Here is a 55,867-nt window from a genome sequence, read left to right on the forward strand (position 1 = left end):
AAGTCCCATGGCGATTCAGGTCCTGATTCCCACTCCGCTGCAGAAGTACACCGCCGATCAGGCCAGCGTGCAACTGGAAGCCTCCAGCGTGGATGCCCTTCTGCAGGAGCTCGACAGTCAGTTCCCCGGCATCAAGGCACGTCTCACCGATGAGCAGGGCAAGCTGCGTCGCTTCCTGAACGTCTACGTGAACAGCGAAGACATCCGCTTCCTCGATAACCAGGCGACCCCCTTGAGCGATGGCGATGAAGTGAGCATCGTGCCGGCCGTGGCCGGTGGCTGAGGCCGGCAGCAGGCCAAAGGGTGTCATCGGCGGCCACCCCCCGGCTCCAGGCTTGCGTCAATAGGCTCACCGATATCACCAAGCGGCTGGATCCATGACCCAGACCAAGCCACCAACCGCCACCTCGCCGAGCAGCTCCAGCCGGCCTTCCGCAGCACCTGCAAGCAGCCCAAGCCCCACCGCCCAGCTGTTCGACTATCGCCAGGCAGCCAACCCTATCCGCCACGGGCTGACCGAACCGATCCCGGACCATCGCTGGGGCCCTGAACTGCACGCCAGCGGTCCGACGGCCGTGCTGTCCCTTGATCTGAGCGCGGCTCTCGGCTGCAGCGGCCCGGCTACCAGTCCGGCCCTCTCCGCCAACTTCATTCGTCTGCTGGCCGGGGAGTCGATCGAGGCCAGCGCCAACGCCACCAGCCTCCTGTTTTACGTGCTCCGCGGTGAAGGCCGCTGCCACCGGCAGGGCAACGCCATCGCTCCGGCCTTCAGCCAGAGCTGGAGTGAGGGCGATCTGTTCGTGCTGCCGGCCGGAGCCACGCCGCAGCTGGAGGCCACGGCTGAGAGCGTTCTCTACTGGGTGCACGACGCCCCTCTGCTCCGCTATCTGGGTGTGAGCCCCGATCAGGCGCGCTTTGAGGCCACGTTCTACCCGGGCAGCTGGCTGCGCCAGGAGCTGGCTCTGCTGGCAGCCGACCCCAGCAGCGCCCGCAGCAACCGGCTGAGCCTGCTGCTGGCCAATACCGCCCTGCCTGCCAGCCGCACGGTCACCCATACCCTCTGGGCCATGTACGGCATGGTGCCGGCCGGAGCCGTCCAGCCACCGCACCGGCATCAGTCGGTAGCGCTTGATCTGGTGATCGACTGCGATCCCGGTTGCGCCACCCTCTCGGGCAGCGAGCTCAATGCCGACGGCACCATCCGCAACCCTGTGCGCATGGAGTGGGAACCCGGTGCCGCCTTCGTGACCCCGCCAGGGCAGTGGCATTCCCACGTGAACGAAAGCGGCCGCACTGCCCTGTTGCTGCCCATTCAGGACGCCGGCCTGCACACCTACCTGCGCAGCCTCGACATCCGTTTCACCTGATCAACCTGTGCTGGGTGGGGTGCCGAAACCCCCCACCTGCGCAGCCCGCTCAGGCCGCGGGGGTGGGCGTAAGCGCCCTCTGGGTGGTGGCCATGAGGTTGGCTTCATAGCGGTCCACGATGGCCCGGAAGTCATCGCCGCTCAGGGTTTCCCGCTCGATCAGCAGCTCCACCAGATCATCAAGCAGGTCACGGCGTGGCTCCAGCTCGGCGACAGCCCGGTCGAGCGCCTCCTGGGAGAGTGCGCGCACCTGAGCATCAATGCGGCGGCCGGTGGTTTCGGCGTAGCTGGGCCGCGTCTGGATCAGATCGCGACCAAGAAACACTTCAGCGGCATCACCTTCAAGTGCGACCGGCCCCAGCGGTGAAAAGCCGTAGCGGGTGACCATCTCGCGGCAGATGCGGGTGGCCATCTGCAGGTCGCCGGAAGCACCCTGGGTGATTTCGCTGGGGCCGAACACCACCAGCTCAGCGGCGCGACCGCCCATCACGACCACCAGCCGGGCCTGCAGATACGCGCGGCTGATCAGCCCGGAATCAATGATGTCCTCATCCGGCATGGTGCGGGCAAAGCCGCCGACGCCGCCGGCCCGCGGCAGCAGGGTCACCTTGTCGAGGCGATCCGCGTGGGGAATGAGGGTGGTGAGCAGGGCGTGCCCCACTTCGTGGTACGCGATCAGGCGCTTCTTGGCGCTGTCGAGCAGGGGAGCCACGGCCAGGCCCATGGTGATGCGCTCCAGGGCATCGCTGAGCGCCTGGTCATCGATGCTGGCTTTCTGGCGGCGTGCGGTGAGGATGGCCGCCTCATTGAGCAGGTTGGCCAGATCCGCCCCGGAGAATCCAGGCGTGCGGGCGGCCCAGGTGGCCATTGACACCTCGTCTGAGAGGGGCCTGCTGCGGGCATGCACAGCCAGGATCGCTTCGCGGCCGCGCCGGTCGGGCAGATCCACGCTGATCTGGCGATCAAAGCGACCGGGCCGGGTGAGGGCCACATCCAGAACATCCGGCCGGTTGGTGGCCGCCAGCAGGATCACGCCGGAGTTTTCCTCGAAGCCATCCATTTCGGTGAGCAGCTGATTGAGGGTCTGCTCCCGTTCGTCGTTGCCACCGCCGATGCCCGCTCCACGCTGGCGCCCCACGGCATCAACTTCATCAATGAAGATGATGCAGGGAGCCTTTTCCTTGGCGCGGCGGAACAGGTCGCGGACCCGGCTGGCGCCCACGCCCACGAACAACTCCACGAACTCCGAGGCCGCCATCGAGAAGAAGGGCACACCCGCCTCGCCGGCGATCGCCTTGGCAAGGAGGGTTTTGCCGGTGCCAGGCGGGCCCACCAGCAGAACACCGCGCGGAATCTTGGCGCCGATGGAGGTGAAGCGCTCGGGCTGGCGCAGGAAGCTCACCACCTCCTGCAGTTCTTCCTTGGCCTCGTTGATGCCCGCCACATCCTCGAAGCGCACCGACACCGTGCCTTCGGGCTGGAGGCGCGGCTGGCTGCGCCCGAAGCCGATCGCCTTGTTGGCCACCTGGGAGGAGCGGCGGATCAGCAGCGTCAGGCCGCCCACCAGCATCACCACCAGCAGCACATTGACCACCAGGCCAGCGGTGGCATCTTCCTGGCGATCATCACGGACGCTGAGCGGCACCTTGGCCTGTTCGGCGGTGCTGAGCAGCAGGGTGTCGTTGGCGAACACCGGCACCCGCGCTTTGCTGCCATCGGCCATGGTGACCAGGGCTTCCCGCTGGCGCAGCGACAGCTCCACCTCCTTCACCTGGCCGGCCCGCATCAGGGCCAGCAGCTCGCTGTAGGTAGGGGCCGGAGCCTGCTGCACGCCAAAATTGCCGAAGAGGCCAGGGCGAGACTCGGCTGCAGCCGGAGGCAGGGCTGCGGGCGTCGCTTGACCGGGAGCCTGTTCTTGAGCTGCTTTCTCCGTAGGGGTCGGCTCTGCAGTGGAACGTTCTGAGGCGGAGCCTTCTGTGGCGGCCTGCTCAGCGTCGGGCTGTGTTGGAGGGGTCTGGTTGCCGGGAGTAGGACTGGTGCTGGTGGCGGCTGGCCTCGATTCAACGGCAGGAGCCGCTGTGGGATCTGGGGCAACCGACAGGGCAGCGGTGGACCCGCTGGACCAGAGCGGATGCACAGGAGGCGCGCTGCTCACGGGGATTTGCTTCTCCATGGAGCTTAGCGATTTGACGAAAGGCAGGCCGGCAGCGGAAAGTAGTTGTTTGGCAGTAGGTAGGGAATGGCTGTTCCCAAGAAGAAAACGTCCAAAGGCAAGCGCAATCAGCGCCACGCGCACTGGAAAGCCAAAGCTGGCGTTGCCGCCAGCAAGGCGCTCTCCCTCGGCAAAGCCGTGCTCAGCGGCCGGGCTCAGGGCTTCGTCTATCCGATCGACGACAGCGCCGAAACCGAAGAGAGCTGAGGACCTGCCAGGCGGGCCTGCTCACCGGTGCCCATCCAACGGAAGCGGCGCCGGCTGTCCAGTAGTCCCACCGCTTCCACAACCTGCTCATGGCCTGGGTCGGTGCACCAGACCAAGGGATCCTGGTAAAGGGCTGGTGGGAGAGAACACAGGCTGGCCCGCACAATCCTTTCCAGGTCGGCCCCACGCAACGCTATGGCTGCCGGGAGTGGACCTTCTGTGGAGCTTCTGAAAGCGGAAGCGCTGATCCCGGCGTCCCCACCCATTGAGCCGCCCAGGCGGCGCTGGCGCGCTTCAGCCTGAAAGCGCCAGCGGCGTGGCCAGCTCCAGTCGAGCGGTCGCAGCACCCACAGCCCATCCAGTTGCGCCCACACCGGCGCGTAGGGCAACAGCGCAGCGTCCCAATGCGGCAGCCAGGCCTGTTCCTCGGGCGTCAACCCCAGTGTCGTCCCATCCGCCAGCCGCTCCAGCCGCCCCGCCAGTGCTGCCGGGCCAATCGCACGGCAACCGATCATCCAGCCCTCCAGCAGCACCACATCGGCCTGCTGGGCGCTCCAACCGCTGCGATCACCACGCCCTTGCCGCAGGCGTTTATCGAAGCGGGGCCAACGCAGGATCCCTTCCTGGCGCCAGCGTGTGAGCTGGTGGGCGAGCAGGTCCGCGTCATGGCTGCCAGGAGGAACCCGGTCGACACCAAAGGGATTGCCTGCCATGCGGCTGATGCGCTTCTGCCAGGGCCAGTAGAAATCGTCGATCGAGAGGCTGCTCAGGCTGAGGCCCAGCTCCGGTGCCAAGGCGCTCAGCCAGGCACCGAGGCTGGATTTGCCGGCCCCCACCGGGGCGTTGAGGCCGATCAGCAGGCGCTTGCCCTTGGCCACCTCGCGCTGGCAGCGGGTCAGCAGCGGTAACACCAGCGCCCAGCGCGGATCAGGCGGAATGGACAGGGCGTCGGGATGCTGCCGCCAGCGCTCCTGCCAGGCCACAGCATCCGCCACCCCACAGGCCTGGAGCAGGCAGCGATAGGGAGCCTCAGGCCAGAGCGGGGAGAAGGCAGGGTCCAGTGGCAGCGTCACGAGCCCAGCTTGAACGCCTCCGCCACCACGGCATAGACGAACCCGAGGCGCAGGTGGTCGCAGATCACCCAGGCCAGGGTGGGTTCACCGCGCACCTGATGGCTGCGCACGCGCACCAGCACTTCGAGGAGCACCACCAGCAGAAGCACCACCACTGGCCGTTGTCCGATGGTGACCAGGAAATAGGAGGTGAGGTTGTTGCCGGCGAAATACCCGGCCAGCAGGGCGATCAACGACAGGCTGCGGCGTCGCCACGTGCCACGCACCCCTTGCAGCAGAGCAGAGGCACTGCGATCGAGCAGGTGCTGAAAGCGGGTGGCCTGAACCGGCGGGGTGCTCATGACGGAACGGCCAGCTGCTCGAGGTAGGAGAGCGTGATCAGGCCGTCAGGGCAAGCAGGGCCCTGCAGCACTGAGACAGGAGAGCCGCCCTCACCCAACTGGCTCACGATGGCGGCAGCCCCCTCAAACACAGCGAGCGGTTCCCGGCGGGTGGCTTCGCTGAGGGTCACCAGGGTGCGCAGACCAGCGGCCGTGGCGGCCCGGGTGCCGTTGCTGGAGTCCTCAATCGCCACTACCGCCGCCGCCGGCATCGCCAACTGGTGGAGGGCAAGGGTATACGCATCGGGCGCGGGTTTCAGGGCGGCCACGTCGTCGCCGCACACAAGAAACGCGAAGGCAGCAGCCGCGCCAGGCAGCAGGCGCTCGATCAGCGCCTGGGCAGAGAGACGGGCGCTGGTGGTGACCACCGCCTGACTAAGGCCGGCGCTGGCGGCGGCCGTGATCAGCCGCTCGACGCCCGGGCGCAGCCGGATCGCCCCTGCCGCCATCAGGGCTGTGTAGTGGTGTTGCTTGCGGCGCACCAGCGCATCCAGCAAAGCGGGATCGGGGGGCTCAGGCCCCTGGTCGCTGAGAAAGACGCGCAACCGCTCCCGGCCGCCACTGATCGCCAGCAACTGGATGTAGGTGGCCGGATCCCAGTGCCAGGGGAGGCCTTCCTCCGCAAACGCCAGGTTGAAGGCCGGGCGATGACCGTCCAGCTCCGTTTCCGCCAGCGTGCCGTCCACGTCCCAAAGCAGGGCGCCAAGGGAAGGATTGAAAGGAGCGTCATCCATGCACGGAGGGTAGGCAAAGGCACATGAACAGCCAGCACACAGAATGCGAGTGCCGCCTCGACGATGGCCTGTTGTCCCGCTTGCCCGAGCAACGCTGGCAGTTGCCGGCGCCCCTACCGGCCCCGGAGGCCAGTGGCCCGGCAGCCAGGGATGCCGCTACGGCGCTGGCCGCCCTGGGCCTGCCGCCCGAACTGCTGGCCGTGCTGCGCCGGCGGGGCTTTGACAGTGCGGCGGCGATCACCGCCTTGCTGGACCCCCCCGCCGCCCCCGATCCTCAGCAGCATTTCCAGGACCTGGGCGTGGCGGTGGAGCGCCTGGCGCTGGCCTGTGGGCGAAGCGAAGCCGTGGCGATCTGCGGCGACTACGACGCTGACGGCATGACCAGCACGGCCCTGCTTGTGGGCGTGCTGGAGAGGCTGGGCGCCCGGCCGGTGGCGGCGATTCCCAGCCGTCAGGACGATGGCTATGGCCTCAACACGGCGATGGTGGAGCGCCTGGCCGGCGACGGCATCCGCCTGCTGGTGACGGTGGACAACGGCATCGCCGCCGCGGACGCCCTGAACCGGGCTCTGCAGCTGCAGGTGAACGTGATCCTCACCGATCACCACACCATTCCGCCGGAGCCACCGCCTTACCTGGCGCTGCTGCATCCCGCCCGCACCCCCGAAGCCTCGCCCTACCGAGGCCTGGCCGGAGTGGGGCTTGCCTACGTGCTGGCGGTGGCGCTGGCGGAGCGGTTGAAGCGCGCGGATGCCACCGGCATGGCGCTCGACCTGTTCTGCATCGGCACCATCGCGGACATGGCGCCCTTGCACGGGGTGAACCGCCGCTGGCTTCAGGACGGCCTGTGCCGCTTGCAGGGCTCCGCGCTGCCGGGACTGCAGGCCCTGCAGCGGCTGGCTGGACTCGGGGAGCGACCGCTGGATGCCATGGCGGTGGCCTTTCAGATCGCGCCGCGGATCAATGCCGTCGGCCGGCTCGGGGATCCCCAGCTGGTGGTCGACCTGCTGACCACCGCAGATCTGGAGTGCGCCATGGACCTGGCGCAGCAGTGCGAGGCGCTCAACCGGCAGCGCCGCGATCTCTGCGATGCCATCGAAGCGGAGGCGGTGGCACTGGTGGAAGCCGACGGTCCCGAGCGCAGCCCTTTTCTGCTGCTGGCCCAGAGCCATTGGCACCACGGTGTGATCGGCGTGGTGGCGGCCCGGTTGGTGGAGCGCTTCGGTGCGCCGGTGGCCCTGCTGGCCGGCGAGGGCAATGGGCTGCTGCGGGCTTCGGTGCGGGCGCCCAAGGGATTTGCGGTGGATGCGGCGCTGCGGGCCTGCCACGACCTGCTTGAACGTCACGGCGGCCACCCCGCCGCCGGTGGTTTCACAGTGCGGGCCGAAAACGTCGCGGCTCTTCACGACGCACTCAGCGCCATCGCCAGCACCAATGCCACCCCCCTGGGCGGCGGACTGCCGGTGGAGCCGGAAGCACGGCTGGCGCTCGATCGCATCGACAGGTCCTTCTGGCTCTGCCTGCAGCGGCTGGAGCCGTTCGGTGCCGGCCATGAAACGCCTGTGTTCTGGAGCCAGCAGTGCCGCGTGGTGGAGCAGCGCAGCCTGCGGGGCGGCCATCTGCAGCTGGTGCTGGAGCAGAACGGCATCCGGCAGCGAGCGATCGCCTGGCGCTGGCAAGGGGAAGGAGCGGTGCCGGCCGTGGTGGATGTGGCCTTTCGCCTGCGGCTCAACCATTGGCAGGGCGAGGAGCGCCTGCAGCTGGAAGTGGTGGGCCTGCGCGAGAGCGGTGCGGGTGAGGTGATGCTGCAGCGCCGCCAGCGCGCCTACTGGTGCCGGGTGGAGGCGGAGGAGCTGCGTATCCGCAATGCCTCAGGCGAAGAAATGGGCATCCCCCTGCACGAAACGAACGTCCAAGGGGAGCGCCACCCCTACCTGCAGGGGCTGATTGATGAAGCGACCCTGGCCCTGGGCCTGGTGGCCTGAAGGGTGCGTGGGCACAACTAAGGAGCCTGCGCTGGACGCCGTGTCAGCGCAAGGGGTGCAGGCTCAGAGGGCGCCGCGCCGGTAGAACTCAGAGCGCGCCGCGCCGATAGAAAAGGATGAAGATCACGGCCGGGCCGGCCAGGGTGATCAGAGCCAGGGCGAGGAAGTTGGCGATCAGATGGAAATCAATACCCATGGTCCGAAAGCTCGCAAGGAAAGCGCTCTGCGTGGCAGCCTAAGGGTCGTGGTGACGGGCATCCCGGTGGCGACCATGCCACTGTGACGGCTTGTCACAGCAACGCGGGGTGGCCTGATGGTCTGCGGAACCCACTGGAGCTGCATCTCCGGATGTGGAGCGTGCTGTCGCCTTGATCCCGAGGAACGGAGCGAGGCCCTTGAAGCGCTCAATCCCCGGCAACGGGAGACCTATGTGTCGATGGTGGGCGCGGACGGCTGGTGCCGCCATTTCGACACCGGCTCCCGCCGCTGCAGGATCTACGCCGAGCGGCCGGATTTCTGCCAGGTGAGCCAGCTGGCCGGCCTGTTCGGAGTGCCCGCGGCGGAAAGCGAGGCCTTCGCGATCCGCTGCTGTCAGCAGCAGATCCGCAGTGAATTCGGTGGGCGCAGCAGGGAGCTGCGCCGCTTTGAACGGGCCACCCGCCGGGCACCGGCGCCGCTGAACGACCAACCTGGTTCCGTTGCCTCCTGCCCTTCATGAGCGCCACCAACGACCCCGGCACCGGGCCAGCCGCAGATCCTGCGCCCCTGCCGGCCAATGAGCCGGACACAGGCGGAGCCGTCCTGCCGGCCTCGTTTGTGAGCATCCTGCTCACGACCTTCACCACGGTGTTTCTGGCGGAACTGGGCGACAAAACCCAGCTGGCCGCCCTGTTGTTATCCGCCCAGTCCGGACGCCCTGGGGTGGTGTTCCTGGGTGCGGCGCTGGCGCTGATCTGCTCCAGCCTGGTGGGGGTGCTTCTCGGCCGCTGGCTGGCCACGGTGCTCCCGCCGCAACGCCTCGAACTGATCGCCGGGCTGCTGATGGTGGCGCTCGGCCTTTGGCTGGGCGTCCAAGCGGCGATTCAACTGCTGCAGCTCCCCGCAGCCGCCGTGCTGCTTCCTTGATCAAGCCTGCCTGGATTGATCCCCCTCGCCCGGCTTGATCATCGCTCCCTGACGCGGATCTTCCCTTGGCTGGATCCACTCTTGGGTTGATCCAGGCTTGAGTGACCATCTCCTTGGTTGTTCGTGACACGGATTCCGTTTGCTCAGATGGAGAGTCCCCCCTTGATCGAGCGTTCGCCGTTGGTCCCGCGATCTCCTTAGATCTCAAGATGTCGTTTGATCGCTCAATGCCTTTTGATCAGGCGACCCGATAGATCGAACACTCCCCCTGACCAAGCCGCTGTAATTCCGGTCCTCCCGTCCACCGCCTCAATCCGATGCAACTTCCGCTGCTGGCCTCCACCTTTCTCACGGTGTTCGTGGCCGAACTCGGTGACAAAACCCAGCTCACGATCGTGACGATCAGCGGCACCTCCAGCAACACTCTGGCGGTGTTTCTCGGCAGCGCCGGTGCGCTGGTGCTGGCCAGCCTGCTAGGGGCCCTGGCCGGGGGGTCTCTCTCCTCGCTGATCCCGCCGGCCGCCCTGCAGCTGGCCGCCTCGCTCGGCTTTCTGGTGATCGGCAGCCGCCTGCTGATCCGGGTGCGGCAGGAGGCTTCGTAAAGTCTTTGCTAAGACGCCAGTTCCCGGGGGCTCCGCTGCACGCCCCGGGAACCGCCATCTCTATCCCCGTTCCTGGCTCCAACCCTGTCTCTCCCCGCTGCTCCGATGAAGTTTTCGGTCGCTGACCTGCTCGACCACCTGCCCGAATCCGATGTTCTGCCGGTCGAGCAGCTTGAGAAGGCACTGGGTCTGAGCCTCACGCCCGACAAGCAACACCTCCGCATCGCCCTTGCAGGCCTTGAAAAAGTGGGGCTGCTCGAGGCGAACGAGGCGGGCATCTCGCGTCGCGCCGACGACAGCCTGATCGAGGCCCGGCTGCGCTGTTCCAGCAAGGGGTTCTGCTTCGCCCTGCGCGAAGACGGAGGCGATGACATCTACATCCGCGACCACCAGCTCAATCACGCCTGGAACGGCGACCGCGTGCTGGTGCGGATCACGCGGGAGGGAGGGCGCCGTCGCTCCCCGGAAGGCGGGGTGCAATGCATCCTCGAGCGGGCCACTGCCAGCCTGCTGGCTCAGGTGGAGCAACAGGACGACCGGCTGGTGGCCGTGCCCCTCGACGACCGGCTGCTGACCACCGTGGCCCTGCCAGCAGACGATGCGGTCTACCTCGACCCCGCGGCCGAATCGGTGGTGGAGGTGCGGCTCGATCGCTACCCGGTGGCCCAGTTCCCTCCCCAGGGCCATGTGGCCCGGCGTCTGCCGATCAAAGGGGGCGAGGAGGCAGACCTGGATCTGCTGCTCACCAAGCATGGCCTGCGCGAACGGGCCAGCGCCCCCCGCGCCAGCCTGCGCAGCCCCAACGACAAGGGCCGCACCGATCTCACCGGCCTGCCCACCCTGCTGCTGCGGCCCTGGCAGGGAGCGGAGGCGCCGGAACTCCCGGCCCTCTCCCTGGAGGAAAGCGACGAAGGCCTGCGGGTCTGGATCCACAGCCCCGCCGTGGCCGAGCGGATCACGCCCGGCAGCGCCACCGACCAGTGGCTGCGCCAGCAGAGTTCGGCCTACTGCCTCGGCAAGCGCTGGTTGCCGCTGCTGAGCCCGGCGCTCGCCAAAGCCACCGCCTTCCGGACCGGCGAATCCGCCGCCGCCGTATCGGTGGCCCTGACGATCACGCCGGAAGGGCAGCTGAGTCACTACCGCTTCGCCCTCACCACCATCCGCCCCGACGCCGAGGTGGACGCCGCTGCCCTGGAGGCCCTGGCGGACCGCAAGCCGAAGGCCCGCACGGTGCCCGCCTCGCTCAAGGCGCTCAAAACCGTTCTGCCCGACCTGGAACGCCTGATGGCGGTGGGTCGTGGGCTGCAGGAGCAGCGGCTGGCGGCCGGCTCGGTCGATCTCGATCTGCCCTTCCCCCCGCTGGAGGTGCTCGGTGATCTGCGCACACCCGAACCCGATGAGTGCCACCGCGGCTGGATGATCGCCCTGCCCCCCACCCAGCCGCTGGCCCTGCTGCGGGAAGTGGTGCTGCTGGCGGGCCGCGCCCTGGGTCATCACCTGCAGGCACTGCAGCTGCCGGCTCTGTTCGCGGTGCAGGCGGCGCCCGATCCGGCGGAAATCAACGAAGTGGCCAAGGCCGCCCTGGCCCTCGATGTCCCCCTTGACCTGGACGACGAGGGCAATGCCCCCGCTCCCGGCGTGCTGGCCACGATCTTCGCCGCCAGCGAACGCCGCCGCGGCTTGCAGCACCAGCTCAGCGAGGTACTCAGGCCCGTGCAGATCAGCCTGGAGCCGGGGCCCAACCTGCTCGCCGGCGAAACACAGGCCTACGCCCCCTGGTGCCTGGCCACCTCCTCCTACGCCGATCTGTGGAACCAGCAGGTGCTTGTGCTGCTGCTCACCGAGGGCAAGGATCGCCCCAGCGTGCGCCATAAAACCCGGGTCGACCTGGCCTCCGATGCCTGCCACGGCCAGATCGACTGGCCGCTGCTGCCGCCGAGCCAGATGGCCGAGCTGCAGCAATCCCGCAGCGTGTCCCTGCTGCAGCGCCTCAATGGCCGGGCCCGCTTCGTCGCCGACCTCCAGGGCGACCTGCTGGCGATGGCCCAGGCCCGCGCCGCCGAACCCCTGGTGGGCGAGACACTCACCGGTGTGATCAGCGGCGTGCAGAGCTACGGCTTCTTCGTGGAAATCCCTCCGTCCCTGGTGGAAGGGCTGGTGCACGTGAGCTCGCTCAAGGACGACTGGTACGAATACCGCTCCCGCCAGAACCGGCTGGTGGGGCGCAAGAACCGCCGCACCTACATGCTGGGGGACGCCGTTGAGGTGACCATCCTCAAGGTGGACGCCCTGCGCCATCAGATCGATCTGGCAGCGATCCTGCCGGACGACGACGGCAGCGGCAGTGAGCTGGGCGGTGCAGGCCACTTCAGCGGTGATACCGGCGCTGAAGATGGCGCGGGCCCCGACGGTCAGGACGGCATCGACACCGAGACCGACACGGAGGCCTGAGCGATGGACCCGGTGGTTCTGGCGGTCTCCGGCGCGTCCGCCATGCCGCTGGCGGAGCGGGCCCTGCAGCTGCTGCTGCAGGCGGGCCAGCCCGTGGAGCTGATCGTGAGCCGCGGCGCCATCACCGTCTGGCTGGCGGAGCAGGGCCTGCGCATTCCCGTCGAGCCTGAGGCCCAGACGGCGTTCTGGCTGCAGCGCACGGGCTGTGCCGATGGGCCACTGCGCTGTCATCGCTGGAACGATCAGACGGCGGCGATCGCCAGCGGCAGCTTCCGCACCCGCGGCATGGTGATCCTGCCGGCCAGCATGGGCACGGTCGGACGGATCAGCAGCGGTGTCGCGCTGGACCTGGTGGAGCGGGTCGCCGATGTGCACCTCAAGGAGGGCCGGCCACTCGTGATCGCACCGCGGGAGATGCCATGGAACCTGGTGCACCTGCGCAACCTCACCCAGCTGGCGGAGGCCGGTGCCCGCATCGCTCCGCCGATTCCCGCCTGGTACCAGCAGCCCCGCTCCCTGGAGGACATGGTCGATTTCCTGGTGATCCGGGTGTTCGATTCGCTGGGGTTCGAGCTCGGTGAGCTGCGCCGGTGGCAGGGTCCGGTCGAGCTGGCGCTCCCCACCTGAGACCCGCCGTGCTGCAACGCCTGCTGCTGCTGCCACTGCTCGCCCCGTTGCTGGCAGTGCTGCTGGTGGGTGCCTTAAACCCGCGGCCAGCCACCAGCCTGCGGCTGCTGATCTGGACCTCCCCGGCACTGCCGATCGGTCTGTGGATCGCCGCAGCGGCCGGTGGTGGCGCCGCGCTGAGCGCGGGTGCCACGGCGCTGGCGCTCAAGGGTCAGTCCCGGGTCGTCGTTCAGCGGCAACGCAGGGGTCTGGAGCCGCCAGCCCAGCAGGAACCCTGGGACATGCCCCGCAGCGAGCCGTCGCGGTGCCGCGACGCACCCGTTGAGGGGTCCGGGCGCGGGCGTCCGTTTGAAGCAGCAGCGGCCGGCCCTGTTCGCGCCGCTGGAGACCCTGCCCCCACCGTGGCCGTCCCGTTTCGGGTGATCCGCCGCGCTGATCCAGGAATGGGCGCTGCCGGAGCTTCTGCTGCAGCCACCGCAGAAGATGCCGCTGCGGATGGCTGGGAGGCGCCACCAAGCGACGACTGGTGAACCAGCCGGACGGCACCGCCCCTAAAGTTCCCAGACCTGAACGCCAGATCCCCGTGCCGGTGAGCGAACCCAACGGAGCCGCCCCCACGCCATCTGCCGTGGGAGCCGCGGATTCCACGCCCGCGGGCGAGGCAACTCCGGCGCCCGCCGCGGAGAAGCAGGCCGCCAAAGCCAAGCCCCCGGCAGTGGAGGACAAGCCATTTGCCGAGTTCGTGCCGGAGATCTTCCTGCCGGCACTGGCCAAGGAAATGCAGGCCTACGGCGGGCCCTCGCCGGAGCTGAGCTTTGAGCAGGCGCCGATGCCCGTTGTGGGTAGCGACTGCTGGGTGGTGAAAGGGTGCATGCCCCGGGGCCGGCGGTTCTGGCTGTGTTTCACCACCACCGACATCCACGGCCCCAAAACCTTCAGCCTGGCCGAATCCGGTAGCGAACCCACCTTGCTGGAGTCGTTCCTGATCGATGAACGCAAAGCCACCCTGCCGCTGCTGGTGTCCCGGGTGGTGTCACGGCTCAACGGGCAGAAGTGGCTCGGGCCCAACTGAGGCCAGCGCACCGGGGTTGGCCGGCACCTCAAGCACGCCGCCCCATTGGAGACACAGCGTTGAGCCTCTATCACGGCTCGATCTGTTGGAGCGTCACAACTGGGCCCCTTCGGCTCGGATGGCCCTTACGATGCCTGCATTGCCTGCCTCGACGCCAGAATGGTGCCTCCCACCGCCGCACCCAGCGCTCCCGTCGCCGCTTCGAACGACCACGCACCGGCCTTCAAGGATCCGGTCAAGGACACGATCCTCACCCCGCGGTTCTACACCACTGATTTCGACGCCATGGCGGCGATGGATCTGCGGCCCAACGAAGTGGAGCTGGAGGCGATCTGCGAAGAGTTCCGCAAGGACTACAACCGCCACCACTTCGTTCGTAACGGCGAATTCGACGGCGCCGCCGACAAGCTCGATCCCGACACCCGCCGTGTGTTCGTCGAGTTTCTCGAGCAGAGCTGCACGTCGGAGTTTTCCGGCTTCCTGCTCTACAAGGAGCTGAGCCGCCGCATCAAAGCCAAGAACCCGCTTCTGGCCGAATGCTTCGCCCACATGGCCAGAGATGAGGCCCGCCATGCCGGCTTCCTCAACAAGGCCATGGGCGACTTCGGGCTCCAGCTCGATCTGGGCTTTCTCACAGCCAGTAAGTCATACACCTTCTTCAAGCCCAAGTTCATCTTCTACGCCACCTACCTCTCGGAGAAGATCGGCTACTGGCGCTACATCGCCATCTACCGCCACCTCGAGAAGAACCCTGACAGCAAGATCTTCCCGATCTTCAACTTCTTCGAAAACTGGTGCCAGGACGAAAATCGCCATGGCGACTTCTTCGACGCTCTGATGAAGGCCCAGCCGGACACCGTGCGTGGCCTGCAGGCGCGCCTTTGGTGCCGTTTCTTCCTGCTGGCGGTTTTTGCCACCATGTACGTGCGTGACGTGGCCCGCAAGGAGTTTTACGAAGCCCTTGGCCTTGATGCCCGCGCCTACGACAAGTACGTGATCGCCAAGACCAACGAAACCTCCGCCCGGGTGTTCCCCGTGGTGCTCAACGTGGAGCACCCACGTTTCTATGAGCGGCTGGAGCGGATCGTGGGCAACAACCAGGCCCTCAGCGCCGCCGATGCCTCCGCGGCCATCGCTCCGCTCAAGGTGCTGCGCAAGCTGCCCTTCTGGGCCGCCAACGGCCTCGAAATGGCGAAGCTGTTCTTCATGGCTCCGATTCGCAGCGAGGCCTTCCAGCCCGCTGTGCGCTGATCCTCAGCCGTTTGAAGTGCCTGGCCAGGGGCCTACCCAACCCAGCAAATCTCGGGGGGGTTCCCTGGCAGCGAAGCTCCTGAGGCATCCCGTGCCTGCGGCCTCGCCGTTAGCCTGAGCCACCAAGATCAGACCGACTTCCTTGGTTGCTTCCACTGCTCGCCCCTTGCTGGCGCTCGAAGGTTTTGACCTCAGCTGGCGTCAACGCCTGGAGCCGTTGCTGGCTGCAGGACGCGCCGCTGGAGCCAGCCTGGTGGAGGTGTTCCTGGAGAGCACTGACCACATCGGCTTGCTGGCTGCGCAGGACCGCATCACCAGCGTGAGCCCTGCTTTCGGCCGCGGCGCCGGTGTGCGCGTGTTCCGCGGCGAGCGCGATGGCTTCGTCTCCACCAACGACCTCAGCGAGCGGGGCCTGATGCTGGCGCTGGAGCAGGCCCTGGGCATGCTGGGCCTCACGGTCAACAGCAACGGCATCAGCGGCTTCGACGGGCTGCCCGACCTGCGCGACTACGCCCTCGCCAAGGGCGACTGGCTGGTTGCCTGCCCGACCCTGGCGGAAAGCACCGACCGGCTGCTGGAGGGCACCGCCCTGCTGGAGCAGCACGGCCAGCACCTGCAGGCACGCCGCGGCAGCTACGCCCGCGACTGGCAGGAGGTGATGGTGGCCGCCAGCGATGGCACCTTCGCCCGCGACATCCGGCTGCACCAGTCGGTGGGGCTCACGGCCCTGGCCGCCGACGGGGAGCACCGGGCCAGCCAGGGCCGCCGTTATGGCAGCACCGACCGCCCGGACGATCTGCGCCAGTGGGATGCCCAGACGGCCGCCCTCGATCTGTGTGCCAGCACCCAGGCCATGCTGCATGCCGAGTATGTGGAAGCGGGCACCTACCCGGTGGTGCTTGCCAACCGCTTCGGCGGTGTGATCTTCCACGAGGCCTGCGGCCACCTGCTGGAAACCACCCAGGTGGAGCGGGGCACCACCCCCTTTGCCGATCGAATCGATGCTCCGATCGCCCACAGCGCCGTGACGGCGATCGACGAGGGGCTCAGCGACGGCGCCTTCGGCAGCCTGTCAATGGACGATGAGGGCATGGCGCCCCAACGCACGGTGCTGATCGAGAACGGGGTGCTCAAGCGTTTCCTCTCCGACCGCGCCGGTGAACTGCGCACCGGCCACCCCCGCACCGGCAGCGGCCGGCGCCAGAGCCACGCCTTCGCGGCCGCCAGCCGCATGCGCAACACCTACATCGCCGCCGGGCCGCACACCCCGGAGCAGCTGATCGAATCGGTCGATCGGGGCTTGTACTGCAAATCGATGGGTGGCGGCAGCGTGGGCCCCACTGGCCAGTTCAACTTTGCGGTGGAGGAGGGCTATCTGATCGAGAACGGTCGCCTCGGCAAGCCCGTCAAAGGAGCCACCTTGATCGGTGAAGCCAAAGAGGTGATGCCCCGGCTCTCGATGTGCGCCAATGATCTGGAGCTGGCAGCCGGCTTCTGCGGTTCGGTGAGCGGCAGCATCTTCGTCACCGTGGGGCAGCCGCACATCAAGGTGGATGCCATCACCGTGGGAGGCCGCTGATCATGAGCACCACCACAGCGGGAACCACCTTGGGCCTCGACGCCCACGCCCTCAGTGAGCAGCTCAGCGGCCTGGCCCAGGGCCTGGGCATCGAGCGCTGGGATCTGGGCGCCGCCTGCAGCACCGACACCTCCGTGCAGGTGGACCGCGGCGAAGCCAAGCAGCTCAAGGGGGCCCAGCGCAGCGCCATCACCGTGAGGGTCTGGAACGGGGATGGCCTCGTGGGCATCACCAGCACCTCCGACCTCTCCCCCGCCGGCCTGGCCCGTGCCCTCAGCGGTGCCCGCGATGCCAGCGCCTACGGCAACGCCGACGACATCCCGGCCTTCTCGCCGCTGGCCACGGCCCCGCTCGAACCGCTTGATCAGCCACTGGTGGAGCCGCGCGGCATCCTCGAGCTGCTGGACACCCTTCGGGAAGCGGAGCGCGACCTGCTCGGCCGCCATGCCGCCATCACCACCGTTCCTTACAACGGCCTGGCCCAGCGCAGCAGCGAGCGCCTTTACCTCAACAGTGCCGGCGCCTGCCGCGAGCAGAAGCTCACCACCGCCAGCCTTTACCTCTATGCCCGCGGTGAAGAGGAGGGCCGCAAACCCCGCAGCAGCGGCGCCGTGCGCCTGGCCTACGGCCTGCAGCAGCTGGATGTGGCCGGCTGCATCGCTGAAGCGGCCGAACGCACCATCGCCCATCTCGATTACGCACCGATCCAGACAGGGCATTACACCTGCATCTTTTCGCCGGAAGCCTTCCTCGACCTGATCGGCGCCTTCAGCAGCCTGTTCAATGCCCGGGCCGTGCTCGACGGCGTCAGCCTCAGCAACCGCGACGCGATCGGCAGCACCCTGGCGGTGCCGTTTCTCTCCATCCACGACAACGGCCTGCATCCCGGCAATGTGGGCGCCTCGAACTTCGATGGCGAAGGCACACCCGTGCGGCGCCTGGCCCTGGTGGAAGGGGGCGTGCTGCGCCACTTCCTGCATTCCGAAGCCACGGCGCGCGCCTTCGGGGTGGAGCCCACCGGCCATGCGGGCCTGGGCGCCAAGGTGTCGGTGGGGCCGCATTGGTTCGAGGTAGGGCCAAGCGCCGGTTGCTCCGGCGGCGCCAGCGGCCTGGATCGCCACACTGCCGACGGCGTGGTGTGGATCGATTCGCTCTCGGCACTGCACGCCGGTGTGAAGGCGAGCCAGGGATCGTTCTCACTGCCGTTTGATGGCTGGCTGATCCGCAACGGCGAAGCGCGCTCGATCGAAGCGGCCACCGTGGCCGGTGACATCCGGGCTGTGCTCAAGGGCATCCTCGGCTTTGAAGGGGAGGCCAAGCTCACCCCCGATGGCCTCTGCCCGCACGTGTGGGTGGAAGGCCTGTCCGTGACCGGCGACGCCTGAACGGCACCGGCCCCGTTTGATCCACCCGCCCACGTCCCTGTGAAGATCCTGTTCTGGGGCACGCCGGCCTACGCCGTGCCCAGCCTTGAGGCGTTGGTGGCTGCCGGCCACACGGTCGTGGGGGTGGTCAGCCAGCCCGACCGGCGACGTGGCCGGGGGGCGGCGGCCCAGCCGTCGGCGGTGAAGGCCCGGGCCCTGGAGCTGGGGCTGCCGGTGTTCACGCCCACCCGCATCCGCCGCGAACCAGAGGTGCAGCAGCAGCTGGCGGCCCTCGGCGCCGACCTTTCGGTGGTGGTGGCCTTCGGCCAGTTGCTGCCGCCCGAGGTGCTGCAGCAACCGCCACTGGGCTGCTGGAACGGCCACGGTTCCCTGCTGCCCCGCTGGCGCGGGGCCGGGCCGATCCAGTGGTGCCTGATGGAAGGCGACGCGGAGACGGGGGTGGGGATCATGGCGATGGAAGCCGGCCTCGACACGGGTCCGGTGCTGCTGGAAGGTCGTCTGCCGATTGGCCAGCTCGAGAACGCCCAGCAGTTGGCTGCCCGGCTCAGTGCGCTCACCGCCACCCTGCTGGTGGAAGCGATGCCGAGGATCGAGGCCGCCGGACCTGGTCCCGAACCGGAGCGCTGGCAGCGGCTGGGGCTGCGGCCGCAGAGCGACGACGGCGTGCGCTTGGCGCGGTTGTTGTGCAAGGAGGACTTCGCGGTGGATTGGAGCCGTTCAGCGCTGGAGATCCACCGCCAGGTGATGGGCTTGTACCCCGGCGCCACCACCACGCTGGCGGGCAAGCGGCTCAAGCTGCTCGCCACCGAGCCGCTGGTGGCCAGGCTGGCGGAGCAACTGAGCGCCGACGTCCGGGCGCTGGCCACCGGCGTGGCTGAGCAGCAAGGGAGACCCGGTGAGGTGCTGGCTCTGCTGCCAGGCGTGGGGCTGGTGCTGGGCACCGGCGGCTGCCCGCTGCTGCTGCGCAGTGCCCAGCTGGAGGGCAAGCAGGCGGCCAGCGGCCAGCCCCTGCTCCAGCAGCTGGGCCTGCAAGCGGGTGACCGGCTGGGTGAGAAGGGGGCAGGGTCTGCTCCAGAGGGGACGCTCGGCGGGAGCTGAGCGCGGTTCCGCTGGTGCTCAGGAAAGGCGCCTTTCGATCTGGTGCTCAGGCCGGGCGTCTTTCCATACAGTGACGCCACGAGCGGACAGGACAGGCGCGATGGAGGGAGCCGGAGCGGCGGTGAATGCGCAGGAACCGGCAGCAGCGATGGAGAACGGGGGCCGCAACGATCCGCTGCTGTGGGCCCTGGATCATGCGCAGGCACCTTTGCGGGTAGGCACCTGGCTGAAGGTGGAGGCCGATCAGGCCGCGGTGTTCGCCGTGGGGAATCAGCTGGCCGATGTGCTCCTCACGGGCCGCCATCAGCTGCGGCGCCAGTCGCTGCCGAAGCTGGCGGGGTTGATCGACCTGCCGGGGCAGGAAGGCAGCTTCTTCAATGCCCAGATCCACGTGGTGGACCTGCGCCCCTTCACGGCCCTGCCCTGGGGTGAGAGACGTGTGCAGCCGATGGTCGCCACTGCGCTCCGTCCGGTGGCTCCCTCGCCGGAGACCTTCAGCGCCTCCGGGCTCTGCGCGATCCAGTGCCTGGACCCGCTGCTGGTGCTACGTACCGTGGGCGCCCGCCAGCTGATCGAGGGCCCGTCACGGCCGGCTGCACCGGTGACTGAGCTGCTGGCCCCGCACCTGCCTGGCATCTCCAGCCAGCTGCGGCAGGTGATCCGCGATGGTGCCCTTGGCCCAGCGCGGGAGGAGCCATCTCTGGCCATGCTGGCCAGCGACACAGGGGAGAGGTGCCGCAGCAGCTTTGCAGCTGTCGGACTGGCGCTCAGCGATGTGAGCATCGAGAGCCTCACCCTGCCGGCACGGAAGCCGAGCGGAGAACTGCCGGCCTCGTTGGAAGCACTGATGAGCCTGTTCCGGCCGGCACCACCGCCACCACCACCGGCCTGAGCCGGTTGATTGGGCTGCAGGCTTGTGCGGAGGGTCAGGGGCGACGGGTACGAGCCCGCGCCGGGGCGGCGGCAGATCCGGAGCCCGGCGCCGGCCGGCGGGAGCGGGTGGGGGGACGATCAGGCCGGCCACCGCCACCTCCGCCGGAGCGGCGTCCACCCTTGCCCCGCCCACCGCTGAGATCCAGCGGTGGGGCCGAGAGGATGGTGGGCTCAAACCCGGCGATCTCGAGCCGCGGCAGTGGGTTGCCGATCATCCGCTCGATCGCCCGCAGCAGCTCATGCTCCTCGGCGGCCACCAGGGAGATGGCATGGCCACTCTGGCCGGCACGGCCCGTGCGGCCGATGCGGTGCACGTAGTCCTCGGCCACGTTGGGCAGATCGAGGTTCACCACATGGGGCAACTGCTCGATGTCGAGGCCGCGGGCAGCCAGATCGGTGGCCACCAGCACACGCAGCTCGCCGCTCTTGAAGGTGGCCAGCGCCCGGGTGCGAGCGCCCTGACTCTTGTTGCCATGGATGGCCATGGCCGTTAGGCCCTCCTGGTTGAGGCGATCGGCCAGGCGGTTCGCCCCGTGCTTGGTGCGCGAGAACACCAGCACCTGCCGCCAATCGCCCTGGCGCACCAGATGGGTGAGCAGATCAGCCTTGCGGGCCATGTCGCAGGGATGCATCACCTGCTCCACCAGCGGAGCGGCCCTGTTCTCGGGCGTGGCCTGCAGCTGCACCGGGTTGTGCAGCAACCCCTGAGCCAATTTGCGGATCGAGGGGTTGAAGGTGGCGGAGAACAGCAGGTTCTGCCGCTTCGGCGGCAGCAAAGCCAGGATCTTCTGGATGTCGCGGATGAAGCCCATGTCGAGCATGCGATCGGCTTCATCAAGCACGAGGATTTCGAGCCGGTCGAAGCGGATGGCGTTCTGCTGATAGAGGTCCATCAGCCGCCCCGGAGTGGCCACCAGCACGTCGGCGCCACGGCGCAGGCGCTGCATCTGCGGGGTGATCTTCACCCCGCCGAACACCACATCGCTGCGCAGATCGAGATAGCGCCCATAGGCCTGCACGCTTTCCGCCACCTGGGCCGCCAGCTCGCGCGTGGGCGTGAGCACCAGGGAGCGCACTTGGTTGTTGCGGGCGTGGGGGCCGTGCTGAAGCCGCTCCAGCATCGGCAGGGTGAAGCCGGCGGTTTTGCCGGTGCCTGTCTGGGCAGCCGCCATCACATCGTGGCCAGCGAGCACCGCTGGAATTGACTGCAGCTGGATCGGCGACGGCACCGTGTAGCCCTTGGCCGCGATCGCCTTGAGCAGCGGCTCCGAGAGACCAAGCGAATCAAAGGAGACGCCGGCATCAGGAAGGTCCGTCAGCACAGGCCGCTGCTGCGGTGCCTGCTCCTCTGCCTGAAGGCGACGGATGGGTGGCGTGCGGCGACCGCCGCTGGGTTGCTCCTGTCCCGGAGCTGGGTGGGTCAGAAGGGTGATCGGAGCGGCTCGCATGGTGCCCCAAGCCTAGAGGGAGCCACCAAGCACGCCCGAGGGTGGAGAGGCCTTGGGGTTGAGGGCCTCAGAGCGGCTGGTGGCATCGGAACCGTTGCGCCAGATGAGGAGAGAGACAATGACGCCATGACGGCGTGCGGCAGGGACAAGCGAACGCAGGAGGATGACCTACTGCAAAATCGCCGCGGCGCCCAGTTGTGCCGGCTGACAAACGGATGGGAGGCGCACAGCGTCGGGATGCCATACAACAATGGTCAGCTCAGCTGCAGGCAGAAACAATCTGGTGGCCAACCACATCGAGCAGCCAAGTCCTGAGCCAAGGCATGGGTGATCTCAGCGGCTTGAAAGGCGGTAGCCGATCCCACGGATCGTTTCGATGCGGCGGGAATCGATTTTGCGACGGAGATAACCGATGTAGACATCCACAATGTTGGACTGGGGATCGTGGCCATAGCCCCAGACATGGTCGAGAATCTGCTCGCGGCTGTGGATGGCCAGCGGGTTGCTGAGGAACAACTCCAACAAACGGAACTCACGATCCGTGAGGTCGATAGGGTCGGGAAAACTCTCAAGGAACACCTGGCGTGCCCGCAGGTTCATGGTGATGCCGCAGTGCTGAAGCTCAAGCGTCTGCGCATTCGGAGCCTGAGCCAGGCGGGCAGCGGACGTGCGCAGACGGGCACGGATGCGCGCCAGCAGTTCATCAAAGCGAAAGGGTTTGGTGATGTAATCATCAGCGCCAGCATCCAGGCTGGCCACCTTGGTGCTGAGATCATCGCGGGCGGTGAGAACAATCACCGGGGTTTCAATGCCCTGACCCCGCATCTCCTCGAGAACATTGGTGCCATCAAGGCCCTGGAGGCCGAGATCCAGCAATAACAGATCGATGGGGGAGGCAGAAAGGATGTCGACCACGCCATCACCGGATGGCGTGTGCACCACGTCGTAGCCCTGAGCCCGCAGCCCCTTTTCAATGAAGCGAGAGATGCGTGGCTCGTCTTCAGCGATCAGGATGCAGGCCATGGCTCAGGGGAAAAGTCGCGCAGCAGCACAGGTTGCCGTGCGGGAAAGATCAATGTGAAGGTCGTGCCGCGGTTTGGCTGGCTGAGGAGTTCAATCCGGCCATGGTGGGCGTTCACGATAGCCCTGACGATCGACAGACCAAGGCCCGAATGATGCTCAGCTTGGGTGCGGCTTCTGCCCTTGAAGAAGCGTTTGAACACCTGCGGCTGGATGCGCTCAGGGATTCCCTCACCGCTGTCTGAGACCCAGAGGCGGATGGAGCCATCGGCAGCGAGGGAGGAGCCGAGCTCAATGCGATCAGATTCACTGGTGTGCTGGCTGGCATTGAGTGCAAGGTTCATCATGCACTGGGTGAGGCGTTGTTCATCGGCCTCCATCATTGTCTGGGCCGTGCATGCCAACGACCAGCGGCGCGGGGCGAGAATCCTGGCCTTCTGGTAGATGTCCTGGGTGAAGCGATGCACATCAAGGTCACTGAGCACCAGGAATTCAGGGCGTTGGGATTGGGCCAGCAGTGAAAGCTCAGCAACCAGCCTGGCGATCCTGTCGACTTCATCCAGCACGAGGCGCACCGTTTCACGGCGAGCTTCCTCATCATCGTCCTGAAGAAGCAGTTCGATATTGCGCCTGATCACTGTGATTGGTGTGCGCAATTCATGCCCAGCATCTTGGATGAATTCCTTCTGGGAAATGATCAAGGCTTCCAGGCGGTCCATCATGGCGTTGAAGCTGAGGGTGATGTCCCCCAGTTCGCCTCTGCCGGTCACGGGTAAACGCTGCTTGAGATTCGTGGCCGTGATCGAACGCGTGGTGCTGGCGAGTAGCTGGAGGGGTGCCAGCACCGCCTTGGAAAGAATCCAGAGAAACAACAGCGACGTGATCAGAATGCCAACAACAATCTGAATCAAGATGGAGGTGAAATCGCCAACCTCAGCAAGTTCGCCGGCAGTGGTACGTGCCGCCACGAACACAGCTTGCACCCGGCCATCCACTTCAACAGGAACGGCCGAATACAGGATGGTTCCCACCTCAGGATCAGCTTCATCCACCTTGCCTGAAGCAAGCTTTGTGGTGGCTTCCCACTGCCGCATCAAGACAGATCCCGGCCGCATGGGATGAGGCAGAGCCACTGGGCTCGAGCGCTGAAACTCTCCATTGATGATCAGGATGAAGAAGGTGTCGTCTTCAGGAAGGATCTTCGTGAGAAAACTCTTCATATGCCCGGCAAGCTCAGGGCTGGAAGGAGCCGCTTCGGCGGTAAGCAATGGCCGCATGTAGTGCTCGAAGTCTTGAATGCTCTCGCCCAGGCTGGTTTGCTCACGCTGGTGCAGCTCAAGCAGCAGCAGATGCTTACTGAGTGGCACCGTCAGACCAATCAGCACAGACAGCATCACGGCATAGAACACCAACAGCCGCGTGCGAACCTCACCAATGAACCCCGCTTACGGCATGTGACCTTCCAACGTGTACGGAATTGAGCAGTAAAGGTAAGGCACCACCGCTGCTGGAAGCGATGCTTTCGCACTGGCGTTGAGCCTGGACTGACGCTGGCACAAACAGCTGAAACAGCCCCGTTCAGAGCACTGATCAGGGCGTGAGCAATGAATGCAGGAAGAAACCCGCCAGGCCAACAGCCTGACGGGCGACAATCACAATCGATGAGGTCAGATGAAATCGAATGTCGGCACGTAATCGAACTTGAAGTCGTGTCCGGGATCAAAGCCGCCGAAGTACCCCTGCAGAAGCATGCTTCCAGAGGAGCCAGCAAACGAGAGCTGGGTGCCCTAGGACGTGGTGCTGATACCGTATCGCCAGCGCCGAAGATGAACACATCACCGCCTGCGCCACCCGTGAGCCTGTCACTTTGCAGGCCGCCGTCGATCAGGTCATCGCCGGCACCACCAACCTGCTGGTCGGCACCGCCGCCGCCCCAGAGCAGATCAATGCCGGCATCGCCGTTGAGGCGATCGGCACCGGCGCCACCATCGATGATGTCGTTGCCATCACCACCGAAAACGATGTCGTTTCCGCCAAGGGAACGGATCGCATCATTGCCATTCAGGCCTTTCATGGTGTCGCCGGCAGCGGTGCCCGTGAGCACGTCATCGCCGGCTGTTCCGGTGAGTTGTGGCAATGGCGGCGTGACCGAACCAGTGGTGGGGAGATAGCCACCCGTGTTGTTGAAGGGAACGAGGCTGGCTGCTGTGAGCGGCTGATCAGCCACCAGAATTTTCTCAAGCTGCAAGCCGGCATAGGCGCCACCCACACCAACAGCAGGCGATTCGGAAATATAGAAAAAGTCGGCACCGTTCTTCGATTGATCTGGATCCACATCCAATGCATTCGCACTTGAGACTCAAAAGGTGGTCACCTGTCCAGCGGCGGTGGTGACAGTCAGACCGATGACGGCACCAGCGCCACCGATCAGAGCGCCGGTCTGGGCGTTTAAGCTGGCGGGAGCAAAGGTGATCCGCACCGTATCGGTGGCACTGAACCAGACACGCCCGACTTCGACGCTGGTTGTGGAAGCATTGGAGTCAAATTGCAGGGCTTCGCCGAGACGATCACCACTAACAGTGAGAGTTGTCATGTCGAGTTCTCAAGTACGAGGAACACTCAACAAAGTTATCGGCTCATTTTCCCGATGACCGAACAATGAGAACCTTCTCATGTTGCCTTCATCGTTATGACAATGTCTGTCAGACGCTACTCAAATACAACTGAATGCAAGAAAACGGCGGCGTGATTTCCTGCATTCTTGGTTGGGGCCGAACGAACAGTGAGCCAGACAGCTCGGCAGAACGATTTTTCCCCGCAAAGGAAGAATCGCAATCAGAGCCATCTGGCATCTCGAGTTGTTGGTCCGGTGGCAGGAAGCGAGCTCTTGCTCCTCAGCGCCCCGCCCCAGCCCCCGCCGGCACCTTGCCGACGCCTAGGGCGCGCAGTTCCTGCAGCAGGGTCTGCAGCACCTGTTTGGCGTCGCCGAACACCATCGAAGTCTGGGGGAGTTCGAACAGGTCGTTGCGGATGCCGGCGTAGCCGGAGCCCAGGCTGCGCTTCACCACGAACACCGAACGGGCCTGATCCACCTCCAGCACGGGCATGCCGTAAAGCGGACTGCCGGGGTCACTCTTGGCGCGAGGGTTCACCACGTCGTTGGCGCCCAGCACGATCACCACATCGGTGCGGGGAAACTCCGGGTTGATCGCGTCCATCTCGATCAGCTGGTCGTAGGGCACATCGGCCTCGGCCAGCAGCACATTCATGTGGCCCGGCATGCGGCCGGCCACCGGGTGGATCGCATAACTCACCGCAATGCCCTGCTGCTCCAGCAGCTTGGCCAGCTCCTTGAGGCTGTGCTGCGCCTGGGCCACCGCCAGGCCGTAGCCCGGCACGAACACCACCCGCTCGGCAGCTTCCAGCGTGAGCGCGCATTCCTCGGCGCTGCAGGAGGTGACGTTCTTGTACCCCTCATCCTTGGCGCCATCGGCGCCGGCCGCCGGCGCTGCCCCCATGGCACCGCCGAACAGCACCGAGGTGAGCGAGCGGTTCATCGCCGTGCACATCACCTGGGTGAGGATCAGGCCCGCCGCTCCCACCATGGCGCCCGCCACGATCAGCAGCTCGCTGCCCACCACGAAGCCGGCTGCTGCTGCGGCCACACCGGAATAGGAGTTGAGCAGCGAGATCACCACCGGCATGTCGGCGCCGCCTACCGGCAGGGTGAGGCCCACGCCCAGCAGCAGCGACAGCACGGTGAGCGGGATCAGCGCCACCGCCATGCCTTTGAGTACCAGGCCGCAGCACACCAGCGAGGCCACCGCCAGGGTGATGTTGATCGCGTGGCGCTGGGGTTTCTGGGTCCAGCCGGGGGTGCCCAGCCATTCCTGCAGCTTGCCCATCGCCACCAGCGAGCCGCTGAAGGTGATGGCGCCCACCAGCACCGACGCCAGCACCGACACCTGACCCAGCAGGTCGAGCGGCGTGGGCAGTTGGGCGGCGCCGATCGCCACCAGCAACGACGACAGGCCGCCGCAGCCGTTGAACAGCGCCACGGTTTCCGGCATGGCGGTCATCGCCACCTTGAAGGCGAGCAGGGCGCCGAGGCCGCCGCCCACCCCCAGACCCAGCAGCATCCACGGCCAGCCGGCGAACCCCTGTTGCAGCAACAGACCGGCCACCGCCAGCAGCAGGGCCAGGGCCGCCAGACCATTGGCCGCACGTGCTGTGCGGATCTTGGCCAGGCCCTTGAGGCCGAGGGCCAGCAGCAGCACAGCCCCGAGTTCGAGCGTCAGTTCTCCCATCAGTTCGCTCCCTTACGTTTGAACATGGCCAGCATCCGGTCGGTGACGAGGAAGCCCCCGACCACGTTGAACAGGGCAAAGCCCAGCGCGGTGGCGCCCAGCAGGCGCAGCGCTGGTGTGGGCGCTTCGGCGATCAGCACCAGGGCCGCCAGCAGGGTGATGCCGCTGATGGCGTTGGCGCCGGACATCAACGGGGTGTGCAGGGTGGGGGGCACCTTGCCGATCAGTTCCAGCCCGAGCAGGCTGCCGAGCACCAGCACCCAGAGCGCTTCGGTGCCGCTGAGAACGCCGCTCATGCCGTCACCTCCACCAGCGCGGGCCAGAGGTCGGGGCGGCGGCAGGCGCCGGCATGGGTGATCAGGCAGGGGTCCAACAGTGGGTCCTCCGGGGAAATGGTGAGCAGGTCGTCGACGAGCAGCTGCTCCAGCAGCGCTGACACATTGCGCGCATACAGAGCACTGGCGTGCTGCGGCACCGAAGCCGGCAACTGGCCGGCGCCGATCACCCGCACCCCGCCGATTTCGACGGTGGTGTCGGCCTGGCTGCCGGCCACATTGCCGCCCTGACCCACCGCCAGATCCACCACCACCGATCCGGGCCGCATCACGGCCAGCATCTGTTCGGTGATCAGCAGCGGTGCCGGCCGACCCGGCACCAGCGCCGTGGTGATCACGGCATCGGCTTCGGCCAGGTGCACGGCCAGCTGCTGGCGCTGCGCTTCAAGGAAGGCCAGGCCGGCCTCGCGGGCATAGCCGCCGGCCTCGCCGGGGGCATCGCGTTCAGGCGGATCGATGAAGCGGGCACCGAGCGATTCCACCTGCTCCTTGGCGGCCGGCCGCACATCGCTCACCTTCACCACGGCGCCGAGGCGGCGAGCCGTGGCCACCGCCTGCAGACCGGCCACGCCGGCGCCGAGCACCACCACCTTGGCCGGCTGCACCGTGCCGGCCGCGGTCATCAGCATCGGGAAGAAACGATCAAGCTCGGCCGCTGCCAGCAGCACCGCCTTGTAGCCGGCGATGTTGGCCTGCGAGGAGAGGGCATCCATCGTCTGGGCGCGGCTGATGCGGGGCAGCAGCTCCAGCGCCAGTGCCGACACGCCCTGGTGGGAGAGGCGCTCGATCAGGGGGCGGTTCTGATAGGGCTCCAGCAGGCCCATCAGCAGGCTGCCGGAGCGCAGACGCTCCACATGGCCGGGGCCGCCCTCGGCTTCCAGCCGCGGTGGCGCCACGGTGAGCACCACATCGGCGCGCTCCCAGCCTTCAGCGGCTCCGGCGGGCAGGACGTCCGCGCCGCTGGCCGCAAAGCTGTCGTCGCCGTAGCCCGCCTGCTGGCCGGCGCCACTCTCAATCGCCACCGCACAGCCCTTGTCGGCAAGGCGGCGGGCCGTTTCCGGCGTCGCAGCCACCCGTCGTTCGCTGGGGCTCCGCTCCGCCGGGATCCAAACCCTGATCACGCTCCACTCCCTCCACACGGGTTTCCATGTAAAGAGCAGGAGGCCCATCAGGTGCCAGCCGGGCCCGGCCGTGTGTTCATGCCACCACATGCGTTCATGCCGCTGCCGGCAAGCGCGCGCACCACGGCAATCCGTAGCCGCCCGCACATCAGCGCCGCGATCGGCTCCCTAAATCCAGTGGGTCATCCACGTCGACCTCACCATGGCCACCTACGCGATCACGATCGAGGGCGGCAAGACCTTCGACTGCCCCGACGATCAGTACATCCTTGATGCCGCCGAAGAGCAGGGCATCGACCTGCCGTACTCCTGCCGTGCCGGTGCCTGCAGCACCTGTGCCGGCAAGATCCTGGCCGGCAGCGTGGATCAATCCGATCAGAGCTTCCTCGACGACGACCAGATCGCCCAGGGTTTCGCCCTGCTCTGCGTCAGCTACCCGATGAGCGACTGCACCGTGCTGCCGGGCGTGGAAGACGAGCTCTGAACCCGGAGCTGCGCGCGGCTCGTTTCGCTCAGGCCCCCACCACCGCGCGGTAGGTGGGGTGCCAGCGGGCCTTCTCCAGGCAGGCAAGCGCTTGCTCGGCAGTGCTGGCGAAGCGGGCCACGCCGGCTTGCACCGCCGCCAGGGCCACCGCTTCCGCCACTGCTGTTGAAACCACCGCCACCTCGGTGAGATCCGGCATCAGCGGCGCCTCGGGATCGCTCCAGGCAGGAATGCGCCGCGCCAGTGCCTCCAGGCCCGCATCGATCATCGCCTCGCTCACTTCGGTGGCCCCCACCGCCACGCTGGCGAAACCCAGGCCGGGGAAGAGGAAGCAGTTGTTGCACTGACCGATGCGGCGCAGCCGCCCCCCCACCTCCACCGGCGCAAACGGACTGCCGGTGGCTACCAGAGCGCGGCCCTCACTCCAGCGCAGCAGATCGGCGGGTTGGGCCTCTGCCAGCCGGGTGGGATTCGACAGCGGCAGGATGATCGGCCGGGCCACCGCGGCGGCCATGCGTTCCACCACCTGCTGAGTGAAGGCCCCCGCCACCGTGGAGGTGCCGATCAGCACGGTGGGGCAGACGCGCTCCACCACTTCCAGCAGGCCGATCGTGCCGGCGGCGTCGCGGCGGAAGGCCTCCAGCTCCGCCAGCGGGCGTGCCAAGCCTCTGGCCATCTCCGGGATCTGCTCCGGCAGCTGGCCCGTGTGCACCAGCCCGTGGCGATCGATCAACCACAGACGTTGGCGCGCCTCTGTGGCGGAAAGGCCGCTGCGCTGCAGCAGCCGCACCAGGCCGTCGGCGATGCCGCACCCCGCTGTGCCGGCGCCAAACACCACGATGCGATGCTCGGCAAGCGGCACTCCGGCCCCCTGGGAAGCCGCCCTCACCACAGCGCAGGCCACGCCTCGGGTGCCCTGGATGTCGTCGTTGAAGCTGGGCAGCTGCTGCCGGTAACGGGCCAGGTTGCGGTGGGCATTGCCCACGCCGAAATCCTCCCAGTGCAGCAAGGCCCCCGGAAACACCTCGGTGACGGCCTGCACGAAGCGGGCGATCAGGGCGTCGTAGGCGGCACCGGACAGGCGTGGCTGGTGGCTGCCGGGATAGAGGGGATCGTCGAGCAGCTCGGGCCGGTCGGTGCCCACATCGAGCACCACCGGCAACGCCCGGTGCGGATCCAGCCCGGCGCAGAGGGTGTACACCGCCAGCTTGCCCTGGCAGATCTCGATGCCGCCCACCCCCTGGTCGCCGATGCCGAGGATGCCCTGCGCATCAGTGACGAGGATCAGATCGATCGGCCCGCTGGCCGCCTGCCGCAGCACCGCCGCGAAGCGGTCCTGATCGGCCGCCGCCAGAAACACACCGCCGGCGGGGCTGCGGTAATCGAGGCTGAAGCGCTGGATCGCCGTTCCCACCGTGGGGGTGTACACGATCGGCAGCACCGCTTCGACGTGATCGGCCAGGAAGCGGTGGAACAGGATGCTGTTGGTCTGGCGCAGGCCGTGGGCGAAGCGGAACTTCTCCATGTCGCTGGCCAGGCTGCAGAAGGCCTTCCACACCCGGGCCACCTGGATGTCGAGCGACTCCACGGCATGGGGCAGCAGCCCCTCCAGGCCCAGCTGGAGCCGCTCCGCCCGGCTGAAGGCCGTGCCCTTGTTGAACTGCGGGTCGGCGAGCAGCTGGCGCCCGCGCAGGCTGGTGGCCAGGGGCGCAGGGGTGGGCAAGGACGAAGCGCTCAACGGCCCATCAGCAGCCGGGATGCCGGAGCGTACGCCAGTCGCCACAGCCGGTGCTGACCTCCAGGCCGATCCCGACCGGACCACCGGCAAGGCCGCCCCGCTGCTCCTGCCACCAGCCACAGGCCGCCTCCCAGGCCGCCTCCATCGAGTCGTAGGCCTCATCGAGCACGGGGTGAGGCTGTCCCTGGGGATCGACGAGCCGGTAGATCCGCTGGACAGGTGCTCCGGGCAGGACAGGAACCATCACAACAGGGTTCAGTGTGCAGGATCCTGCGCGGGATCGGGGACGCTGGCTGTGCCCATGCGAACCCTCCGGGCGGGGTGTGGCGCAGCCTGAGGCCGGCTCAGGCCTGTCGCCGGGCATTGGCGCGCTGCCAGAGAGCCAGGCCGCCGCCCTTGCCCCGTGCCGCCAGCCACGACCCCTCGGGATCCGCCGCGATCAGGGCAAAGAACGGCAGGCCCGCCACCGGCAGGCTGCTGAAGGGAGCGGCGGCGGGCAGCGGGCGATCCACCAGTGTGCGTTCGCCCAGCCGCAGCTGCAGGTGCAGGAAGCGGAACAGCAGCAGGGGGCGCCGGCCCTGCAGCCGGGCCTCGCCGCAGAACCGCAGCTCCAGCATCCCCAGCCGCACGCTGTTGATGATCTCCAGAGGGTCCGCCTCAGAGGCGGCAGACGCAGCTGCATCGGTTGACTCTGCTGGGGCGCTCAGGCTGAGCGAGGCGCCAAGCCCGCGCAGCAGGGTGCTGGACAGGTCTGCAGGGGTGGAGCGGCCCCGCGGCCAGGTGCGCTGCAGGATCCACGTGCCGCGAAGCGCCGCCCGGCTCAGGCCGCTGCCATTGCGGCGGCTCGCGCACTCCAGCGCCAGCAGTTGCGGACCATCGGGCAGGGAATCGGACATCGGCGGGGGGTGAGGTGGAACAACGGATGGTGGGTGGGGATGGCCGTTCGTGAAGCCGGGTATGGATCGCTGGACGGGGACTGGCACCGTTTTTAGGGTTGATGTGGAGGGTGCCTCACCGGCCCCCCCCACCGCCAACCCGCGAGGATTTCCATGCGCACCCATGACCTCGAGAACCATGACAACCTCTACGCCGATGAGGTGGCCATGCAGGCGGGCGAAACCCGCGCCGATGCGCTCAACCATGCCCTGCTGGCCACCGGCGCGATCCTGCTGATGGTGGCCGCCCTGGGAGTGGTGTTGATCATCAGCTGAGCCAAACTCACCGCTCAGCAGGCAGGGCTGAGGGATGCTGCTGCTGTGCTGGGTGGTGGTAGGCGTTCAACCGGGGTGACTCGGTAGTGAATGCTGCACTGATTGCACCTGCGCATCGACTAAACACAAATGATGCAGCCGAGGTGAGCCGATGTCCAAGGACAAACTGAAAGAAGAGAAAGTCAAGAAGGGCAAGAAACACAAATCCGGCAAGAATGGCCACAAGAAGAGCCCCGGCAAAGCGCTCTCCTACCCACTCGGCTCAGGCGATGCCTACAGCCCCTCGCCGATCCTTGACGACTTCTCCGATCAAGTTGAAGGCCGGTTTACCAAACTCGACAAGAAGCTCTACGAGAAAGAGCTTGCTCGCCTGCAGGTGGAGCTGGTGAAGATGCAGTATTGGATCAAGCATGTGGGCTACAGGCTTGTGCTGCTCTTTGAAGGCCGTGATGCGGCCGGCAAGGGTGGAACGATCAAGCGCATCACCGAGCCGCTTAACCCACGCGGTTGCAATGTGGTAGCCCTAGGCACCCCTTCCGACCAGCAGAAATCGCAGTGGTATTTTCAGCGCTATGTGGAGAACTTCCCCTCCTCTGGTGAGATCGTGCTATTCGATCGCAGCTGGTACAACCGGGCCGGCGTGGAAAAGGTGATGGGCTTCTGCACGCCTGAGCAGGTGGATGAATTCATGCTCTCCTGCCCGGAATTCGAGCGGATGCTGGTGCGCAGCGGCATCATCCTGATCAAATACTGGTTCTCCGTGAGCGATGAAGAACAGGAGGCCCGTTTCCTCTCCCGGCTGGAAGATCCTGCACGGCGCTGGAAGCTGAGTCCGATGGATCTGGAGTCGCGCGATCGCTGGGTGGAGTTCTCCAAGGCGAAAGACGAGATGTTCGCCCACACCAACATTCCTGAAGCCCCCTGGTTCACGGTGGAGGCCAACGACAAACGCCGTGCCCGCCTCAACTGCATCCGGCACTTGCTCAGCAAGGTTCCCTACGAAGACATGACACCGGCCCCGTTTGAATTGCCGCCCCGCAAGAGCGGCAGCGATTACCAGCGTCCGCCGATGAACGAGCAATTCTTTGTGCCCAATGCTTATCCCTAAGCACGGGTGAGGCTCAGATCATGGTGCGGGGAGCCGGGGATGGGAACAACTGCTGAAAGGCCAGCTTGCGCTCGCTGAGCGGCTCCATGGCCCGGTTCCAGAGAGTTTCGAAGTAGAAGAAGGCCACCCCGAGCTGGCGTTCCCGCACCGCATTCACCTGGGCCTGAATCAGCTCCATCGGGACCAGGCGCTGGCGCTGACCCGTCATGATCGCCACCGCTGTGGGAATCCTGGTGCGCGATTCCAGCAGGGCCGCTTCGGCCAGCAGGGGCAGGAAGGAATCAAGATCCGGGCGATAGAGCTGCACGATCAGCTCATCCACCAGGCCACGCCGGATCCAACCGAGCCAATCCTGGAGCTGCAATTTGTAGGCGAAGTCGTAGTAGTTCGGCGACACAGACACCACCGCTGAGGGCTTGGCCGCATGCACAGTGTCATGCACTCGTTGCATGAAGTCACTGATCTTGTCAGCGCGCCACTTCAACCAGGCCGGATCGCGCGGGTTGGTAGGAGGAGCCTTCCTGGTTTCCTTCCGATACAACGCCGTGGTGACGTCGTCATAGCCAAAATCACTCGGCAGGCTCATGTGATCGTCGAACTGGATGCCGTCGCCGTCGTATTGGCTGATGATTTCCTGCACCAGTTCCAGGATGAACGCCTGCACGTCAGGATGCAGCGGGTTCAGCCACACCACCTCGCCAGCGGCGCTGATCGAGGTCAGGCCGCCGTCCTGTTTGCGGGTGAGCCATTGCGGATGCAGGCGGGCCAGCTCGGAGCCGGGCGGGGCCATGAAGCCGAATTCGAACCAGGGGATCACCAGCAGGCCTTTGGCATGGCCCGCCTGGATCAGCTCGGCGAGAACGTCCTGCCCCTGCAGGCCGCGGAACGTGAACGACTGAATGCCGCGGCGCTGGGTGGACGCACTGGCGTAATAGGCGATGCCGCTGTTCCACACCACCGGATAGATGGTGTTGAAGTTCAGCCGTGCCAGCTGCTCCACTGCCAGCTGCATCCGGTCGTGGTCGCGCAGCACCGGCATGTCGTTGCCGGTCATCCAGACGCCGCGGATCTCGGCGCGGTTGAGGCTGAGCGGCTGCGTGTGCGCCACGGGAACCGAGGAAGTCGCCGGAGCCGCCAGAGTCCCCGGAGTCGCAGAGGCCGGCGGTGGCGACGGCGGCGCACTGGGCCCGAAGCTGCGGGCAGGCGGCGGCGGCGGTGGCGGAAACGACCCCATGGCGAATCCCGGCAGCACCGTGGCAGCGACGGCCACGAGCACGAGAACCAGGCGCCGCAGCCAGCGGTGTCTGAAGAAGGGCATCGGTGGGGGGCTGGGCACGGGCTGAGGGAGCGGATCGGCGATCCCGGCCTCCTGATCGGGAGCGCGAATTGTGCCGCCTTGTTGCGGCACTGTCATGGCCGACACAAACGCAAACGCGCCCGGATTCTCCGGCCGATCACGACATGCTGGCGCCGACCGCCCTGACACCCTGCCGGCAACGGCTGCCGTGACACCATGCCGGCACCGTCGTGGCCCGAGCCCGTGCCTCCAGACACCATGCGGGCGATCGTGCAGCGCCGCTACGGCCCGCCTGAGGTGCTGCGCCTGGAGCAGGTGCCCAGGCCCGTTCCGGCCGACGATCAGGTGCTGGTGCGGGTCCGGGCCAGCGCCGTGCATGCCGGCGACTGGCATCTGATGCGGGGTGACCCCTTCATCAGCCGACTGATCTATGGCGGGCTGCGCACGCCCTCGATCCCCACCATCGGCACCGACATCGCCGGTGAAGTGGCGGCGGTGGGCGCTGCAGTGACGGGGCTGCAGGTGGGGGAGGCGGTGTTCGGCGATCTGTCGGAGGCGGGCTTCGGTGGCTTTGCGGACTACGTCTGCGCCCCCGCCACGGCCCTGGCGCCCATGCCCGCCGGCAGCAGCTTCGCGGAAGCGGCGGTGCTGCCGGTGTCGGCGCTCACCGCCCTGCAGGCGCTGCGGGACGCGGGCCAGCTGAAGCCGGGACAGCGCGTGCTGATCCATGGCGCCTCCGGGGGCGTGGGGTCCTATGCCGTGCAGATCGCCAAGGCCTACGGCGCCGAAGTGACCGGCCTCTGCCGGGCGCAGAACCAGGCGATGGTGCTGGCCCTGGGCGCCGACCACGTGAGCGATCTCGGGCCCGCCGATCTGCGCCGCCAGACCCAGCGTTTCGATCTGATCGTGGACATGGCGGCCTTTCTGCCGATCCGCTCCTGGCTGCCCCTGCTCACTCCCGCCGGCACCTACGTGCTGGTGGGGGGCGACTTCAGCCGGCTGCTGCGTGCCCTGCTGCTCGGCCCCCTGTTCTCCAGGCTGCGCCGCCGCCAGGTGGTGGCGGTGATGCAGCAGCCGAAGCGGGCGGATCTGCTGGTGCTGAAGGAGCTGGTGGAAGCCGGGCAGCTCAGGCCCTGGATCGATGGGCGCTACCCGCTCGACAGGCTGCCGGACGCCGTGCGCCGCCTCGAAGCCCGGCAGGTGAAGGGGAAGCTGGCGATCGAGATCTGACGGGCACCCCAAGGCGGCGCCCACCGGGCTGAACAGCAGCGACAGCAGACCACCTGGATGGGCACTGCCGGCGCAACGGCGCTCTGGATCAGGAGGGGGGCGCCGGCTCCAGGCGGATCAGCTGGCCATCGCCCGCAGCATCGGTGAGCACGTAGAGGAAACCATCCGGCCCCTGGCGCACATCGCGCACCCGCGCGCCGATGTCGATGCGGTGCTGGTCGCGCACCCGGCCGGCGGCATCGAGCGTGAGGCGATGCACCGCCTGCGACACCAGGCCACCGGCAAACAGCTGGCCGCGCCAGGCCGGCAACCGCTCGCCGTCGTACACCACCAGCCCCGAGGGGGCGATCGCCGGGGTCCACACCAGCTCCGCATCCACGAAACGCGGCGATCCGGTGGAGGCGGAGATCGCCGGGCCGAAGTATTCGCGGCTGTGGGTCACAACCGGCCAGCCGAAGTTCGCCCCAGCCCTGGGGCTATTGAGCTCGTCGCCACCCTGGGCGCCATGCTCGGTAGCCCACACCCGCCCGCGGCCGCGGTCGTAGGCGAGGCCCTGGATGTTGCGGTGGCCCAGGCTCCACAGCCCTGGCAGGGAGCCGGGATCGCCGGCGAAAGTGGCGGCGCGCACCGGCCGGCCTGTGTCGGTGAGGTGCAGGATCTTGCCGAGGGCGCTGGCGCGGTTCTGGGCCTGCACACGGATCAGAGCCCCATCGAGCTGCACGGGTGGATTGCCGCCGTCGCCGATCGCCAGCAGCAGGGTGCCATCGGGCAGCCACAGCAGGCGGGAGCCGAAGTGCTGGCCGCCCGCCTTGCGCTGGGGCACCTCGAAGATCACCTGCAGATCCTGCAGCGCGCGTCCGTCGAAGCGGGCCCGGGCCAGGCGGGTGTGGTTCGCCGCTTCCGTGCCGGCGGCATAGGTGAGATACACCAGCCCGTTGTCGGCGAAGCTCGGATGCACCGCGACATCCAGCAACCCACCCTGGCCCCGCGCCAGCACCGCTGGCACCCCGGCGATCGGGGTGGGATCGAGGCGGCCATTCCGCACCAGCCGCAGCCAGCCGGGTCGCTCGGTGATCAGCAGCTCACCGCTCGGCAGCCACGCCACCGACCAGGGGTGCTGCAGGCCCCCCACCACCGGCACCTGGCGCACCACATCACGCGGCGCCTCAGGGCTGACCACCAACGGCGGGCGGGTGCCACTCGTTGCATCCGCTGTCGAAACGCCACTGAGCGGCCCGGCCTGACAGGCCGTCACCAGGGGCAGGGCGAGCAACAGGGCCACACGCGCGGGCCCAGCGAGGCAGCCGGGGAACCTGATCACGGGCCACAACCAGAGCAGGGGCCACGATGCTGGCCCAGAATCACAGGCGATGCGCTGCCCTGGCCGCCTCGCCCATGTCCCCATGGCTTTCCGGCCGGTTGATCGCTGCCAGTGGCCTTGCGCTGGTGGTGTTCCTGCTGGCCCATCTGGCCGGCGTGGCCCAGCTGGTGCTCGATCCGGCCGCTTTTGAGACGCTGGCGGCCTGGCTCCATGCCAGCCCCTGGTTGCCGGCGGCGGAACTGGGGCTGGCCCTCGCGGCCCTCACCCACGTGGCGCTGAGCCTGCAGCGGGTGCTCCAATCAGCCCGCGCCCGCGGCGAGGCCGGCTATGCCCAGCTGCGCAGCCGTCGCCCCGACAGCCTTGCCGCCCTTGCTTCCCGCACCGCGCCGCTCAGCGGCAGCGTGCTGCTGCTGTTTCTGGTGGTGCATCTGCGCCAGTTGCGCTGGCAGCGGCCGCCGGCAGGCCTGGAGGCGCAGGCGGTGGCCCTGGCGCTGAGCTCTCGCTGGGCTCTCGCCCTTTACCTGGCGGCGGCCGTGGCCCTGGCCCTGCATCTGCTGCATGGCAGCGAGAGCGCCCACCGCAGCCTGGGCCTGCTGGAGGCCGCCAACGCCGCGGGCCTGCGCAGGGGCAGCTGGCTGCTGGCTGTGCTGGTGGGCGGTGGCTTTGCCCTGGTGGCGGGCCTGGCCGCCGCTGCAGCAGGTGGCCTGGTGGCGGGGGCTGCTGGGGGCCTGGGAAGCCTGATGGCCCTGTTGGGCCTGTAGCCATGAAGCTCGATCCCCAGCTACCCAGCGGGCCGATCCATGACGCCTGGACGCAGCGGCGCCGCGAGCTGCCGCTGATCAGCCCGATCAACAAGCGGCGCTTCAAGGTGCTGCTGGTGGGCAGCGGGCTGGCGGGGGCCTCCGCCGCCGCCAGCCTGGCGGAGCAGGGCTTCCGCGTGACCCTGCTCACCTATCACGACAGCCCGCGGCGGGCCCATTCGGTGGCGGCGCAGGGGGGCATCAACGCTGCTCGCAACTATCAGAACGACGGCGACAGCATTGAGCGGCTGTTCCTCGACACGGTGAAGGGGGGCGACTTCCGTGCCCGCGAAGCCGGCTGCCACCGCCTGGCCGAAATCAGCGGGGCGATCATCGACCAGTGCGTGGCCCAGGGGGTGCCCTTCGCGCGGGAGTACGGCGGCACCCTGGCCAACCGCAGCTTCGGCGGCGCCCTGGTGAGCCGCACCTTCTACGCCCGTGGCCAGACCGGCCAGCAGCTGCTGTACGGCGCCGTGCAGGCCCTGCTGCGCCAGGTGGACGCCGGCCGGGTGGAGCTGCTCACGCAACGGGACGTGCTGGATCTGATCACGGTGGAGGGGGTGGCGCGCGGGGTGGTGTGCCGGGTGCAGGCCAGCGGCCGCCTTGAGGCCCACACCGCCCATGCGGTGCTGCTGGCCAGCGGCGGTTACAGCAACGTGTTCCACCGCTCCACCAACGCGGTGAAATCCAATGCCAGCGCCATCTGGCGAGCGCACCGGCGCGGTGCCGCCTTCGCCAACCCCTGCTTCACCCAGATCCATCCCACCTGCATCCCCAGCGGCGATCCAGGCCAGAGCAAGCTCACGCTGATGAGCGAAAGTCTGCGCAACGACGGCCGCGTGTGGTTGCCGGCCCAGGCAGGCGATGCGCGACCACCGCACGCCATCCCCGAAGCCGAGCGGGATTACTTCCTGGAACGCCAATACCCCACCTACGGCAACATGGTGCCCCGTGATGTGGCTTCGCGCCGGGCCAGGGAACGCTGCCTGGAGGGCCACGGGGTGGGCCCCGGCGGCCGCTCGGTCTATCTCGATTTCAGCGACACGATCCGTCGTGACGGCCGCACTGCGGTCGAAAGCCGCTACGGCAATCTCTTCGCCATGTATGAACGCATCACCGGCAGCGATCCCTATGCCGAACCGATGCGCATCTACCCGGCGCCGCACTACACGATGGGGGGGCTCTGGGTCGACTACAACCTGATGAGCACCATCCCCGGACTGTTCGTGCTGGGTGAGGCCAACTTCTCTGAACACGGCGCCAACCGGTTAGGCGCCAGCGCCCTGATGCAGGGCCTCGCCGATGGCCTGTTCATCGCCCCGGCCACGGTGAGCGGCTGGCTGGCGGGCCACGTGCATACCGCGGTGAACTCCGATCACCCGGCCTGCCGCGACGCCATCGCCACGGTGCAGGCCCGCATCGACGGCCTGGGCAGCCCAAACGGCGGCCGCAGCTGCGACAGCCTGCACCGGCAGCTGGGGGAGATCATGATCGGGGCCTGCGGCATCAGCCGCCACGCCGACGGCCTGTGTGCCGCCATGGTTGAGGTGCGGGCGCTGGAGCACGCCTTCGCCCAGGAGCTGCGTCTGCCGGAACCGCGTGCGGGGCGCAGTCCCGAGCTGGAGAAGGCGCTGCGGCTGGAGGACTTCCTGCAGCTGGCCGGCCTCATGCTGCGCGATGCGCTGGCGCGGGAGGAATCCTGCGGCGCCCACTTCCGCGAGGAGCACCAGAGCGCCGATGGCGAAGCGCTCCGCGACGACGACAACTTCTGCCACATCGCCGCCTGGCAGTGGAACGGCGATGGCGAGGAACCTATCCGCCACTGCGAGCCGCTCCACTACCGGCACGCCACCCCCAGCCGGCGCAACTACCGATGAGCAGCGCTTCCCTCCGGCTCACGCTGCGGATCTGGCGTCAGGAGAGCCCGCCGCAGCCCGGCGCCTTCGTGAGCTACCCGCTGGAGGAACTCAGCCCCGATCTCTCGCTGCTGGAGGCGCTCGATCGCCTCAACGAACAGTTGCTGATGGCCGGTGAGCGGCCGGTGAGCTTCGATCACGATTGCCGCGAGGGCATCTGCGGCGCCTGCGGCTTCATGGTGAACGGTCAGGCCCACGGCCCCCAGCGCGCCACCAGCGTCTGCCAGCTCTACCTGCGCCACTTCCGCGACGGCGACACGCTCACGCTTGAACCCTGGCGCGCCCGGGCCTTTCCCCTGCAGCAGGACCTCAGCGTCGACCGCTCCGCCTTCGACCGGGTGCTCGCGGCCGGCGGCTACGTGTCGGTGAACACGGGCAGCGCTCCGGCGGCCAATGCGCTGCTGGTGGGCCGCGAGCAGGCGGAGCAGGCCTTCGCCGCCGCCAGCTGCATCGGCTGCGGTGCCTGCGTGGCCGCCTGCCCCAACGCCTCCGCCAGCCTGTTCGTGGCCGCCAAGCTGGGCCATCTGGCCCTGCTGCCCCAGGGGCAACCGGAGCGGCAGCGGCGCTCCGCCGCCCTGCAGTCCGCTATGGCGGCCGAGGGCTTCGGCAGCTGCAGCAACCAGCTGGAGTGCGCCGCCGTGTGCCCGAAGGAGATCTCCGCCGACTGGATCAGCCGCATGAACCGCTCCGGCTGACCGACTGAGCCACTCACTGACTGAGCCACTCCCTGAGTCACCGACTCACCGACCGCCATCGCGGCTGCGGAAAGGCTGCCAGATCCGCGGACACTGCCATGCTGACCGCAGAACGATGAACTTCTTCGTCAAACTCACCGATGCGATGGCGAGCCGCCAGTCGCTGCTGATCACCGGTTTGGATCCCAACCCGGAGATGCTGCAGACCTGGACCCGCCATCACCCCTCCAGCGGCTCGTTCCTGGCTCAGGCACGGCGCTGGATCAAGGCGGTGATCGACGCCACCGGTGATCACGTCTGCGCCTACAAGCCGAGCCTCGGCTTCTACCAGGCGCTCGGGCCGATCGGCATCGAGCTGCTGCACGAAGTGCGCGAGCTGGTGCCGCGCGACATGCCACTGATCCTGGATGCCAAGCACGGCGATCTGAACACCTCCTCGGCCCTGGCCCAGTACGTGTTCCGCGAGCTGGGGGCTGATGCCCTCACCCTCTCGCCCCTGGCCGGCCAGGACATCGTCGCCCCGTTCCTGCTCTACCCCGACCGGGCCGTGGTGATCACCTGCCACAGCTCCAACCCCGGCGCCCGGGTGTTTCAGCACCACCCCGACGAAGACCGGCCGTTGTACACGACGGTGGTGCGCGAAAGCCAGTTGTGGGCCACCGCCGAGCAACTGCTGCTGGAGGTGGGCACCAGTGATCCAGCGGTGCTGGCGCGGGTGCGCAGCGCGGCTCCGGAACGCTTCCTGATCCTGCGCAGCCTCTGGGAGCAGGAGGAGCGGCTGGAAGCTCTGCTGCAGGCGGGCCTCAATGCCTCCGGCGACGGCCTGCTGCTGCCCCTGCCCCAGCACCTGCTGGTGGAGAAAGGGATGGCGGCCGGCACCAGCGCCCTGCGCATCCAGATCGAAACCATGCGGCACCGCTGGCTCAGCAACGTGGCCGACCGCTGCGACCTGTGGCTGCCGGCACCGGAAACGGGGGCTGCCGCTGCTGTCCTCGGCGGGAGTGCCGGAGCTGTCCTCGAGGGCAATGGGGAGGAAGGCGACGGAGAAGACGTTGACGGGGAGGAGGGTGCTGCCCTCGGGGCTGGCGCTGGCAAGGGCGGGGGTGGCCCGCTCAACGCCGTCGCCTCCAGCTCTGTCGGAACCCGCGCCGGCAGGAAGGGGAAGGCTTCGGCGCAGAACGCAGAGGGCAACGGCGCCGCGCGCAGCTCAGGTGGGCGGGGCGCCGGGCGCCACGCAGACGCCGTCGGCACCGAGAGCGACGGTGCGAAGCGTGAGGGGGCGGGGCGCACCAGCCTTGTCAGCAGCGTCGATCCGCTCGATGAGCTGATCGTGGAACTGTTCGACGTGGGCTGCCTGCTGTTCGGTGAGTACGTGCAGGCTTCCGGCGCCATCTTCAATTACTACATCGATCTGCGCCAGATCATTTCCGACCCCAACCTTTTCCACCGGGTGCTGCATGCTTACGCCGGCCAGCTGGAAGGGCTGCGCTTCGATCGGATCGCCGGCATTCCCTACGGATCGCTGCCCACCGCCACCGGCCTGTCGCTGAAGCTGCACCTGCCGCTGATCTATCCCCGCAAGGAAGTGAAGGCCCATGGAGCGCGGCGGTTGATCGAGGGCGACTTCAACGAGGGCGAAACCGTGGTGGTGGTCGACGACATCCTGATCACCGGCGGCAGCGTGCTGGAGGGGATCGGCAAGCTGGAAACCTCGGGCCTGGTGGTGCGCGATGTGGTGGTGTTCATCGACCATGGTGGTCAGGCCCGCCAACGCCTGGCGGACGCGGGCTACCGCACCCATGCGGTGCTGATGATCCCACGCATCACCAACGTGCTGATGGCCGCTGGCCGGCTCAGCAGCGACCAGGCCAGCCTGCTGGGCGGCGGTGCCGCGCACTCACAGGGCTGAACCCCGATACTCACCTGACCATTGCTGGAGGGCAGGGGGGCGCAGCTGGCCTCCGTTGCCACAGCCGCCCACACCCTGGCCACCTCGACGGCATTGACCCGGCTCAAGTGGAGGCGCTCGCCCGCGACTGCCAGAGCACCATCTTCATTGTGATGGTGCTGAACCTGCTGCTGCAGGGCCTCACTCTTCCGATGGTTTGCCGTTTCCTCAACCTCAGCCCCGATCCCGCCGGCGACACCGAACCACCCCCTGGCGATCCGCACACGGCTTCGCCGGGCTGAGAGAAGGACTGAGCGATCACTCCCGCAGGACGGCTCTCCAGGACAGCCCCCCAGCTCCATGCCCTCAGCCCTCAGTCGACCAGGCGCCAGGGCAGGGTCTGGCCGGCGTGGAAGGGCACCAGCACCTCCACACCGCCGTTGCCATCGGCCAGCTCCAGGCGCCGTGGCACCGGCACCGGCTCGCGGCGCAGTGCCACGGTCTGCTCGTGGGGCGGCAGGCCGTAGAAGCGGGGACCGTAGAGCGACGCGAAGGCTTCGAGCCGGTGCAGCGCCCCCTCCTGCTCGAACACCTGCGCGTAGCTCTCCAGCGCATGGGGCGCATTGAAGATGCCGGCGCAGCCGCAGGCGGCTTCCTTGGCGGAGCGGGGATGGGGGGCGGAATCGGTGCCGAGGAAGAAGCAGGGGTTGCCGGAGACGGCGGCACGGCGCAGGGCCAGGCGATGCCGTTCCCGCTTGATCACCGGCAGGCAGTAGAAGTCGGGCCAGATCCCACCGCTGAACATCGCGTTGCGGTTGAGCTGCAGGTGGTGGGGGGTGATCGTGGCGCACAGGCGTGGGTTGTCGCCACCCGCCTGGCTCTCCACGAAGGCCACCGCTTCGCTGGTGGTGATGTGCTCGAGCACCACCCGCATGCGGGGATAGCGCTCCAGCAGCGGCTGCAGGTGCCGCTCGATGAACACCGCTTCGCGATCGAAGATGTCGATCTCCGCGTCGGTGACCTCACCATGCAAGAGGAGCGGCATGCCGATGCGCTCCAACGTCTCGAATACGGGTGTGAGCCTGGCGATGTCGGTCACGCCATGGGCCGAATTGGTGGTGGCGTTGGCCGGATAGAGCTTCACGGCCGTGAAGATTCCGGCCGCATGGCCCCGCTCCAGTTCCGCCGGATCGATCGTGTCGGTGAGGTAGGCGGTCATCAGCGGCTGGAAGCGGCTGCCGGGCGGCAGGGCGGCCAGGATCCGCTGGCGGTAGTCCTCGGCCATCGCCGCTGTGGTGATCGGCGGGCTCAGGTTGGGCATCACGATTGCCCGGCCGAACGCCCGCGCCGTGGCAGCCACCACCGCATTGAGCAGGGGGCCGTCGCGCAGATGCACGTGCCAGTCGTCCGGGCGACGCATCACCAGGGAAGGGGAAGCCGGGTCCGGCGCAGCGGAGGAAACGGTCATCGAACGGCGAGCCAGGCCCCGACCTGCTCGCCATCATCGCCCTCGCCTGAGGGGATCGGGAGCGGTCGTGCAACGTGTGGGCGTTGTGACCGGCACTCCTTGTGTCCTGCTGGCAAACTGCGCTCACTTCGCCACAGCCCCTGATGCTTCAGCTGCGATCACCGCGCCTGCAACCATCACGCCTGCAGCCATCACGTCTGCAGCGGCCGCGTCTGCGCTCCCTGCTGGCGGCGGCTCCGGTGGTGCTGTCCCTGCTGCTGGCCAGCTGCGCCAACGACGGCGGCGGCGGCGAAGGCGTGCAGAGCCAGAAGATGGACACGATCCGCAGCCGCGGCAAGCTGGTCTGCGGCGTGGACGGCAAGCTGCCGGGCTTCAGCTTCCTCGGCCCCGACGGCACCTACAGCGGCCTGGATGCCGACACCTGCCGGGCGGTGGCCGCCGCCGTGCTCGGCGATCCGTCGAAGGTGGAGTATCGCGACCTCAACTCCAGTGAGCGCTTTGCGGCCCTCGCCAGCGGCGAGGTGGACATGCTGGCCCGCAACACCACCATGACCCTGAGCCGCGATTCGGCCGGCGGCAACGGCATTTCCTTTGGTCCCACCACCTTCTATGACGGCCAGGGCCTGATGGCCCCGGTGGCCAGCGGCATCAAGACCCTCAAGGATCTGGCCGGCAAGCCGATCTGCGTGGAGAGCGGCACCACCACCGAGCTCAACCTGGCGGATCGCATGCGCGAGCAGGGCATCGCCTACACCCCGCTCAAGTTCCAGACCGGCGATCAGACCTACGCCGCCTACCTGGGCGGCCGCTGCGTGGCCGTGACCAGTGACCGTTCCCAGCTGGCCGCCAAGCGCAGCAGCTTCCCGCAGCCCGATGCCCACATCCTGCTGCCGGAAGTGATGAGCAAGGAACCGCTCACCCCTGCCACCGTCAACGGCGATCCCGCCTGGGCCGATGCCCTGCGCTGGACCGTCTTCGCCCTGTTCCAGGCGGAGGAGCTGGGGATCACCCAAGCCAACGTGGCCGCCAAGGTGGCGGAAGCCAAGGCCAACACCAACCTGGCCGACCTGCGCCGTTTCCTCGGCGTGGAGGGGGATTTCGGCAAACAGCTGGGCCTGCCGGCCGATTTCGTGCCCAAGGCGATCGCTGCGGTGGGCAACTACGGCGAGATCTTCGAGCGCAATGTGGGCACCGGCTCCCCGCTCAAGCTCGAGCGGGCCGAGAACCGGCAGTGGAAAGACGGTGGGCTGATCTACTCGCCGCCCTTCCGTTGAGCACCTCGCGATGAGCGACATCCAGCGGGTTCCCTGGTGGCGGGATCGGCGCGTGGTTCCCTGGCTGGTCCAGGGGGCTGTGGGGCTGGCGATCCTGGTGGTGATCGCCCTGCTGATGGGCAACCTGGTGCGGAACCTCACCGCCGCCGGGCTGCTGCTCACCTGGCGCTGGCTCGGGCAACCCGCCAGCTTCGATGTGGCCGAAAGCCTCATCCCCTTCGATGCCTCCATGCCCTACTGGCGCGTGCTGCTGGTGGGGCTGGTGAACAGCCTGCGGGCGATCGTGGTGGGCCTGGTGGGAGCCACGCTGCTGGGCACGGCGGTGGGCATGGCCGCCTTCAGCGGCAATGGGCTGCTGCGCCGCCTGGCGCGGGTGTACGTGGAGGTGATCCGCAACATCCCCCTGCTGCTGCAGCTGCTGTTCTGGTACTTCGTGGTGTTCCTGGCGCTGCCGAACAGCACGGCGGCCCTGCAACTTCCTGGCGTGGTGCTCTCCAAATCGGGGCTGTACCTGGCCTGGTTCGCCGAGGGGTTCCGCTGGCAGGGGCCCACCCTGGTGAACGACGTCTGGCAGGCACCGTTGCGCCTGTCGGTGGAGTTCTCGGCCCTGATCACCGGCCTGATCACCTACACCGGCGCCTTCGTGGCCGAGGTGGTGCGCGGCGGCATCGCTGCAGTGCCGCGCGGGCAGTGGGAGGCGGCCACCTCGCTGGGCCTGCACTGGGGCGCCACGATGCGCACGGTGGTGCTGCCACAGGCGCTGCGGGTGATCGTGCCAGGGCTCAACAGCCAATACATCTCCCTGGCCAAGAACTCCGCGCTGGCGGTCGCGGTGGGCTACGCCGATCTCTATTCCGTCTCTGAAACCACCCTCAATCAGACGGGCCGTGCCCTGGAGGTGTTCCTGCTGCTGCTCGGCGCCTATCTGCTGATCGATCTGGTGATTTCGGTGCTGATGAACGGCGTCAACCAACTGGTGCAGATTCGCGAGCGCTGATGACCTCTTCCTCCTCTCCGCCGCTGCTACCGCCTCGGCCCGCTCCTCCCTCCGCCCGCCGCAGCTGGCGCGGGGCGCTGCGTGAGGAGCTGTTCGCCACTCCGCTCGACGGGGTGATCAGCGTCGTGCTGCTCGCTGCCCTGCTGGCCGCCGCGGTGGGGTTTTGGTACTGGGCCTTCCGTCAGGCCCAGTGGGCGGTGATCCAGGCCAACACCACCCTGTTCGCCGTGGGGCGCTACCCGCTGGCGCAGCAATGGCGCCTCTGGCTGCTGGTGACCCTGGCGGCGGCCACGATCGGCCTGAGCTGGGGTCTGCTGCGCAGCCATCCGCGCGCCGATCGCACCGGCACGCTCTGGCCTGTCAACGATCTGGTGGCCATCGCCGTGCTGGCCTTTCTGGCCGCCTGGCTGCCGGCCGCGCTGAAGCTGCCGGTGCCGCTGCAGCTGCGCTGGTGGGCGATCACGGCGCTGCTGCTGTTGCTGCGGGGAGTGTCGGGGCAGTGGGGGCGGCTGGTGCCGCGCCGCCTGCTGCGCTTTCTGCCCCTGTTCTGGCCGGCGCTCTACCTGTTCGGCATGGTGCTGATCGCCGGCGGACTGGGCGTTCCGCGCGTACCGCCGTCGGAGTGGGGCGGCCTGCTGCTCACCCTGCTGATGGCCAGCTTCGCCATCCTGCTCAGCTTCCCGATCGGCATCGTGGTGGCCCTGGGCCGCCGCAGCTCCCTGCCGCTGCTGCGCTGGAGCTCGGTGCTTTACATCGAGTTCATCCGCGGCGCCCCGCTGATCACCCTGCTGTTCCTGGGGCAGAACATCCTCGGCTACATGCTTCCCGGCGGCTGGGCCCCCGACCGCGTCTGGCGGGCCGCCTGGGTGCTCACCTTCTTCTGCGGGGCCTACCTGGCGGAAGCCGTGCGCGCCGGACTGGCGGCGGTTCCCGTCGGTCAGCTGGAGGCCGCCCGCTCCCTGGGGCTGTCGGTGCCGCAGGCCCTGCGGCATGTGGTGCTGCCCCAGGCCCTGCGCATCGCCCTGCCCGCCACGGTGGGGCAGTTCATCTCCCTGCTGCAGGACACCACCTTGCTGTCGTTGATCGGCCTGCTCGATCTGCTCGGCACCGCCCGTACGGTGATGGCCAATCCTGAATTCCTCGGCAAGAACGCCGAGGTGTATCTCACCCTGGCGGTGCTGTTCTGGTGCTGCTGCGCCGCCCTCGGCCTCGGCAGCCGGGCCCTGGAGCGCCGCCTCGATCCTTCCCATTCCCCCACCTGACCATGACCGCCAGCCAGCCGATGATCGAGGCCCGCGGGGTCCAGAAGTGGTACCCCAACGGCTTCCATGCCCTGCGCGGCGTGGATCTGAGCGTGAGCCGCGGCGAGGTGGTGGTGATCATGGGGCCCTCGGGCTCGGGCAAGAGCACCTTCATCCGCACCTTCAACGCCCTCGAAGACTTCCAGGAGGGCTCGATCACGATCGATGGCATCGCCCTCTCCAACGACCTGCGCAACATCGATGCGATCCGCTGCGACACCGGCATGGTGTTCCAGCAGTTCAATCTCTTCCCCCATCTCACGGTGCTGGAGAACCTCACCCTGGCCCCGGTGGTGGTGCGCAAGCGGCGGCGGGCCGAGGTGGAGGCCCAGGCCCTGGGACTGCTCGAGCGGGTGGGCATCGCCGAGCAGGCGGGTAAGTATCCCGGCCAGCTCTCCGGCGGCCAGCAGCAGCGGGTGGCGATCGCCCGCTCGCTCTGCATGGAACCCCGCATCCTGCTGTTCGATGAACCCACCAGCGCCCTTGATCCGGAGATGGTGGGAGAGGTGCTGGAGGTGATGCGCGCCCTCGCCGCCGACGGCATGACGATGGTGGTGGTGACCCACGAAATGGGCTTTGCGCGCGAGGTGGCGCACCGGGTGGTGCTGATGTCGGAGGGGCAGATCGTGGAGGAAGCGGCCCCCACCACCTTCTTCACCAACCCCCAGCACGAACGCAGCCGTCAGTTCCTGGCCCAGATCCTCTGAACCGGTTCAGCCCAGCAGCCCGGCCCAGCTGGCCAGCAGCCGCACCACACCGATCACCACTGCCGCGCCGATCACCTGCAACGCCGACCAGCGTCCAACCAGGAGTGCCAGGGTGGCTGCAACGATCACGAGCAGGGCGCCCCAGTCGAGCCGTCCTGTGACGGCATCGGGCCAGAGCACATGCCCGGCGAAGAACACCGCCAGGTTGGCGATCACACCCACCACCGCTGCTGTGATCGCCGTGAGTGGCCCACTGAGGCGGATGTCCTCGCGGCTGGCTTCCACTAAAGGGCCGCCGGCCAGGATGAACAGGAATGACGGCAGGAAGGTGAACCAGGTGACCGTGAGGGCCGCCAGCACCGCCAGGAGCAGGGGGCTGGCCCCAGGGCTGAGGCTGGCGGTGGCCGTGTTCCAGCCGCCCATGAAGCCCACAAAGGTCACCACCATGATCAAGGGCCCCGGTGTGGTTTCACCCAGGGCCAGACCGTCGATCATCTGATTGGCACCAAGCCATTGGTAGTGCTCCACCGCCCCCTGGGCCACGTAGGGAAGCACCGCATAGGCACCACCGAAGCTGAGCAGGGCGACGCGGCTGAAGAAGCGGGCCATGGTGGCGAGCAGCCCATCCCAGCCACCGAAAACGGTCACCGCCGCCAGCGGCAGCGCCAGCGCCACAAGGCCGGCCAACAGGAGCAGCGCTAGGCGGCGGCGATCGAAGCGGGAATGATCCGGCGTTGGAGTGGTGTCGCCATGCAGCGGGGGCAGCTCGGCCGTGGGCTGCGCCAGCCCTGCAGCGGCGGAGGTGTGACCATGACCGGCTCGGGCGGGCGGGCTGAACAACCGGGGCCGCCACCGTCCGCCGAGCCAACCCACCAGGGCCGCCGCGGCGATGATCAGCGGAAACGGCAACTTGAGCAGGGTGAGACCGGCGAAGGCCAGCACCGCCAGCGCCAGCAACGCCGGGTTGTGCAGGGTGCGCCGCCCGAGCCGCCAGGCCGCCTGCATCACGATCGCCGTCACGGCCGGCTTGAGCGCCCAGAACACTGAAACCAGCAGCGGCAGCTGCCCCCAGATGGCGTAGACCGCCGAAAGCAGCAGCAGCAGCAGCAGCGAGGGCAGGATGAACAGACTTCCCGCCACCAGTCCACCGGGGATGCCGTGCATCAGCCAGCCGATGTAGGTGGCCAGCTGCTGCGCTTCCGGGCCCGGCAGCACCATGGCGTAGTTGAGCGCATGCAGGAAGCGCCGTTCCGAGAGCCAGCGGCGGCGCTCCACCACCTCGCTGTGCATCAGCGCCACCTGCCCGGCCGGCCCACCGAAACTGATCAGCCCAAGCTCCAGCCAGTAGCGGGCGGCCTCTGCGAAGGGAACCGGCCGCTGGGCGGGAGCCGCAGAGGATTCTGCGGCGGGCTCGGGCGGCGGGGTGGCAGGGGTCATGGGATCCGGCGCCCGCGGTGTTACGGGAGGCTCACCCCGATGGCTGGGGCAAAGCTAAGGGCCGGCCGGCCCAGGGGTGGGGGGATCGTCGGCGATCAAGTGCAGATCCACGTGGCGGCCCACCAGCCGCTGCTGCAGCTTCTCGGCCAAAGAGCGCCCCAGCAGCGCCCGGCCCCGGGAGCGTGGCGACTGGCCCATCACGATCTGGGTGATGCGCCGCTCGATGGCCACCTGGGCGATCGAACCGAGCACATCGTCGCTGTCGAGGCGCAGGAACTCAGCGCCGAAGTCGTTGCTGAGTCGGGTGCAATCCTCCAGCACGAGGCTGTCCTCCCGGGTCAGGAAGCGGTGGGGATTGAGCACAATCACCACCAGCAGCGGGGCATCCATGAAGCCGGCCAGGCGGGCGGCGCGGCGCAGCAGCCGCCTGGAACCCGGATACATCGACAGGCAGACCAGCACCCGTTCACGCAGGGAGCTGTCGGGGGGCGTTTCGTCATCGACCCGGTCGGCCACTTCCCGCAGGGCCAGCTCCCGCAGGGCCACCAGATTGCGGCGCTGGAAGAAATGGGCCAGCGCCTGGCCCACCTTCTCGCTGGCGTACACCTTGCCGTCGCGCAGGCGCTCCTGCAGTGTTTCGGGGGTGACATCCACCAGCACCACCTCATCGGCCCGCTCCAGCACCCGGTCCGGCAGCCGTTCGCGCACGATCACTCCGGTGAGCTGGGCCACCAGATCGTTGAGGCTCTCCAGGTGCTGGATGTTGACAGTGGAGTACACATCCAGACCCACGCTCAGCAGGTGCTCCACGTCCTGCCAGCGCTTGGCCCGCTCACTTCCCGGCACGTTGGTGTGGGCCAGCTCGTCGACCAGCACCAGCTGCGGGCGCCTGGCCAGGATCCCCCCCACGTCCAGCTCCTCCAGCCACACCCCCTGGTGCTGGAAGCACCGCAGCGGGACCCGTTCGAGGCCCTCGGCCTGGGCGGCGGTATCGGCGCGGCCGTGGGTTTCGACCACGCCAATGACCACATCGGTGCCGGCACGGCGCAGCTCGCGGCCTTCCTGGAGCATGCGGTAGGTCTTGCCGACCCCTGGTGCCATGCCGATGAACAGCTTGTGGCGGCCCCTGCCACTCTGCGAGCGAATCATCGGGTTGGGATCACGGCGAAGGGATCAGGAGGAGCGGCGATCCAGTTCAAGGTTCAGCTGGAGCACGTTCACCCGCGGCTGCCCCAGCAGGCCAAAGGTACGTCCTTCGGTATGGCGGCGGATCAGCTGCCTCAGCTGCTCAGGACTGAGGTTTCTCTCAGCGCCCACCCGCTCGATCTGCTGGGCCGCCGCCTCGGGAGAGATGTGGGGATCAAGGCCGGAACCTGAGCTGTAAAGAAGGTCGGGGGCGGGATCCTGCAGCCCGGCTACTTGCAACACCTGGGAGGCCTCGGTGATGCGCTTGACCAGATCCGGGTTGGTGGGCCCCAGGTTGCTGGGGCTGGAAGTCGGCGCGTCGCCGGTGCTGTAGTTGACGGCGCTGGGACGGCTCCAGAAGTAGCGCTTGCTGGCGAAGGGCTGGCCGATCAGGGCCGATCCCAGCACCTGGTTGTTCACCCGCAGCAGGGAGCCATTGGCTTGGAAGGGGAACAGCCCCTGGCCGATCGCCAGCAGGGGCAGGGTATAGAGCACAACAGTGAGGAGCCACAGCACTGCTGTAAGCCGCAGGGCACGCAGGGCATCGCGGAACAGCGTCATCAGAATTTCTCCGGTTGGATCATCACGGCGAACAGGTAGATCGAGAGCCCCACCGTGGCGCTCAACAGCACAGACAGCGCCCCGGCCTGCAGGGGCGGATGGAACAGGCGCAGGGGCGAGGAGGCCGCCACCGCTCCAACTGCGAGCAACAGGGGAAGCCAGAAGATGGGCTTGGTTACGAACATGGCAGGGGCCTCAGATCAGGTGGAGGGAGGTGATGACCAGATCAATCGCCTTGATGCCGACGAAGGGCACCGCCAGACCACCGAGGCCGTAGACGAGCAGGTTGCGCTTCAGCAACTCCTCGGCCGAATCCGGTCGGAAGGCCACGCCACGCAGGGCCAGGGGTACAAGCGCGGGAATGATCAGCGCATTGAACACCATCGCCGAGAGGATGGCGGAATGCGGGGTCTCCAAGTGCATGAGATTCAACGCCCCAAGGCCCACGCCACCGAACAAGGCTGGCAGGATCGCGAAGTACTTGGCCACGTCGTTGGCGATCGAGAAGGTGGTCAGCGCACCCCGGGTGATCAGCAGCTGCTTGCCGATGGTGACGATGTCGATCAGCTTGGTGGGATCGCTGTCGAGGTCGACCATGTTGGCCGCCTCCTTGGCGGCCTGGGTGCCGGAGTTCATCGCCACGCCCACGTTGGCCTGGGCCAGAGCAGGAGCGTCATTGGTGCCGTCGCCGGTCATGGCCACCAACTTGCCCAGCCGTTGCTCCGCCTGGATCACAGCGATCTTGTCTTCCGGGGTGGCTTCGGCGATGTAATCGTCGACCCCGGCCTCGCGGGCGATCACCCCGGCGGTGATCGGGTTGTCACCGGTGAGCATCACACTGCGAATGCCCATGCGCCGCAGCTGATCGAAGCGTTCGCGCATGCCCGGTTTGATGATGTCCTTGAGGTAGATCACCCCGTAGATCTCGGCGCCACGGCACACCGCCAGGGGGGTGCCCCCCAGACGGGACACCTGCTCGTAGGCCTGATCCAGCCCATCGGGCACCTGGCCGCCACGAGAGCGGACGAATCCTTTGATCGCATCCACCGCCCCCTTGCGCAGTTCGGTGCCGTCGGCCAGATCGGTGCCGCTCATGCGCGTGCGGGCGGAGAAATCGAGGCCGGTGGCGCCCACCGGATCGAACCCCGAGCTGGCCCCCAGCTTCTCCGCCAGCCGCACGATCGACTTGCCCTCGGGAGTGGTGTCGAAACCGCTGGCACCGAGGGCAACGGTGGCGAGCTCCGCGTCGGTGTGGCCCCCCACCGGCAGGAACTCCTCGGCCAGGCGGTTGCCGAGGGTGATCGTGCCCGTCTTGTCGAGCACCAAGGTGTTGATGTCGCCGCAGGCTTCCACGGCACGGCCGGAGGTGGCGATCACGTTGAACTGGGCCACCCTGTCCATGCCGGCGATGCCGATGGCACTGAGCAGACCACCGATCGTGGTGGGGATCAGGGCGACAAGCAGGGCCACCAGGATGACCACCGGCGTGGGACCGCCGATGTAGGCCGCCACCGGCGGAAGGGTGGCCACGGCGATCAGGAACACCTGGGTGAGCACAGCCAGCAGCACGGTGAGGGCGATCTCGTTAGGCGTGCGGTTGCGCTCGGCTCCCTCCACCAGGGCGATCATGCGGTCGATGAAGCCCTGGCCAGGGTCGGCGGTGATCCGGATCGTGAGTTGGTCTGAGACCACCAGGGTGCCGCCGGTGACCGAGCTGGCCACATCGGAGCCGGCCTCCTTGAGCACGGGGGCGGATTCGCCGGTGATCGCCGATTCATCCACGGCGGCCACCCCAGCCACCACCTCCCCATCGGCGGGGATCAGCTCGCCGCTGCTGACCAGCACCTGGTCCCCTTTGCGCAGGCTGCTGGAATCCACCAGCGCCTCGCCGCCATCGGGCAGCTGACGCCGGGCCTGGGTGCGGGCCTGGGTGCGGCGCAGGGCATCGGCCTGGGCCTTGCCCCGGCCTTCGGCCAGGGCTTCAGCCAGGTTGGCGAACAGCAGGGTGAACACCAGGATCGCCGCCAGGGCGGCATTGAAGCCCCGGCCCGGGGCGTCGGTGCTGATGCCGAACAGCTGAGGACTGGCCGTGGCGAGGAGGGTGACGATCGTGCCGCACCAGACGACGAACATCACCGGATTGCGCACGGTGAGGCGTGGATCGAGTTTGCGAAACGATTCGACGATCGCCCGGCCCAGCAGCCCCTGGCTTTTGGGGCGTTCGGTGTAGCGCCGCTGGTCGCGGCGGCCCCGCGGCATGCGGGGAAAGAAAGGTTGCTGAAGGGACGTCATGGGATCCGGGAGGCGGTCAGCGAGGGATCGAGAAGGCTTCGGCAATCGGCCCCAGGGCCAGCACAGGGAAGAAGGTGAGGGCGCCGAGGATCAGGATCACCACGGCGGTCACCACGGTGAACAGGCCTGTGTCGGTGGCCAGGGTGCCGTGGCTGGGCGGCACGGGCTGCTTGCGGGCGAAGCCGGCCGCCAGCAGCAGCAGGGCGATGAACGGCAGGTACCGGCCGCCCAGGAGGCTGACGACGGTGCTGAGGTTCCACCACACCGTGCCGTCGCCCAGGCCCTCGAAGCCACTGCCGTTGTTGGCCGCCGCCGAGGCGTATTCGTAAACCACCTGGCTGACGCCATGGAACCCGGGGTTGCTGATGCCCTGAAGGGCGGGGAAGCCAATGGTGATGGCGGCGGGCACCAGCACGAACACCGGGTGGATCAGCAGGATCAGGCTGCTGAACACCACCTCCGCTTTTTCCACCTTGCGTCCGAACAGTTCGGGGGTGCGCCCGACCATCAACCCGGTGAGGAACACTGTGAGGATCAGGAAAACGAGCAGATAGGCCACGCCAGTGCCCTGGCCGCCGAACACCACCTGCAGAAACAGGTTGAACAAGGGCACCAGGCCGCCGAGGGGCATGAGCGAATCCATGGCGGCGTTCACGGCTCCGGTCATCGAGCCGGTGGTGATGGTGGCGAACAGGGCCGAAACGGCGGCTCCAAAGCGCAGCTCCTTGCCCTCCAGGTTGGGGCCACTCAGCCAGGGAGCCAGCAGGGGGTTGCCGGCCTGCTCGGCCGTGATCGCCAGGGTGGCCAGAGCCAGGAACAGGCCTGTGACCAGCAGCAACAACAGGGTGGCCTGTCGCCTGTTGCCGAGGAAGCGGCCGAAGGCGTCGATCGTGGCGGCCGGGACGGCGAACATGGCCACCATCGCCAGCAGGTTGGTGAATGGATTCGGGTTTTCGAACGGATGGGCAGAGTTGGCCGTGAAGAAGCCGCCGCCGTTCTCGCCCAGCTGCTTGATCGCCTCGAAGCCAGCCACCGGGCCCCGCACCAGGATCTGGGTGGCGTCTTCGAGGGTGGGAAGGCTCACCGGGCCGCCCAGGGTCATCGGCACCCCGTTGATCAGCAGGATCAGGCCGAACACCAGGCTGATCGGCAGCAGCACCCGGGTGATCGAGCGGACCAGATCCCGGTTGAAGTTGCCAAGGGGCCGGCCACAGAGTCCGCGGATGAAGGCGAAGCCCACCGCCAGGCCCGTGGCTGCGGAGGTGAAGAACAGGAACTGGAGGGCTCCCAGCTGGGCCAGATCCCCCAGGCTCTGCTCGGGCACGTAGTGCTGCTGGTCAGTGTTGGTGAGAAAGGAGATGGCGGTGTGCAAGGCCGTGTCCCAGCGCATGCCAGGCAGGCCCTGGGGGTTGAGCCAGGAGGGCTGGAACAGCAACAGCAGAAAGGCCACCGCGCCGAACAGGAGGTTGCTGAGCAGCAGGGGGCGCAGATAGTCCCAGGCTTGCTCGGCCGGACGGCCCCGATCACCCACCCAGCGCAGCAGGGAGGTTTCCACGGGGTTCAGCCAGCCATCCAGGAGGGGCTGGGGACGGTCGTCGAACACCTGCCAGAGATGCCGACCGAGCAGTGGAGCCGATCCCAGCACAAGGGCGAGCACCAGGGCGACCTGAATCCAGGCATTCATCAGCGGTAACGTCCGATTCGGAGGACAGATTCACTGTCGATGGCCCCCGCAGCATGACGCGACTAGCTGAGGGTATGGATTTGAATCGGCGATCCCTACCCGGCGGTATAGCGGCCCTGGCCTCACCTGGCGGTCAGGTGAGCGCGCTGACAGCCGTGGTGGCCCTGGTGGACGCCTTCACGCCCGTGCAGGTGGTGCTCGCCTATCTCTATGTGGTGCCGCTGATCGTGTTCAACGAAACCGCTCGGCCGGCGGAGCTCGGCCGCTACGCGGCGCTGACCTGCGGCCTCACCCTCGCCAATCTGCTGATCCCGGATGTCACTCCCTTCAGCGGCTTGGTGCTCACCAACCGGCTGCTGGTCTGCATCGCCCTGGTGCTCACCGCCCGCCAGTGCCTGCACATCCAGGGCCTGCAGCGTCAGCGACTGGAACTTCAGGGCCAGCTGGCCGTTGAAGACCTGCGCCATGATTTCGTCTCCACCCTGGCGCACGACCTCAAGACACCGATCCTGGGCACGATCGCCACCCTGCGCAGTCTGGCCAGCGCCAGCCAACGCCCCGATGGCGCGATGCTGGAGCGCACGCTGGCCACGATCGAGCGGGGCCAGAGCCGCGCACTCGGCCAGATCCAGACCCTGCTGGAGGTCTACCGCAACGACGCCGAAGGGCTGCGGCTGCGGGTTGAGGCTGTTGAACTCACCGGCGTGGTTGAGGAGGTGATCCGGGAGCTCTCGGCACTCGCTGAGGAAAGGCAGCTCACCCTGCGGCTCGGTTTCGGTGAGGACGCCCTGTGGCACCCCCATCATTTGCGAGGGGATGGAGCCCAGCTCAGAAGGCTGGTGGAGAACCTGCTGCTCAATGCCATCCACCACAGCCTGCGGGGCGGCCAGATCCAGGTGGTCTTGGAGAACCGGGGCGGCGGACACCGCCTGCGCATCGCCGATGGCGGACCTGGGGTCCC

General features: G+C 67.7%; 55 protein-coding genes (1 of these 55 cut by a window edge). 30 read left to right on the forward strand and 25 right to left on the reverse strand.

The features are described 5' to 3' along the window. Positions 1-7: 7 nt before the first annotated feature. A complete protein-coding gene (locus tag KQ303_RS05010; protein WP_259729397.1) occupies positions 8-283 on the forward strand; it encodes a MoaD/ThiS family protein in 276 nt (91 codons plus the stop codon). A gap of 94 nt (positions 284-377) precedes the next feature. Further along, positions 378-1,367, forward strand: coding sequence for a cupin (locus KQ303_RS05015; RefSeq protein ID WP_259729398.1), 990 nt, complete (start codon positions 378-380; stop codon positions 1,365-1,367). Between the two features lie 49 nt (positions 1,368-1,416). On the opposite strand, the gene ftsH is transcribed toward KQ303_RS05015, so the two are convergent. Beyond that, a complete protein-coding gene (gene ftsH / locus KQ303_RS05020; RefSeq protein ID WP_259729399.1) occupies positions 1,417-3,198 on the reverse strand; it encodes an ATP-dependent zinc metalloprotease FtsH in 1,782 nt (593 codons plus the stop codon). 408 nt (positions 3,199-3,606) lie between these two features. Here ftsH and rpmF point away from each other — a divergent pair, with 408 nt between their 5' ends. Next, on the forward strand, positions 3,607-3,786 hold the full coding sequence (gene rpmF, locus KQ303_RS05025; RefSeq protein WP_094510684.1) for a 50S ribosomal protein L32: 180 nt from the start codon (positions 3,607-3,609) through the stop codon (positions 3,784-3,786). Here rpmF and KQ303_RS05030 read toward each other — a convergent pair. From KQ303_RS05030 to KQ303_RS05040, 3 genes are read right to left on the reverse strand one after another with little or no spacing between them, the layout of a single operon-like run. Continuing rightward, entirely contained in the window at positions 3,747-4,859 is a 1,113-nt protein-coding gene (locus KQ303_RS05030) for a hypothetical protein (RefSeq protein ID WP_259729400.1), read from the reverse strand. The two genes, rpmF and KQ303_RS05030, sit on opposite strands and share 40 nt — an antisense overlap. Further along, complete coding sequence (locus KQ303_RS05035) at positions 4,856-5,200, reverse strand: DUF565 domain-containing protein (RefSeq protein ID WP_259729401.1); 345 nt, start codon at positions 5,198-5,200, stop codon at positions 4,856-4,858. Before KQ303_RS05035 ends, KQ303_RS05030 begins: the two co-directional genes overlap by 4 nt. Further along, positions 5,197-5,973 carry an HAD-IA family hydrolase gene (locus KQ303_RS05040; RefSeq protein WP_259729402.1) on the reverse strand — a complete coding sequence of 259 codons (777 nt, stop codon included), beginning with the start codon at positions 5,971-5,973 and terminating at the stop codon, positions 5,197-5,199. The genes KQ303_RS05035 and KQ303_RS05040 overlap by 4 nt, the downstream gene beginning before the upstream one ends. A 68-nt stretch (positions 5,974-6,041) precedes the next feature. On the opposite strand from KQ303_RS05040, the gene recJ reads away from it, so the two are divergent. Beyond that, on the forward strand, positions 6,042-7,958 hold the full coding sequence (recJ, locus tag KQ303_RS05045; protein ID WP_259729682.1) for a single-stranded-DNA-specific exonuclease RecJ: 1,917 nt from the start codon (positions 6,042-6,044) through the stop codon (positions 7,956-7,958). Positions 7,959-8,046: 88 nt separating this feature from the next. Here recJ and psb30 read toward each other — a convergent pair whose 3' ends face one another. Further along, on the reverse strand, positions 8,047-8,154 hold the full coding sequence (gene psb30 / locus KQ303_RS05050) for a photosystem II reaction center protein Ycf12/Psb30 (RefSeq protein WP_094510689.1): 108 nt from the start codon (positions 8,152-8,154) through the stop codon (positions 8,047-8,049). Positions 8,155-8,271: 117 nt separating this feature from the next. Here psb30 and KQ303_RS05055 point away from each other — a divergent pair, with 117 nt between their 5' ends. The 12 genes from KQ303_RS05055 (at position 8,272) to KQ303_RS05110 (ending at position 20,040) form a co-directional block, all read left to right on the forward strand. Continuing rightward, positions 8,272-8,676: a YkgJ family cysteine cluster protein gene (locus tag KQ303_RS05055; protein ID WP_259729403.1), complete on the forward strand. Its 405-nt coding sequence runs from the start codon at positions 8,272-8,274 to the stop codon at positions 8,674-8,676. Then, positions 8,673-9,083, forward strand: coding sequence for a TMEM165/GDT1 family protein (locus KQ303_RS05060; RefSeq protein ID WP_259729404.1), 411 nt, complete (start codon positions 8,673-8,675; stop codon positions 9,081-9,083). Before KQ303_RS05055 ends, KQ303_RS05060 begins: the two co-directional genes overlap by 4 nt. 317 nt (positions 9,084-9,400) lie before the next feature. Then, on the forward strand, positions 9,401-9,685 hold the full coding sequence (locus tag KQ303_RS05065; protein WP_255099363.1) for a TMEM165/GDT1 family protein: 285 nt from the start codon (positions 9,401-9,403) through the stop codon (positions 9,683-9,685). 105 nt (positions 9,686-9,790) lie between these two features. Continuing rightward, on the forward strand, positions 9,791-12,136 hold the full coding sequence (locus KQ303_RS05070; protein ID WP_259729405.1) for an RNB domain-containing ribonuclease: 2,346 nt from the start codon (positions 9,791-9,793) through the stop codon (positions 12,134-12,136). A 3-nt stretch (positions 12,137-12,139) separates the two neighbouring features. Continuing rightward, positions 12,140-12,763 carry a flavin prenyltransferase UbiX gene (locus KQ303_RS05075; RefSeq protein ID WP_094510694.1) on the forward strand — a complete coding sequence of 208 codons (624 nt, stop codon included), beginning with the start codon at positions 12,140-12,142 and terminating at the stop codon, positions 12,761-12,763. Between the two features lie 8 nt (positions 12,764-12,771). Further along, complete coding sequence (locus KQ303_RS05080; protein ID WP_259729406.1) at positions 12,772-13,293, forward strand: hypothetical protein; 522 nt, start codon at positions 12,772-12,774, stop codon at positions 13,291-13,293. Positions 13,294-13,352: 59 nt separating this feature from the next. Next, positions 13,353-13,835, forward strand: coding sequence for a DUF2996 domain-containing protein (locus KQ303_RS05085; protein ID WP_399232934.1), 483 nt, complete (start codon positions 13,353-13,355; stop codon positions 13,833-13,835). Between the two features lie 159 nt (positions 13,836-13,994). Beyond that, positions 13,995-15,086, forward strand: a complete 1,092-nt coding sequence (acsF, locus tag KQ303_RS05090) for a magnesium-protoporphyrin IX monomethyl ester (oxidative) cyclase (RefSeq protein WP_094510695.1) — start codon at positions 13,995-13,997, stop codon at positions 15,084-15,086. Positions 15,087-15,228: 142 nt separating this feature from the next. Beyond that, positions 15,229-16,665, forward strand: a complete 1,437-nt coding sequence (locus KQ303_RS05095) for a TldD/PmbA family protein (protein ID WP_399232936.1) — start codon at positions 15,229-15,231, stop codon at positions 16,663-16,665. Between the two features lie 2 nt (positions 16,666-16,667). Beyond that, a complete protein-coding gene (locus KQ303_RS05100) occupies positions 16,668-18,050 on the forward strand; it encodes a TldD/PmbA family protein (RefSeq protein WP_259729407.1) in 1,383 nt (460 codons plus the stop codon). A 39-nt stretch (positions 18,051-18,089) separates the two neighbouring features. Further along, complete coding sequence (gene fmt / locus KQ303_RS05105; RefSeq protein ID WP_259729408.1) at positions 18,090-19,148, forward strand: methionyl-tRNA formyltransferase; 1,059 nt, start codon at positions 18,090-18,092, stop codon at positions 19,146-19,148. A gap of 100 nt (positions 19,149-19,248) precedes the next feature. Beyond that, complete coding sequence (locus tag KQ303_RS05110) at positions 19,249-20,040, forward strand: SPFH domain-containing protein (protein WP_259729409.1); 792 nt, start codon at positions 19,249-19,251, stop codon at positions 20,038-20,040. 34 nt (positions 20,041-20,074) lie between these two features. On the opposite strand, the gene KQ303_RS05115 is transcribed toward KQ303_RS05110, so the two are convergent. The 8 genes from KQ303_RS05115 to KQ303_RS05150 all read right to left on the reverse strand — a co-directional run bounded on the left by KQ303_RS05115 (position 20,075) and on the right by KQ303_RS05150 (position 28,360). Beyond that, a complete protein-coding gene (locus tag KQ303_RS05115) occupies positions 20,075-21,529 on the reverse strand; it encodes a DEAD/DEAH box helicase (protein ID WP_259729410.1) in 1,455 nt (484 codons plus the stop codon). Between the two features lie 333 nt (positions 21,530-21,862). Then, positions 21,863-22,552, reverse strand: a complete 690-nt coding sequence (locus KQ303_RS05120; protein ID WP_259729411.1) for a response regulator transcription factor — start codon at positions 22,550-22,552, stop codon at positions 21,863-21,865. Then, a complete protein-coding gene (locus tag KQ303_RS05125; RefSeq protein WP_259729685.1) occupies positions 22,537-23,958 on the reverse strand; it encodes a cell wall metabolism sensor histidine kinase WalK in 1,422 nt (473 codons plus the stop codon). The genes KQ303_RS05120 and KQ303_RS05125 overlap by 16 nt, the downstream gene beginning before the upstream one ends. Beyond that, on the reverse strand, positions 23,943-24,623 hold the full coding sequence (locus KQ303_RS14735) for a calcium-binding protein (RefSeq protein WP_399233103.1): 681 nt from the start codon (positions 24,621-24,623) through the stop codon (positions 23,943-23,945). Before KQ303_RS14735 ends, KQ303_RS05125 begins: the two co-directional genes overlap by 16 nt. Positions 24,624-24,908: 285 nt before the next feature. Further along, positions 24,909-25,142, reverse strand: coding sequence for a hypothetical protein (locus KQ303_RS05135; protein WP_259729413.1), 234 nt, complete (start codon positions 25,140-25,142; stop codon positions 24,909-24,911). A gap of 301 nt (positions 25,143-25,443) precedes the next feature. Beyond that, a complete protein-coding gene (locus KQ303_RS05140) occupies positions 25,444-26,856 on the reverse strand; it encodes an NAD(P)(+) transhydrogenase (Re/Si-specific) subunit beta (protein WP_259729414.1) in 1,413 nt (470 codons plus the stop codon). Then, on the reverse strand, positions 26,856-27,152 hold the full coding sequence (locus KQ303_RS05145) for an NAD(P) transhydrogenase subunit alpha (RefSeq protein ID WP_094510703.1): 297 nt from the start codon (positions 27,150-27,152) through the stop codon (positions 26,856-26,858). Before KQ303_RS05145 ends, KQ303_RS05140 begins: the two co-directional genes overlap by 1 nt. Continuing rightward, complete coding sequence (locus tag KQ303_RS05150) at positions 27,149-28,360, reverse strand: NAD(P) transhydrogenase subunit alpha (protein ID WP_259729415.1); 1,212 nt, start codon at positions 28,358-28,360, stop codon at positions 27,149-27,151. Before KQ303_RS05150 ends, KQ303_RS05145 begins: the two co-directional genes overlap by 4 nt. A gap of 154 nt (positions 28,361-28,514) precedes the next feature. Here KQ303_RS05150 and KQ303_RS05155 point away from each other — a divergent pair, with 154 nt between their 5' ends. After that, complete coding sequence (locus KQ303_RS05155; RefSeq protein ID WP_094510704.1) at positions 28,515-28,796, forward strand: 2Fe-2S iron-sulfur cluster-binding protein; 282 nt, start codon at positions 28,515-28,517, stop codon at positions 28,794-28,796. Positions 28,797-28,824: 28 nt separating this feature from the next. Here the strand turns inward: KQ303_RS05155 and KQ303_RS05160 are convergent, their stop codons facing one another. From KQ303_RS05160 to KQ303_RS05170, 3 genes are all read right to left on the reverse strand, one after another. Then, the gene (locus KQ303_RS05160) at positions 28,825-30,534 is read right to left on the reverse strand and encodes an NAD-dependent malic enzyme (RefSeq protein ID WP_259729416.1); all 1,710 of its coding nucleotides are present in this window, start codon (positions 30,532-30,534) and stop codon (positions 28,825-28,827) included. A 7-nt stretch (positions 30,535-30,541) separates the two neighbouring features. Then, positions 30,542-30,778 carry a hypothetical protein gene (locus tag KQ303_RS05165; protein ID WP_094510706.1) on the reverse strand — a complete coding sequence of 79 codons (237 nt, stop codon included), beginning with the start codon at positions 30,776-30,778 and terminating at the stop codon, positions 30,542-30,544. 100 nt (positions 30,779-30,878) lie between these two features. After that, complete coding sequence (locus KQ303_RS05170) at positions 30,879-31,430, reverse strand: hypothetical protein (RefSeq protein WP_259729417.1); 552 nt, start codon at positions 31,428-31,430, stop codon at positions 30,879-30,881. Between the two features lie 153 nt (positions 31,431-31,583). Here KQ303_RS05170 and KQ303_RS05175 point away from each other — a divergent pair, with 153 nt between their 5' ends. Continuing rightward, complete coding sequence (locus tag KQ303_RS05175) at positions 31,584-31,745, forward strand: hypothetical protein (protein WP_255099385.1); 162 nt, start codon at positions 31,584-31,586, stop codon at positions 31,743-31,745. A gap of 151 nt (positions 31,746-31,896) precedes the next feature. Beyond that, entirely contained in the window at positions 31,897-32,853 is a 957-nt protein-coding gene (gene ppk2, locus KQ303_RS05180; RefSeq protein ID WP_259729418.1) for a polyphosphate kinase 2, read from the forward strand. 13 nt (positions 32,854-32,866) lie between these two features. Here ppk2 and KQ303_RS05185 read toward each other — a convergent pair whose 3' ends face one another. Continuing rightward, positions 32,867-34,171: a glycoside hydrolase family 10 protein gene (locus KQ303_RS05185; RefSeq protein ID WP_259729419.1), complete on the reverse strand. Its 1,305-nt coding sequence runs from the start codon at positions 34,169-34,171 to the stop codon at positions 32,867-32,869. A gap of 195 nt (positions 34,172-34,366) precedes the next feature. Between KQ303_RS05185 and KQ303_RS05190 the strand changes: the two genes are divergently transcribed. Further along, a complete protein-coding gene (locus KQ303_RS05190) occupies positions 34,367-35,380 on the forward strand; it encodes an NAD(P)-dependent alcohol dehydrogenase (protein WP_259729420.1) in 1,014 nt (337 codons plus the stop codon). An 88-nt stretch (positions 35,381-35,468) separates the two neighbouring features. Here KQ303_RS05190 and KQ303_RS05195 read toward each other — a convergent pair whose 3' ends face one another. Then, entirely contained in the window at positions 35,469-36,662 is a 1,194-nt protein-coding gene (locus KQ303_RS05195) for a PQQ-dependent sugar dehydrogenase (protein WP_259729421.1), read from the reverse strand. A 113-nt stretch (positions 36,663-36,775) separates the two neighbouring features. Between KQ303_RS05195 and KQ303_RS05200 the strand changes: the two genes are divergently transcribed. The 5 genes from KQ303_RS05200 to KQ303_RS05220 all read left to right on the forward strand — a co-directional run bounded on the left by KQ303_RS05200 (position 36,776) and on the right by KQ303_RS05220 (position 42,302). Beyond that, positions 36,776-37,462, forward strand: a complete 687-nt coding sequence (locus tag KQ303_RS05200) for a succinate dehydrogenase (protein WP_259729422.1) — start codon at positions 36,776-36,778, stop codon at positions 37,460-37,462. Positions 37,463-37,464: 2 nt separating this feature from the next. Further along, the gene (locus KQ303_RS05205; RefSeq protein WP_259729423.1) at positions 37,465-39,378 is read left to right on the forward strand and encodes a fumarate reductase/succinate dehydrogenase flavoprotein subunit; all 1,914 of its coding nucleotides are present in this window, start codon (positions 37,465-37,467) and stop codon (positions 39,376-39,378) included. Beyond that, positions 39,375-40,112: a succinate dehydrogenase/fumarate reductase iron-sulfur subunit gene (locus KQ303_RS05210; protein ID WP_259729424.1), complete on the forward strand. Its 738-nt coding sequence runs from the start codon at positions 39,375-39,377 to the stop codon at positions 40,110-40,112. Before KQ303_RS05205 ends, KQ303_RS05210 begins: the two co-directional genes overlap by 4 nt. Positions 40,113-40,227: 115 nt before the next feature. Beyond that, positions 40,228-42,021 (forward strand): orotidine-5'-phosphate decarboxylase, encoded by a 1,794-nt coding sequence (gene pyrF / locus KQ303_RS05215; protein WP_259729425.1) that lies wholly within the window; start codon positions 40,228-40,230, stop codon positions 42,019-42,021. 107 nt (positions 42,022-42,128) lie between these two features. Continuing rightward, positions 42,129-42,302, forward strand: coding sequence for a hypothetical protein (locus KQ303_RS05220; protein ID WP_259729426.1), 174 nt, complete (start codon positions 42,129-42,131; stop codon positions 42,300-42,302). Positions 42,303-42,373: 71 nt separating this feature from the next. On the opposite strand, the gene pyrC is transcribed toward KQ303_RS05220, so the two are convergent. Then, positions 42,374-43,468, reverse strand: a complete 1,095-nt coding sequence (gene pyrC, locus KQ303_RS05225) for a dihydroorotase (protein ID WP_259729427.1) — start codon at positions 43,466-43,468, stop codon at positions 42,374-42,376. Between the two features lie 143 nt (positions 43,469-43,611). On the opposite strand from pyrC, the gene KQ303_RS05230 reads away from it, so the two are divergent. The 4 genes from KQ303_RS05230 to KQ303_RS05245 are packed head-to-tail and all read left to right on the forward strand — an operon-like array spanning position 43,612 to position 47,747. Next, positions 43,612-44,742 carry an amino acid ABC transporter substrate-binding protein gene (locus tag KQ303_RS05230; RefSeq protein WP_259729428.1) on the forward strand — a complete coding sequence of 377 codons (1,131 nt, stop codon included), beginning with the start codon at positions 43,612-43,614 and terminating at the stop codon, positions 44,740-44,742. Between the two features lie 10 nt (positions 44,743-44,752). Further along, positions 44,753-45,739 carry an ABC transporter permease subunit gene (locus KQ303_RS05235; protein WP_259729429.1) on the forward strand — a complete coding sequence of 329 codons (987 nt, stop codon included), beginning with the start codon at positions 44,753-44,755 and terminating at the stop codon, positions 45,737-45,739. Continuing rightward, positions 45,739-47,001, forward strand: a complete 1,263-nt coding sequence (locus KQ303_RS05240) for an amino acid ABC transporter permease (RefSeq protein ID WP_259729430.1) — start codon at positions 45,739-45,741, stop codon at positions 46,999-47,001. The genes KQ303_RS05235 and KQ303_RS05240 overlap by 1 nt, the downstream gene beginning before the upstream one ends. Positions 47,002-47,003: 2 nt before the next feature. Then, a complete protein-coding gene (locus KQ303_RS05245; protein ID WP_311134122.1) occupies positions 47,004-47,747 on the forward strand; it encodes an amino acid ABC transporter ATP-binding protein in 744 nt (247 codons plus the stop codon). A 6-nt stretch (positions 47,748-47,753) separates the two neighbouring features. On the opposite strand, the gene chrA is transcribed toward KQ303_RS05245, so the two are convergent. The 6 genes from chrA to kdpA are packed head-to-tail and all read right to left on the reverse strand — an operon-like array spanning position 47,754 to position 54,909. Next, positions 47,754-49,184 carry a chromate efflux transporter gene (gene chrA / locus KQ303_RS05250; RefSeq protein WP_259729431.1) on the reverse strand — a complete coding sequence of 477 codons (1,431 nt, stop codon included), beginning with the start codon at positions 49,182-49,184 and terminating at the stop codon, positions 47,754-47,756. A gap of 54 nt (positions 49,185-49,238) precedes the next feature. Then, positions 49,239-50,333, reverse strand: a complete 1,095-nt coding sequence (locus KQ303_RS05255; protein WP_259729432.1) for a sensor histidine kinase KdpD — start codon at positions 50,331-50,333, stop codon at positions 49,239-49,241. Between the two features lie 24 nt (positions 50,334-50,357). After that, positions 50,358-50,924: a K(+)-transporting ATPase subunit C gene (kdpC, locus tag KQ303_RS05260; RefSeq protein WP_259729687.1), complete on the reverse strand. Its 567-nt coding sequence runs from the start codon at positions 50,922-50,924 to the stop codon at positions 50,358-50,360. 5 nt (positions 50,925-50,929) lie between these two features. Next, a complete protein-coding gene (locus tag KQ303_RS05265; protein ID WP_259729433.1) occupies positions 50,930-51,115 on the reverse strand; it encodes a potassium-transporting ATPase subunit F in 186 nt (61 codons plus the stop codon). 10 nt (positions 51,116-51,125) lie between these two features. Further along, positions 51,126-53,222, reverse strand: a complete 2,097-nt coding sequence (kdpB, locus tag KQ303_RS05270; RefSeq protein WP_259729434.1) for a potassium-transporting ATPase subunit KdpB — start codon at positions 53,220-53,222, stop codon at positions 51,126-51,128. A gap of 16 nt (positions 53,223-53,238) precedes the next feature. After that, on the reverse strand, positions 53,239-54,909 hold the full coding sequence (kdpA, locus tag KQ303_RS05275; protein WP_259729688.1) for a potassium-transporting ATPase subunit KdpA: 1,671 nt from the start codon (positions 54,907-54,909) through the stop codon (positions 53,239-53,241). A 134-nt stretch (positions 54,910-55,043) separates the two neighbouring features. On the opposite strand from kdpA, the gene KQ303_RS05280 reads away from it, so the two are divergent. After that, positions 55,044-55,867: the 5' portion of a sensor histidine kinase KdpD gene (locus KQ303_RS05280; protein WP_259729435.1), read on the forward strand. Its footprint extends 205 nt past the window's final position; only the first 824 of its 1,029 coding nucleotides appear in the window; its start codon is at positions 55,044-55,046; its stop codon lies off the right edge, out of view.

This window comes from Synechococcus sp. CS-1333 (assembly GCF_025128015.1).
Lineage (GTDB): Bacteria > Cyanobacteriota > Cyanobacteriia > PCC-6307 > Cyanobiaceae > MW101C3.

What these genes read in the sequence shown, in the direction of transcription:
- KQ303_RS05150 (WP_259729415.1), bottom strand. Translation starts at nt 28,360, where the DNA reads ATGGGCCTCCTGCTCTTTACATGGAAACCCGTGTGGAGGGAGTGGAGC.
- KQ303_RS05060 (WP_259729404.1), top strand. Translation starts at nt 8,673, where the DNA reads ATGAGCGCCACCAACGACCCCGGCACCGGGCCAGCCGCAGATCCTGCG.
- KQ303_RS05015 (WP_259729398.1), top strand. Translation starts at nt 378, where the DNA reads ATGACCCAGACCAAGCCACCAACCGCCACCTCGCCGAGCAGCTCCAGC.
- KQ303_RS05100 (WP_259729407.1), top strand. Translation starts at nt 16,668, where the DNA reads ATGAGCACCACCACAGCGGGAACCACCTTGGGCCTCGACGCCCACGCC.
- KQ303_RS05185 (WP_259729419.1), bottom strand. Translation starts at nt 34,171, where the DNA reads ATGCCCTTCTTCAGACACCGCTGGCTGCGGCGCCTGGTTCTCGTGCTC.
- KQ303_RS05070 (WP_259729405.1), top strand. Translation starts at nt 9,791, where the DNA reads ATGAAGTTTTCGGTCGCTGACCTGCTCGACCACCTGCCCGAATCCGAT.
- kdpB (WP_259729434.1), bottom strand. Translation starts at nt 53,222, where the DNA reads ATGACGTCCCTTCAGCAACCTTTCTTTCCCCGCATGCCGCGGGGCCGC.
- pyrF (WP_259729425.1), top strand. Translation starts at nt 40,228, where the DNA reads ATGAACTTCTTCGTCAAACTCACCGATGCGATGGCGAGCCGCCAGTCG.
- KQ303_RS05265 (WP_259729433.1), bottom strand. Translation starts at nt 51,115, where the DNA reads ATGTTCGTAACCAAGCCCATCTTCTGGCTTCCCCTGTTGCTCGCAGTT.
- KQ303_RS05145 (WP_094510703.1), bottom strand. Translation starts at nt 27,152, where the DNA reads ATGAGCGGCGTTCTCAGCGGCACCGAAGCGCTCTGGGTGCTGGTGCTC.
- KQ303_RS05155 (WP_094510704.1), top strand. Translation starts at nt 28,515, where the DNA reads ATGGCCACCTACGCGATCACGATCGAGGGCGGCAAGACCTTCGACTGC.
- KQ303_RS05235 (WP_259729429.1), top strand. Translation starts at nt 44,753, where the DNA reads ATGAGCGACATCCAGCGGGTTCCCTGGTGGCGGGATCGGCGCGTGGTT.
- KQ303_RS05065 (WP_255099363.1), top strand. Translation starts at nt 9,401, where the DNA reads ATGCAACTTCCGCTGCTGGCCTCCACCTTTCTCACGGTGTTCGTGGCC.
- ppk2 (WP_259729418.1), top strand. Translation starts at nt 31,897, where the DNA reads ATGTCCAAGGACAAACTGAAAGAAGAGAAAGTCAAGAAGGGCAAGAAA.
- KQ303_RS05010 (WP_259729397.1), top strand. Translation starts at nt 8, where the DNA reads ATGGCGATTCAGGTCCTGATTCCCACTCCGCTGCAGAAGTACACCGCC.
- KQ303_RS05035 (WP_259729401.1), bottom strand. Translation starts at nt 5,200, where the DNA reads ATGAGCACCCCGCCGGTTCAGGCCACCCGCTTTCAGCACCTGCTCGAT.
- KQ303_RS05140 (WP_259729414.1), bottom strand. Translation starts at nt 26,856, where the DNA reads ATGGGAGAACTGACGCTCGAACTCGGGGCTGTGCTGCTGCTGGCCCTC.
- chrA (WP_259729431.1), bottom strand. Translation starts at nt 49,184, where the DNA reads ATGACCCCTGCCACCCCGCCGCCCGAGCCCGCCGCAGAATCCTCTGCG.
- KQ303_RS05240 (WP_259729430.1), top strand. Translation starts at nt 45,739, where the DNA reads ATGACCTCTTCCTCCTCTCCGCCGCTGCTACCGCCTCGGCCCGCTCCT.
- rpmF (WP_094510684.1), top strand. Translation starts at nt 3,607, where the DNA reads ATGGCTGTTCCCAAGAAGAAAACGTCCAAAGGCAAGCGCAATCAGCGC.
- psb30 (WP_094510689.1), bottom strand. Translation starts at nt 8,154, where the DNA reads ATGGGTATTGATTTCCATCTGATCGCCAACTTCCTCGCCCTGGCTCTG.
- KQ303_RS05245 (WP_311134122.1), top strand. Translation starts at nt 47,004, where the DNA reads ATGACCGCCAGCCAGCCGATGATCGAGGCCCGCGGGGTCCAGAAGTGG.
- KQ303_RS14735 (WP_399233103.1), bottom strand. Translation starts at nt 24,623, where the DNA reads ATGAAAGGCCTGAATGGCAATGATGCGATCCGTTCCCTTGGCGGAAAC.
- KQ303_RS05170 (WP_259729417.1), bottom strand. Translation starts at nt 31,430, where the DNA reads ATGTCCGATTCCCTGCCCGATGGTCCGCAACTGCTGGCGCTGGAGTGC.
- KQ303_RS05135 (WP_259729413.1), bottom strand. Translation starts at nt 25,142, where the DNA reads ATGACAACTCTCACTGTTAGTGGTGATCGTCTCGGCGAAGCCCTGCAA.
- KQ303_RS05120 (WP_259729411.1), bottom strand. Translation starts at nt 22,552, where the DNA reads ATGGCCTGCATCCTGATCGCTGAAGACGAGCCACGCATCTCTCGCTTC.
- acsF (WP_094510695.1), top strand. Translation starts at nt 13,995, where the DNA reads ATGGTGCCTCCCACCGCCGCACCCAGCGCTCCCGTCGCCGCTTCGAAC.
- KQ303_RS05115 (WP_259729410.1), bottom strand. Translation starts at nt 21,529, where the DNA reads ATGCGAGCCGCTCCGATCACCCTTCTGACCCACCCAGCTCCGGGACAG.
- KQ303_RS05255 (WP_259729432.1), bottom strand. Translation starts at nt 50,333, where the DNA reads ATGATTCGCTCGCAGAGTGGCAGGGGCCGCCACAAGCTGTTCATCGGC.
- KQ303_RS05075 (WP_094510694.1), top strand. Translation starts at nt 12,140, where the DNA reads ATGGACCCGGTGGTTCTGGCGGTCTCCGGCGCGTCCGCCATGCCGCTG.
- KQ303_RS05230 (WP_259729428.1), top strand. Translation starts at nt 43,612, where the DNA reads ATGCTTCAGCTGCGATCACCGCGCCTGCAACCATCACGCCTGCAGCCA.
- KQ303_RS05190 (WP_259729420.1), top strand. Translation starts at nt 34,367, where the DNA reads ATGCCGGCACCGTCGTGGCCCGAGCCCGTGCCTCCAGACACCATGCGG.
- KQ303_RS05205 (WP_259729423.1), top strand. Translation starts at nt 37,465, where the DNA reads ATGAAGCTCGATCCCCAGCTACCCAGCGGGCCGATCCATGACGCCTGG.
- KQ303_RS05175 (WP_255099385.1), top strand. Translation starts at nt 31,584, where the DNA reads ATGCGCACCCATGACCTCGAGAACCATGACAACCTCTACGCCGATGAG.
- KQ303_RS05210 (WP_259729424.1), top strand. Translation starts at nt 39,375, where the DNA reads ATGAGCAGCGCTTCCCTCCGGCTCACGCTGCGGATCTGGCGTCAGGAG.
- KQ303_RS05165 (WP_094510706.1), bottom strand. Translation starts at nt 30,778, where the DNA reads ATGGTTCCTGTCCTGCCCGGAGCACCTGTCCAGCGGATCTACCGGCTC.
- KQ303_RS05040 (WP_259729402.1), bottom strand. Translation starts at nt 5,973, where the DNA reads ATGGATGACGCTCCTTTCAATCCTTCCCTTGGCGCCCTGCTTTGGGAC.
- KQ303_RS05200 (WP_259729422.1), top strand. Translation starts at nt 36,776, where the DNA reads ATGTCCCCATGGCTTTCCGGCCGGTTGATCGCTGCCAGTGGCCTTGCG.
- KQ303_RS05055 (WP_259729403.1), top strand. Translation starts at nt 8,272, where the DNA reads ATGGTCTGCGGAACCCACTGGAGCTGCATCTCCGGATGTGGAGCGTGC.
- pyrC (WP_259729427.1), bottom strand. Translation starts at nt 43,468, where the DNA reads ATGACCGTTTCCTCCGCTGCGCCGGACCCGGCTTCCCCTTCCCTGGTG.
- KQ303_RS05110 (WP_259729409.1), top strand. Translation starts at nt 19,249, where the DNA reads ATGGAGGGAGCCGGAGCGGCGGTGAATGCGCAGGAACCGGCAGCAGCG.